Here is a 46,143-nt window from a genome sequence, read left to right as displayed (position 1 = left end):
TCCCCGGCCCGCGGAGCCGTCCCTGCCCGCCGTCGGGGCAGGCGAGGAGCCGGGGCCGTGCGCACCCGTCCGGCCCCGCCCCGCCCCGGTGCCGCGGTCATGGGCGGCGGTGTCCTGGCCCGGACTCCGGCCGATCCGTGCCAGTGGCACTTACGGGCACCGGGTGCGCGCGGTGCGGGATACCGTCCGGGTGCCGCCGCCGAACGGCGGCGGGGGAGCGGCGCGGCCCGCCCCGGCCACCTCACCGTGCCCGGCGGCCGGCGCCGCATCGGCGTCCGGATCGAGGAGGACCTCATGACCACCCGCCAGGTACGCACCGTCGACTACCACACCGGCGGCGAACCGTTCCGCATCGTTCCCGAGCCGCCGGCCGCCATCGAGGGGGCCACCGTCGCCGAGCGCCGGATGTTCGCCATCGGCGACCCCGACGTGGACGCCCTGCGCAAGCTGCTGTGCTTCGAACCCCGCGGGCACGCGGACATGTACGGCGGGTTCATCACCCCGCCCGACGACGAGGGCGCTCACTTCGGCGTGCTGTTCTGGCACAAGGACGGCTTCTCGACGGCCTGCGGCCACGGCTCCATCGCGCTCGCCGTCTGGGCCGTGCAGACCGGCCGTGTCGCCCGTGATCCCTCCGGCGTCACCACGGTCGTCATCGACGTGCCCTCCGGCCGGGTCACCCTGCGCGTGCGCACCGAGGGCGAGCGGATCACCGGTGTCGACTTCGTCAACGTCCCCGGCTACCGGCTCGCCGAGCGCGTCACCGTCGCCACGTCCCGCGGGGACGTCGTCGTCGACATCGCCTACGGCGGCGCCATCTACGCGCACCTGGAAGCGGCCGGTGCGGGACTGGCCGTCACCCCCGAGCACTACTCCGACCTCATCGCGATCGGACGCGAGGTCAAATGGGCGCTGAACGACACCGAGTACGCCCGGCACCCCGCCGACGACCGCCTCAGCGGCATCTACGGCACCATCCTGTACGACGACCTCGGCGACGACGAGGACGGCAACCCGCACCAGCGCAACGTCACCGTCTTCGCCGACGGCCAGGTCGACCGTTCCCCGTGCGGCTCCGGCACCTGTTCCCGTGTCGCGGTGCTCGCGGCGACCGGCCGCCTGGAGCCGGGCCGGACCCTCGTCCACGACTCGATCATCGGCACCCGCTTCCACGCGCGGATCGCCGGGGAACCGACCGTCCACGGCCGCCCCGCCGTCGTCGCGGAGGTCACGGGCACGGCGTACCGGACCGGCGAGCACTGCTTCGACCTCGACCCCGGGGACGACCTCGGCACCGGCTTCGTCCTGCGCTAGCCGGCCTACCCGTGCTCCCCGACGGCCGCTCCGGGGAGAACGCCGGGGGTTCCGGATCGCCGGACCACCGCACCCCGAAGCGGCGCAGCCGCGCTGCCGGCCGGCAGCGCGGGCCCGGGGCCCGGTCCGGGAGCGGGCGCTTCCGCTGCCGCGCGCCTGCCCGGCCCGTCCCGGGGCACCGCCCGGGCCGCCCCACCAGCGGCAATCCCGTCACCGGCCCCGGCAGCGCGGCCGCCGGGGCCGCGTGCGGGTCCACCCGTCCAGGGAGGTGTCAGTCGCGATCCGTCCGTGCCGGTCGGACTAGAATCACCGTATGATCTTCATTGTCGTCAAATTCCCGGTCCGGCCCGAATACACCGACTCCTGGCTGTCCCACGTGGACGCGTTCACCCGGGCGACCCGCGCCGAACCGGGGAACCTGTGGTTCGAGTGGTCGCGCAGCGTCGAGGAACCCGACACCTATGTGCTCGTCGAGGCGTTCCAGGACGGCTCCGCGGAGGCCCATGTGAACTCGGACCACTTCCGGGCCGCGATGGAGACCATGCGTCCACTGGTCCAGAGGGCGCCGCAGATCGTCAGCACCACGATCGAAGGCGCCACCGGCTGGGACAAGATGGGCGAGCTCGGCATCGACTGAGACCCGGTGCCCGGCCGTGAGGCCGTCCGCCGCCCCACCGCACGCGCCGGCCTCTCGCGTTGCCGGACATGCTCAGTGCGCCGTCGGTGTGCGGGCGAGCGCGGCGGCCTCCTGCGGTGTCATCCCCGTGCCCTGTTCGAACGCCTCCCGGAACGCCTCCTCGCCCAGGGCGGCGACCGCACGGGCGGTGATCCGGTCGACGTCGGCCCGTTCCGCGGCGGGCAGTGGAGCGCCCACGCCGCGCCGTGCGGCGTCAGCGGCACCGAGCAGCACCGCGGCGCGGGCCGGGCCCCCGGGGCCGGCCGCGAGCGACTCGGCTCCCGCCAGGCCCTCCAGCGACAGCGCGAAGGCGCGCGGCTCGGCGAGGTCGAACGCGTACTCCAGGCCCCGCAGCTGGCGGGTGAGTGCCAGGCCGCGGTCGCCGCGCAGCTCGGCGATGAAACCGAGTTCGGCATGCCGCAGGTGGTCGCCGGCCGGGGACACGAAGCGCGTCAGCATGTCGAGCAGCCGGGACTCGGCCTCGTCGAGCGCGCCGGAGCGGCGTGCGCCGAGTGCGAGGCCGGTCCCGGCGGCCGCCTCACCGAACAGGTAGCCCTGTTCGGCGGACAGCCTCCGTGCCCGCTCGTGGAGTTCGGCGGCGCGGGGCCAGTCCTCGGCCAGCAGCGCAAGACGGCCGAGACCCGAAAGCCGTACGGACACCTCTGCGTGCAGACCCAGCTCCTCGGCGAGCCTCAGGCCCTGTTCCTGGCGGCGTTCGGCCGTGGCGTAGTCGCCCATGATCTGCGCGTGTGCGGCCAGCGGCGAGACGGTCTGCAGCTCGCCCCAACGGTCGCCGAGTTCCCGGAAGGCCGTGGCGGCGCGCACGCCGTCGCGGTCCAGAGCGGCCAGGTCGCCGGTGAAGAGCCCGTGCATCGCGCGCAGCGCGAGCCCGGCGGCGACGCCCCAGCGGTCCCGGGCCGCCTCGAACAGCGCCACCGCGGCATCGTTCAACCCGGCACTCGCCGCCATGTCGTTCGCGCTGAACTCCCCGTACGCGCACAGCCACAGCGCCCGGCCGCGGCGCACCGGATCCGGCACACCGTCGGCGATGCCGCCGACGGCCCTCGAGGGTTCTCCGGTCATACGGGCGAACGCATGGTGCAGCAGCGCGAGTTCGGCATCGTTCGGGGCGGCTTCTGAAGCCGCTTCGAGGCGGCGCCGGGCCTCGGTGAGGCGGCCGCGCAGAAGCCACCACCAGCACAGCGAGGCGGTGAGCCGGGCCGCGCCGGACGGATCGGGCCGGTCGAGGGACTCGTCGAGGGCCGCGCGCAGGTTCGCCGCCTCCGCGTCGAGCAGGGCCAGCCGGCGCTGCTGGTCCGCGCCGCGCAGCGACGCCTCCGCGCCCTCGGCGAGCGCCAGGTAGTGACGCAGATGACGGTCCCGGGTACCGGCCGCGTCCGCCATCTCGTGCAACCGGTCGAGGGCGTAGACGGCGACCGTCTCCAGCAGCCGGTAGCGCGTGCCCGTCGGACCCGTGACGACCACGACCAACGACCGCTCCACCAGCCGGGTCAGCAGGCCCAGGACGTTCGTCCCGGCCACGCCGTCGCCCGCGCACACCGCCTCGGCCGCGTCGAGCGTGCAACCGTCGCGGTGCACGGCCAGCCGCCGCAGCACGATGCGTTCCGGCGCGCCGAGCAGTTCCCAGCTCCAGTCGATCACGGCCCGCAGTGTGCGCTGCCGGGCGGGCGCGTCACGGCGGCCGGACGTCAGCAGCCCGAACCGGTCGCCGAGCCGGTCCGCCAGCCCGCGCACGCCGAGCACCCGGACCCGGGTCGCGGCCAGTTCGAGGGCGAGCGGGATGCCGTCCAGGCGCTCGCAGACCTCCGCCACCGCGGCCGGGCCGCCGTCGTCCCCGGACGGCCCGAACCCCGGCGCGGCGGCTTCCGCCCGTGCGATGAACAGCGCCTGTGCCTCGGCCGATTCGAGTGGTTCGACCAGCACGACGGCCTCACCGGCGACCGCGAGCGGTTCCTGGCTCGTCGTCAGGATCCGCACCCCCGGCGCGGTGCGCAGCAGCAGGGCGGTCAACTCCGCCGCGGCGTCCACCACATGCTCGCAGTTGTCCAGCACGAGCAGCACGGACCGGTCGCGCAGTGCCTGGGCCAGACGTTCGGCGGGCGCTGACGGGATGCCGGGGCGCGGGGCCCCCGGCGGGGTGTCGTCGCGGATGCCGAGGACGGCGGCGACCTCGGCCGCCAGGTCGGCGGCATCGCCGTGCCGCCCGGCGAGTTCGACGAACCGGACGCTGTCGGGAAGCCGAGGTTCCGCCGCCCCGGCGTCCCCGCGCGGGCGCCCGTCCGGGGCGGCCGGCCCGGTGCCTGCCGACACGGCGTGCGCCCAGGCCCGTGGCCGGTGCGGACCGGCCGCGGCGGAGTGGCCGACGCCCGCCAGACGCCGTGCGGCGGCGATCGCCAACCGCGTCTTGCCGACTCCGCCGGGACCGGTCAGCGTCACCAGGCGGGAATCGTCCAGGAGCCGGGCGATCCGCGCCAGCACCGCGTCGCGTCCGATCAACGGGGTGGGATCCGCCGGGAGGTTGGACGGGACGGTGCGGAATCCGTCGCCGCCCGGGACCGCATCGGATTCCGCCGGCGACGCGGTGCCGCCGGCGGAGCCGCGCGCGTGGCCGGTGCCGGCGGCCGCGACGGCCGCCCGCTCGTACGGACGCACCGCACCGACGGCGCCCTGCGCCCGTGGCGCCCGCGCCTCCAGCGACGGGTCCTGCCGAAGGATCGCGTCGTGCAGCGCGACCAGACCGGGGCCCGGATCGAGCCCCAGTTCGTCCGCCAGACGGCCGCGCAGGTCGGCGTACGAGGCCAGCGCCTCGCTCTGCCGCCCCGCCCGGTACAGCGCCCGCAACTGCACGGCGCGCAGCCGTTCACGCAGCGGGTACTGGGCCACCAGGTCGGCGAGTTCACCGGTGAGCAGCGGATCGTCGCCCGCTTCGAGGCGGGCTTCGGTGTGCTCCTCCAGCACGGCGACGCGTTGCTCGTCGAGCCGGTGGGCCGCGGCGAGGGCGAACTCCTCGTCGGCGAAGTCCGCGTACGCCGGGCCGCGCCACAGCCCGAGCGCGGCTGCCAGCCCGGCGGCGCGTTCCCCGGGGTCGGCGACGGTACGGGCGTCGGCTACCAGCGCCAGGAACCGTGCGGCGTCCACCTCGCCGGCCCCGGCGCCGTCGGCCGTCGCGAGGGCCAGCCGGTAGCCGACGCCCTGCCGCACCACGCGGTCCCGGCCGATCGCGCGGCGCAGCTGGGACACCTTGGCCTGGAGCGCGTTGGCCGGATTCCCGGGCGGCTCGTCCCCCCACAGCTCGTCGATCAGCCGGTCCGCGGAAGCGGCCCGCCCCTCCCGGACGAGGAGCGCGGCCAGCAGCGCGCGGACCTTCGCCTCGGGGACCTTCACCAGGTCGCCCGCGGCGTCCCACACCGCAAGTGGTCCAAGCACCCCGAAACGCATGTCCGCACGCTACACAACGCGGCCCGAAGCACCGTCAGCGGACCATCAGCCGATCCGAAGCGCCTGCGGCCAGAGTCGTCCCTGTCGGAAGAACGGCACAACGGATCGGTCGCAGGGAGCGGATCATGCCGAAGTACACGGGCCGGAAAGCGGTCGTCGTAGGAGGCACCACGCAGGCCGGCCTCGCGATCGCCAAGCGCCTCGTCGAAGGCGGCGCCCGCGTACTGCTGACCTGCGGCACCGCGCACGGGCTCGCGGACGCCGCGGACCGGCTGGGCCCCACGGCGTCCCTGGTCGCCTGCGACCTGTCCGCCGCGAACACACCGGACGCCGCCGCGGCGTTCGCCTCGACGGCGGAGAGCTCCTTCGGCACCATCGACATGCTGTTCGTCGGCGCCGAGCCCCGCACCGCGGAACGGCTCGCGAAGGCGGAGACGGAGCCTGAGCCGGGGACGGAGCCGGGGATGGAGACCGCCCCGGAGAAGGAATCCGGGGCGGAACGTTACGACCGGCAGTTCACCGCCACCGCGAAGGGCGCGTATGTCGCCGCCCGGACACTGGCACCACTGGTCGCCGACGGCGGCGCCATCGTCTTCACCACGGTGGCGGCGGACGCCTGCAGGCCCGGCACGCCGGACGCGGGCGTGCACGCCATGACGGCATCGGCCGTGCACGCCCTCGCCCGGGTGCTCGCCGTCGAACTCGCCGACCGCGGCATCCGCGTCAACGCCGTGTCGCCGGGCGCCATCGACGCACCCGCCGACGGCGCCGCCCGAGCCCCGCGGCGTGACGTCGCGCCTCTCCTCGGGCGCCTCGGTTCCGTCGACGAGGTCGCCCGCGCAGCGCTCTTCCTGGCCGCCGACGCGACCTTCACCACCGGCACCGTGCTCACCGTCGACGGCGGGCTCGGCTCCTGCGGCGACCGGCCGCGCCCGGCACCCCGTGACTGAGGCCCGCCCCCCACACGTGCCGCCGTATCCACACCCACGAACAGGACGACTCGCCATGCCTGCCACCACACACGCCGACACACCCGAGGCACCCGGCACACTCGGCACATCCGAGGCCTCCCGGGAGGCAGCGCCCCAGGACACCCCGGGCCCGAGCGCCGACCGGCTCCCGCTGCCCGCACTGCTCGCCCTGGCCACCGCCGTCTTCGTCACCAGCCTCACCGAGACGCTGCCCGCCGGGCTCCTGCCCGCGATGAGCTCCGACCTGGGCGTCGGCGAGTCGGCGGCCGGACAGACCGTGACCGTCTACGCCCTCGGCACCGCACTCACCGCGATCCCGCTCGCCGCCGCCACCGCCCGCTGGCCGCGCAAGCGGCTGCTGCTCGCCTCGATGGCCGGGTTCGCCGCCGCCAACACGGTCACCGCTCTGTCGTCGGCGTACACGCTGACCATGGTGGCCCGGTTCGTCGCGGGTATCGCCGCCGGCCTCGCGTGGGCGCTGCTCGCCGGCTACGCCCGACGACTGGCACCGCGGCACCTGGAAGGCCGGGCCGTGGCGGTGGCGATGACCGGCATCCCCCTCGCGCTCTCGCTCGGCGTCCCGGCCGGGACGTTCCTCGGACAGGCCGTGAACTGGCAGACCGCGTTCCTGGTCATGACCGGTCTGACCCTGCTGCTGCTCGTCTGGATCGCCGCCCTCGTGCCCGACCGGCCCGGCCGGGAACACTCCGCGGGTACGCCCGTGCGGGCCGCGCTGCGGGTGCCCGGGGTACTGCCGGTGCTGGCCGTCACCCTCGTGTTCGTCCTGGCCCACACCATCCTCTACACCTACATCGCCACACTCCTCGACGACCTCGGCCTCGGCGACGCCACCGACACCGTGCTGCTGGTCTTCGGCGCCGCCTCGCTGCTCTCCATCTGGCTGGTGGGCGCGCTCATCCACCGCAGGCTGCGGACCCTGATGGTGGCCGGCACGCTGCTCGTCGCGGTCGCCGCGACCGCTCTCGCGCTGTGGGCCGACAGCGCGTCCGTCGTCTATGCCGCGGCCGCACTGTGGGGTCTGGGCTGGGGCGGCGTGCCGACCCTGCTGCAGACCGCCGCGGGCGACGCGGCCGGGGACGCCGCCGACGCCGCGCAGGCCGCACTGGTCACCCTCTGGAACGCGGCGATGGCCGTCGGCGGAATGCTCGGTGGGCTGCTGTTCGGCCTGTTCGGGGCGGGGGCGTTCGCCTGGAGCGCGCTCGTACTGCTCGTCCCCGTCCTCGCCGTGGTCCTCGCCGCCCGCACCCACGGCTTCCCGGCCCGCCGGACCCCCACGGCCTGAACACCCGTCTCCGCCAAGCCGGTTCCGACCCACAACGCGAACCCCGAAGCCACGCACCCCCAGCCCGACCCCAGACCCCAGACCCCAGACCCCGGATCCCGAAAGGACCCCGCCATGACCGCGAGCCCGGCCTCCACCACCACCTCCACCTCCACCACCGCCCACAACCTGTTCGAACCCGCCCGGCTCGGCCCGCTCGACCTGCCGAACCGCCTCGTCATGGCCCCCATGACCCGCAACCGTGCCGCCGCCGACGGCACCCCGCTGCCGGTCATGGGCGAGTACTACGCACAGCGGGCCGGCGCCGGGCTGATCATCGCCGAGGCCACGACCCCGAACCAGGTCGGCGCGACGTACCCGAACATCCCGGCCATCTACCGGGACACGCACGTCGAGGGCTGGCGGGCGGTCACCGACACCGTGCGCGCCGCCGGCGGGCGGATGTTCCTGCAGCTCCAGCACGGCGGCCGGATCGGTCACCCGGAGACCAGCGGAATCCACCCCGTCGCGCCCTCCCCGGTGCCGTTCCCCGACCCGATGCACACCCCGTCCGGCTCGCGTCCGCCGGTGGTGCCGCGGGAGATGACGGTCGACGAGATCCGTGCCACTGTCGAGGACTTCGCGAACGCCGCACGGAACGCGGTGGCCGCGGGCTTCGCCGGGGTCGAGGTGCACTCCGCGAACGGCTACCTGCTCCACCAGTTCCTCGGCCAGGACACCAACCGGCGCACCGACGCCTACGGCGGCCCGGTCGCCAACCGCATCCGGTTCACCGTCGAGGTCGTCCGCGCCGTCGTCGACGCGATCGGCGCCGAGCGGGTCGGCGTCCGCATCGCTCCCGGCGTCACCGCGAACGCCATGGCCGAAGGCGACACCGAGGCCATCTACCCCGAACTGGTGGCCGCCCTCGCCGAGATCGGCCCGGCCTACCTGCACATCGTGTTCGCCGACCCCGACCAGGCGCTGTTCCACGAACTGCGCGCGGCCTGGCCCGGCACACTCATCGCCAACCCGGTACTGGGATGGGGCGGCCCGCTCCCCGAGGACGGCGGAAAGGCCGCCGCCGAACGGCTGCTCGCCGCGGGTGCCGACCTGATCGCACTGGGCCGCCCCTTCCTCGCCAACCCGGACCTCGTGCACCGGCTGCGTACCGGCGCTCCCGTCAACCAGGTACGCGATCACGGCCTGATGTACACGGGCGGGGCCGACGGCTACACCGACTACCCGACGCTGGGCGGCTCGGACCCGGCGGACCGCACCGGCCTTGCCACGGCGGGCGTGTGATCCGCCGCCCGCCACGCCCGCCGAACCGGCCCGGACCACCGCCCAGGAGTCCGGGCCGGTCGCGATGGCGCGACGCACTGCTCCACCAGGCGCCGCGGACGGCGGCCGGTGCTGCCGGGTTCCGCACCGGCCGGCTGCCGGGCCGGGCACCCGGCCGGGCGTCGACGCCCGTTCCGGGAACAGCCCCGTGCCCCGGACGGTCCCTAGACGATGATCGGGTTGGCCTCCGTGGTGCAGCCGGTTCCGATCACCACAAGCGTCTCCACCGGCACGGTTTGGAGAACCTTCCCGAAGACCGCGACGGAGTCGGCGCAGTACACCTGAGTCGAACCCTGCTTCGGGTCGCGGAGTACGACCGGTCCGCGGTTCGAGTACGGCAGGACCTCGGAGCCCGGGACGGTGCGTTCCCCCCTGTCGCAGCCCAGGCCGAGAGCTTCGGGGTTGGGCAGCCCCAGCTGCCGCGCCGCCTCGAAGGCCGGTTCGACGGAGAAGCCGGGCGGAGGATTCTTGAGATCGACCGTGCCCAGCGAGCACGACCGCGTGGGGGTTTCCCCGGGAGCGGCCTCAGCGGGCGAGGCCAGGGCCAGGGCGACCAGAGCGGCGGAGACAGCAGTGAGAGTCCTTTTCATGCCGCTGATGGTTCCGCCCGTGCCCGGCCGGCGAGAACGGTCTTCAACGCCCGAGCACGAACCCTTCGCGTTTCCTTGGAACGCGCGCGCCCTCCTCGGCACATGCACGCCCTCCTCGGCACGCGCGCGCCCCCTCCGGGCGGTCGACGCCGCCAGGGCCACACCGGACCGGCGGTGACAGTCTGTGGAGCGCAGGCAGGACCGGGACTCCTCCCGGCACCGCGCAGCGCAACAGGAACCCACCCGGCACCGCGGCCCTCAACGGCGCGGTAGGCAAGCAGCCGTCCGGGAGCGGTGACGCCGTGACCTGCCTCGGATCGCATCCGCCGAACCATGCGACCGAAACCGCTCTCGTCGCCGACGGCGGCCCGATCCCGATGATCCTGCGCCCGTTCCGGACCGGTGCGGGCCGAGCCGACCAGCAGCACCTTCCACGAAGGAATCCCATGAGCGAGAACAATCCGAGCGAGGCCGCCAAAGAGGTCGTCCGCCGCAACACCGAGGAGGTGCAGGGCGGCGGGGACTTCGCCCTCTTCGACTAGCTGTTCGCCGACGGTTTCCCCTGATGCAGCAACTCGGCGCACTGCCGACAGCCGTACAGGCGCTCGACCTCAGCCCCAGGTCTCGCCGCAGACCTGGTCCGGTCCGAAGTAGCGGGAGGTGACGGAGGCGAGCGCCGGCACCGGGCCGCCGTCCAGGCCGAGGTGGCCCAGCGCGTGCTTGAAGGTGTGGACCACGCAGGTCCGCACCGCGAGCACCGGCCCGCCGTCCATGTCTTTGCAGGTGTTGGCGGACAGCGGCCGGTTCTGCGGACGCGCCAGCGCGAAGCAGGCCAGCGGCGTACGTCCGTCCTCGTACTGGAAGTAGTCGGTGATCGCCCGGTTGCCGAAGTCCAGGTGGGCGAAGACGACGGCGACGTCCTCGTCGCCGTACGGGGCGGCCCGCAGCGCGGGCAGTATGTCGAGCACCTTGTCGCCGGAGGCGAGCAGCCGGGCCTCCTCGTGCGAGGGACCCCAGGGCGGGGGATCGTCGTCCGGGTCCGGCGTGTCCCACGGGTACTCCTTGGTCCGCAGCACCGTACCGACGGGAGGCCGGTCCCAGCGGGCCTGCCCGCTGACACTGCCCCAGTTGAGGCTCGCGTTGACGCAGAGCCGCCCCGCGAGGAGCGCCCACGGGGTCCGGACCACACGCTCGCGCGCCAACTCGACCGCGAGCCGGCCGAACGCCTCCGGCCGCAGGAGAGCCGGCTCCGCAGGTGCGACGAAGGCGTCGGTCCAGATTCCCATGTCCCACTTGTAGCAACGGGCCGCGGCCCGGCGCGACCGTGTTTCCAGGCCCGGCCTGCCGCTCGGGCACCACGTCCCCGGGATCGTCGGCCGCGTGGCCGGGCCTTTGTGACGGGACCGGGACCTGGCTCCGCCCGGAGGCCGGGCCCTCGTGGCCGCCTCGCGCATCCGGAGCCACCGCGGGCGACCAACAACGGCGGGTCCCGGAACACGGGCGCCCCGCCGGCGCGCACACGCCTTCGGCACCGATGTCCTGGCCGCCTACCGGCCAACGGCGAGGGACGTGCCGCCCGTCCGGTCCCGTCCGTCCGGACCCACGCCCTGCCCGGCGGCGGCCCGGTAGGCGCTCGGCGGGCGGCCCAGCAGGGTACGGAAGGCGGTGGTGAACGCCGCCGGGCTGTCGTAGCCGAGACCGGCCGCCACCCGGGTGACCGGCGCACCGGCGGCCAAGTGCCGCAGAGAATGCACGATGCAGGCCCGTTGCCTCCACTGCGCGAAGCTCAGCCCGGTGGCGCCGTGGAACCGCCGGCCCAGAGTGCGTTCACTGACGCCCAGCACGGCGGCCCAGCGGGCGGGCGGATCGTGGACGTCGGGCCGGCGCAGGAACGCGGCGCACAACCGCCGAAGCGCCGGATCGGCGGGCAACGGGACATCCAGGGGCAGCGGCGCGAGGTCGGCCAGTTCGTACAGGAGCAGGCCGACCAGGGCCGCGTCGCGGCCGTGCTCCGGGTAGAGCGGCTCCATGTCGACGGCCGCCAGGAGGAGTTCACGCAGCAGCGCGGAGACCTCGACGACCCGGCAGCGGGCAGGGAACCACGGCACGGCGGCGGGCTCGATGTACACGCTGCGGGTACTGACCCCCGGCATGGAGACCTGATGCCGGGTCCCGGCCGGGATCAGCACCGCGCGATCCGGGGGCACCGTCCACGTACCCTCCGCCGTCGTCAGCTCCATGACACCGGTCGCGGCGTACAGCACCTGGACCCGGCGGTGCTCGTGGTACGGCAGCAGATGGCCGGGCGGGTAATCGGTGCCGATGGCCAGCACGGCACGGTCGAAGGCATCGACCTCGTCGATACGGACATTGCGCACACCCCCAGACTAGGACCCGGCCCCGCTGTCGGATCGGCGAAAGAACATGGCGACCCTTCGATTGCCCGCCACACCGCCGGGTCCGTAGCGTCGCAGCAGTGCAGACCCCATACCTCCTGCTTCTCCTGTTCGGCTGCCTGACCGGGATCACCACGGTGCTCTTCGGATTCGGCGGCGGCTTCGTCACCGTCCCCCTCGTCTACGGCCTCTGGAACACCACGGCACACCCCGGCACGGACGCGATGCACGTGGCGGTGGCCACATCGACGGCGGTCATGGCCGTCAACTCCGCCTTCGCGACCCTGACACAGTGGCGCCAGGGCCGGCTGCGCCGGGAGTACATCTGGCCGATGGCCGCATTCGTACTGCTCGGCGCGGTGGCCGGATCGCTCGCGGCAACCCGGATCAGCGACACCGCGCTGCGGGTACTGTTCGCCGCCTACCTGCTGGCGACGATCGCCGACAGCCTGCTGCGCAAGGGCTTCCTGTCCACCCCGCGAGCCCAGGGACCACGCCCGCTCGGCCGCCCGGCCAGAACGCTGGGCGGCGTCGGCATCGGATCCGTCGCCGCCTGCCTCGGCGTCGGCGGCAGCGTCATGACCGTCCCCCTGCTACGACGCCGCGGCCTGCCGATGGCCGAGGCGACGGCCATGGCCAACCCGCTCAGCCTGCCCGTCGCCGTCGTCGGCACCACCGTCTACACCCTCGCCGCCCCCACCCTGCACGCCCAAACCGGACGCCTCGGCTACATCGACCTGCTCGCCTGCGCCGCGCTGCTCGCCGGCTCGCTGCCCACCATCGCCCTCGCCCGCCGCGCCACGGCCCGCGTCCCGGACCGGGCCCACTCCATCGCCTACGTCACCCTGCTGGTGATCGTCACGCTCGTCATGGTGGTCTGAACACACCCCGGGTCGCCGCACCCGCCACCGGGTGCGGTACGAAGTCCGGTGTGAACGATCAGACCCGACCCGCGACCGTCCGCGTGTTCATCGCGCTCGCCCCGCCCGACCACGCGAAGGCGGAACTGGCCCGGGAACTGCGCCCCGCCTACGACACCCACCCCCAGATGCGGTGGAACCGCATCGAGGACTGGCACATCACCCTGGCGTTCCTCGGAGAACTCCCCACCGGGACGGTCCCGTCGCTGCGCCCGCCCCTCGCCGGCCTCGCGGCGGCCCACCGGCCGCTCCGCCTGGCACTGCGCGGCAGCGGGAACTTCGACGACCGGGTGCTCTGGAGCGGAATCGACGGAGACCTGGACGGACTGCACACCCTCGCCGCCGAGGTGCGCACCGCCGTCAGGAACTGTGGTGTCGCCTTCGAGGAACGGCCCCTGCGGCCCCACCTGACACTGGCCCGTGCCCGCCGGGGAGACCGGTCCTCGGCGGGAGAGATCGCCGAAAGTCTCGCCGGATTCACCGGTCGTCCATGGCACACCGAACGTCTGCACCTGGTAGGGAGCAACGCCGGCCGCAGCCGGGGCCCGATCCACTACCGCGACATCGAGGCATGGCCCCTCGGCGACGGGAACCCGCCGGTACCGGATCAGCGCCCCGCGCACGGCTGACCCGCGGCCTCGTACGCGGGCGCCCGTCTCCCTTCGGCCGTCGGGCACGCGGCGGCACGGGCCCCTGCCGGGAATCCGGCAGGGGCCGCGGCGCAAACGGTCACGGAGAGCCGGGACCCGCCGCCGACGAGCGGTACGCCACCGGCATCAACTGCCGCCCGCCGCCGGCCCGGCGGCCCGGCCCGGCTTCAGGTGCCGTGCGAAGAACCGGGCCGCCACATCCCCCGCGAACTGCGGGACGCCGGTGTGACCGCCCATATTGGCGTGCAGGGACTTCTCCTTGGAACCGAAGGCGTCGAACAGGTCCAGGGCCGCCTGCCGGTCGTTGCCCTCGTCGTCCCACTGCAGCAGGACATGCAGCGGAACAGTGACCTGCCGGGCCTCCTCGAACATGACGCGAGGCACGAGACTCCCCGCGAACAGACCGGCGGCGACGATGCGCGGCTCGACCACCGCCAGCCGGATGCCGATGGAGATCACACCGCCCGAGTACCCGACCGGACCGCCGATCTCAGGAAGCGACAGGAAGGCGTCCAGCGCGGCCTGCCACTCCGGGACCGCCCTGTCGACCAGCGGGAGAACGAGGGAGTCGACGATCCCGTCGCCGACCGGCTCGCCGGCCCGCATCGCCCGGCGCAGGTCGGCGCGGGCCCGGTCGAGGGCGGGCAGGCCTGGCCGGTCGCCGCATCCGGGGAGCTCGATGGTGGCCGTGGCGAAACCCTCCGCCGCGCAGTGCCGGGCCCGGTCCAGCAGCCGGGGGTACATCCTGCGCAGCCCGAGCGTGGGGTGGCCGAGCAGGATCAGCGGCACGGGCGCGGAAGCGGAAGCGGTTTCGGGCGTCCACAGGATGCCGGGAATCCCGTCGAAGGAGAATTCCCGTTCGAGGACACCGTCGTCGAGACGTTGCCGGGAAGTGAAATGCATGGTCGTGCCTTTCGGGAGTGCACTGGAACGGCGCTCCCGGACGACCCGTTTATCGCCCGACCGTGACCCCGAAGGAGAGCACCCATGTCGATACTGTGTTCACGGGTACCACCTCCTCGGTCTCTCGCACGGCCTCCGGAAACCTAGCAGGGGCCGGCCCCCGTCCGCCAAACGGTTCCCGCGGGGTCTTCGCGGCAGGGGCCACGGAGACGGACCGGCCCGCCTCAGGAACGCGGCGGTCTCAGCCGCAGCTGCAGCATCGCTTCGAACCTCGCCTCCGGGTCGCCGAGATCGATGTCCGCGACCGAGGCCAGCCGCTTGAGGCGGTAGCGGAAGGTGTTGGGATGGACGTGCACGGCGGCAGCGGCGGCGGCCACGTCGCCGAAGGTGCTCAGCCAGGCGTCCAGGGTCCCGGTGAGGGCCGTGCCGTGCTCGGCGTCGTAGGCGAGCAGCCGTATGACGGGACCGTCCGGCAGATCGTCCTCGGCGGCCATCCGGTCCGTCAGCTCCTCCAGCAGCGAGGCGGCGTAGACGTCCGACAGCCGGGCGGCCCTGCGCCGGGTGCGGCCGGAGCCGAGGACCCGCAGCGCACGGTCCGCGTCGGCACGCGAGCGGCGCAGCTCCACCGGGCGGGCGGCCAGCCGGCCGACCCCGATGACGGCGGGCACCCGGCCGCCGATCCGGCCGAGGAACGCCTCGGCGACCCGCAGCGCCTGCTCGTCCGAACTGGTGGGCAGGACCGCGTAGGTGACCTGGCCGAGGGCGGCCGCGGCGGTGCGGGGGTGGATCGCGGCCAGGTGGAGGGCGAGCGCCTCGGCGGCGCGGTGGCCCGCGGCCACCCGGTCGGGTTCGTACTGCTCGCCGGTCACCGCGAGCGCCAGCACGCAGGCGGGCTGCGCGGAAAGGCCGAGGCGGACGGCGGCCTGCGGCGCGTGCGTGCCGCCCTCCAGGACGGTGGCGAGCAGATCGGCGCGCAGCCGGCGTTCGGCGTCCGCACCGGAGCGGCGGCGCAGCAGATGCAGGGCGGCCACCTTCGCCGCCTCATGGAGGGCCTGGGTCCGGTCCGCGTTCAGCGGTCCGTCGACCACGACCCAGATCGAGCCGAGGATCTCGCCGCCCGCGCGGACGGCGATCGCGACCCGGGGCTTGTCCGCGATGCCGTCCACATAGACGGGTTCCTCCCTGCGGTACAGGGCCTGGAAGGCGCCGAGTTCCTCCAGCGCGCGCAGCTTCTCGGCGGGCACCTGACGGTCCAGTACGGTCGCGATCCGGTCCCGGTCGGCCTCGTCCTGCCGGCTGGAGAAGGCCAGCACCCGGCCGCCGCGGTCCTCCACGGTGACCGGGCCGTCCAGCAGCCCGGCCGTCGCGTTGGCCAGGGCGAACAGGTCACCGGCGAGCGGCTCGGCACCGTCGGCCTCGTCCGGACCGCCCACCGTGCCCAGTTCGTCGACCGCGAGCAGCGACCGCAGCAGCGCGGCCACCTGCGCCCAGGACGCCCCGGGGGTCAGACCCAGCACGGTCACGCCGGTGCGGGCCGCCGCCTCGGACACGGGTCCGTCCACCTGCACCGGGGAGCGGACCACCACGGCCGCCGCGCCGAGCCCGGCGGCCGTGTCGACCAGGGCGGCGACCGGCCCGGCGCCGTACACACCGACACCGAGCACCACCGCGCCGGGCAGCCTCGCCGGTTCGTCCAGGGGGTCCTGGATCAGCACCCCGGTGACGGTGCGGGCCGGGTCGGCCTCCCCGGCCACCACCTCGATCAGCGTCGACCCGAGATCGCTGAGGATCCGGCCCAGGACGGCCCGTGACTGTTCCGCCATCAGCACGCGGCAGTCGGTCGGGGACCGCCCGCGACGGGGGCGGACGGCCCGGGGCCGGTGCCCGTCATCGGCCGATCCATTCCGTCGATTCGGTCACCTCGGCCAGTCGCCCGGGGACCGGGGAGATCCCGATGCCGGGCCCGCGGGGCACGTCCAGACAGCCGTCGCGCAGCGTGAACGGCTCGGTGATGTCGGTCCGGTAGTACCGGTCGGAGGCGGACGTGTCACCGGGCAGGGTGAAGCCGGGCAGCGCGGCGAGGGCCACGTTGGCGGCACGGCCGAGACCGGTCTCCAGCATCCCCCCGCACCAGACGGGAACGCCGTTGGCGGCGCACACGTCGTGGATCCGCCGGGCCTCCAGATAGCCGCCGACCCGCCCCGGCTTGATGTTGATCACCGAGCAGGCGCCCATCGCGATGGCGTCGGCCGCCGAACGGGCGGACACGATGGACTCGTCCAGGCAGATCGGGGTGCGGACCCGGCGGGCGAGTTCCGCATGGCCCCGGACGTCCTCCTCGTCCAGGGGCTGCTCGATCAGCAGCAGCCCGTACGGGTCGAGCCGGGCGAGCCGGTCGGCGTCGGCGAGGGTGTACGCGGTGTTGGCGTCCACCTGGAGCTGCACATCGTCGCCGAAGCGCTCCCGGACCGCGCGCACGGGTGCCAGGTCCCAGCCGGGTTCGATCTTCAGCTTGATCCGCAGATACCCCTCGGCGAGATAGCCGTCGACGGCGTCGAGCAGGGCCGGGACCGAGTCCATGATGCCGACCGACACCCCGGCCGGCACCCGTTCGGCCGTCGCCCCCAGCCACTGGCCCATCGACAGGCCGTGGGAGCGCAGCCAGGCGTCGAGGACCGCCGTCTCCAGCGCGGCCTTCGCCATCCGGTGGCCCTTGAACGCGGCCAGCGCCGGGGCGACCGCCCACGGGTCGAGCGCCGGCAGGGCGGCGAGGGCGGGCACGAAATAGCGGCGCAGCACGTCCGCGGCGCCCGCCGTGTACTCCGAGGAGTACAGCGGATCGGCCATGGTGACGCATTCGCCGTAGCCCTCGTGGTCCTCGGTCTCGACCCTGACCAGCAGGATCTCCCGGGTGGTCATCGTGGCGAACGAGGTCCGGAAGGGCGCGACCAGCGGCATCGCGATCCGGCGCAGTTCCACCCCTGCGAGCTTCATGCCTGATTCTCCTGACGTCTGTCGATCACGTACCAGCCGTCCCGGGTGAATCCGGTGACGGTGTGTCCCTCGGCCATCAGCCCGCCGAGCACCTCGCGCAGCGCGTACCGCCACTCGCGGGCCAGGGACGGGTCGGTCCGGCGCAGTTCCTCCGCCTCGGCGGGGATCTTGACCAGGACGGTGTCGCCGTCCTGCCGCCCGACGACCGGGCGGCCGCCGGGCGCGGCGTCCAGTGCCACCACCGTGCGGGCTCCCGCCCCGTCGGCGCTGACGACGCGGGGCCTGCCCGCGGCGGATGCGACGGCGTGCTCGCCGGCCAGCTCCCAGCGCACCATGAGCCGGTCCGTCTCGGCCCCGGCGTTGACCTCGTCCCGCATGACCCCGTAGAAGTCGGCCAGGTACTCGCTCGGTTCCGCGCCCAGCTTGGCCAGGTTGAAGTAGGCGTTGCGGCTGATCAGCGGGTCGAAGGTCCAGGTGACGGTGGAGATGGAGCGCTCCAGGGCCCAGGCCCGCTGGTGCTGTTTGACCGCGAAGCCCACGTTGCGGCCCCGGATGCCGCCGTCCACCCCGGCGATGTGCGAGTGCAGCCCGGCACTGGCCAGGAAACCCAGGCAGAATCCGGCCATCCGGTCGCCTTGGAAGACCCCGGCGACATAGCTGCCACAGTGCGCGAAGACCCGCAGCAGCTCCGGGGTGATCAGCGGCCTTTCGGGATCGGGCCGCCAGATCCGGTCCAGTACCCGGCACGCCTCGTGCATCTCGTCCAGCCCGTGCAGCTCCCGGATGGTGACGCCCGCCCGCCGTGCGGCCAGCTCCGCGGCGGCCGTCGCGGTGTCCGTCCGCGCACCGTTCACGGCGTCACCCGGCCGGGGGCGGCCGGCGCCCCGCGCAGCAGCGAGGCCACCAGGCCGGCCACGAGTGCCGCGCGGCGGGGCAGTTCCGCGACGACCACGTGCTCGTCGTCCGCGTGCGCCCCGCCGCCCACGGCGCCCAGGCCGTCGAGCGTGGGGGCGCCCACTCCGGCGGTGAGGTTGCCGTCGGAGGCACCGCCGACCGCCACGCCGCGCAGCGGGCCGAAGCCCAGCTCCGCGTAGTGGCCCCGGGCGAGTTCGAACAGCCCGGCCGACGCGCTCGCCGGCAGCGGCGGCCGGTCCGGGCCGCCCGAGAAGGTGAGCGAGGCACCGTCCAGGACCGGTGGGAGAGCGTGCACGGCGCGGTCCACCCGGCCCTGTTCGGTGGCCGTGGCCACGCGTACGTCGACCATCAGCCGGGCCGTGGCCGGCACCGTGTTGCGGGTGGTGCCGGAAGAGGCCACGGTCGGTGTCACGGTGGTGCCGGCCGCCGGGTCGGCGAGGGCGGACAACGCGAGGACCTGGTGGGCGAGTTCGACGGTGGTGTTGACGCCCTTGTGAGGTTCCAGACCGGCGTGCGCGGCACGCCCGGCGACGGTCAGTTCGTAGCCGGACATCCCCTTCCGCGCGGTCTTCAGCGCGCCGTCCTCGCTCGCCTCCAGGACGAGCACGGCACCGGTCCGCCGGGCCTCGTCCTCGATGAGGGTGCGCGAGGACGGGGCGCCGATCTCCTCGTCGCCGGTCAGCAGCACCGAGACCCCGTCCAGGTCGTCCAGCACCGAAAGGGCGTGGAACAGCTGCACCACACCGGCTTTCATGTCGAAGCAGCCGGGTCCGGTGAGCCGCCCGCCGGCCACCTCGAAGGGGTGCCGGGCCAGGGAACCCACCGGCCACACCGTGTCGAAGTGGCCGAGCAGCAGCACCCGGTCGCCGGAGCCGAAGCGCCAGCGCAGGGCGGGCCGCCCCGAGCCGTCCACCCACTCGGGCGCCGCACCGGTCAGCCGGGTGCCGATCCCGGCGACGACCCGGGCGCAGCCGGCGACCGCGGCCAGGTCCTCGCTGGGCGACTCGGCGCGGACCAGCTCCCCGATGTCGGCCAGCAGCCCCGGCAGCCCGGCCTCCAGGGCCGTGGTGATCGCGGTCATGTCAGCCCACCTTGGGGGTGGCCCGGCCACCGTGGTGGAGGTACGGGGTGCCGTCGTCGAGCGTGTAGAACACGACCGGGACCCAGCGGTCGAACCCCGGCCGCCGCACGACGAACACTCCCGGCTCGACGGGGTGCAGCTCGTACTCCGACTCCGTCTCGGGAGCCAGTGCGGCCAGGGGGCCGGTGATCCGGTCCAGCATCACCAGACCGCCGTCCCGTTCCACGATCTCCACCCGGCTGGAGAGCCGCTGGTACACGCCGACGTGGTCGGCCGGGTCCACCGCCACCGGTCCGGCCGCGGGTTCGATGCCGGCGCGCATCGTCACCCCGGCCAGCTCCCGGACGATCTCCCCGAACACGTCCCGGTACAGGGCGGAGGTGTCGCCGCCGTTGGTGAGCAGGCAGATCGCCAGATCGGACCCGGGCAGGACCCGCAGGTAGGCGTTCTGCCCGATCGTGCCGCCGTCGTGCCCGTACACCCGCTGCCCGTCCCAGGTGTCCAGGAACCAGCCGAGCCCCCAGGCATTGCCCAGGACGTACGGGTCGGGCAGCTCGACCTGCGGGGTCTGCATGGCGGCGACGGACCCCTCGGAGAGGATCCTGGTGCCGTCCGCGGTGACCCCCTCGGCGAGGTGCAGCCGGGCGAACTCCAGCACCTCGCGCGGTGTGGAGCAGATCAGCCCGGCCGGCCCGGCCGAGCGCATCAGCCCCCACATGGGTGTCTGCGCGGGCGGGCTGCCCAGGTGCCCGATGGCGGCGCGGAAACGCAGCACCTCCTCCGGCAGGGTCGCGGTGTGCGTCAGGCCGAGCGGCCGGTACAGGCGCTCGCGCATCAGCTCGTCCCACTGGACGCCGGTGACGACCTCCAGCACCCGGCCGAGCAGGGTGAAGCCCGCGTTGCAGTACGACATGGTGGCGCCCAGCGGGTGGTTGGGGGCGGTGCCGCCCAGCAGCGCGACGTACTTCTCCAGGCAGTCGTCGCCCCGCCCGGTGTCGGTGAAGAGATCGCCGTCGATGCCACTGGTGTGGGTCAGCAGGTGCCGGAGAGTCAGACCCTTGGTCAACTCCTCATTGGCCAGGCGTAGTTCGGGGAGCACGGAGACGACGGGGGTGTCCAGGCCGAGTACGCCCTCGTCGACCAGGGCCATGGCCACCGTGGCCGTCCAGACCTTGGAGATCGAGCCGATCTGGAAGAGGGTGTCGGTACTCGCCCCGATCCCGGCCTCGGTGTTGGCGAGACCGACGGCGGTCTCGGCGACGATCTCGCCCCGGTGCAGGACCGCGAGGCCGGCACCGGGTACGCGGTGGCGGGCGGCGAGTTCGGTGAGCCGGGCGGTCCAGCGGTCCGACAGCTCGGTGGTTTCGGTCATGCCGTGCTCCGATTTCCGTTTCGTTCAGCGGTTGGTGTGCGTGGTGACCCAGTCGACGAGCCTTCGGGAGTAGTCCTCCCGGTGCGAGGGCCGGCCGTCCAGGAGGAAGAGATGGGAGCTGCCGGGGTAAACGACCAGCTGGGCCCGTACGTGCCTGGTGCGCAGCGCGTGGAACCACTGCTCGGCCTGGCCGACCGGGCAGGTGGCGTCCGCACCGCCGTGCAGGATCAGGGTGGGGGCGCACACGGCGTCGGCACGGCCGAGCGGCGAGAGCTCCGCCACCCGCGCCGGATCGCCGATCTCGTGCTCGGCGATCAGATGGCCCTCCTCGGAGGTGCCGGCCATGCTCCTCAGATCGACCAGGACCCCGCCCGGGACGACGGCGGCGAACAGATCGGTGCGGGTGGACAGCCAGCAGCTCAGATAGCCGCCGTAGCTGTAGCCGGTGAGGGCGATCCGGTCCGGGTCGGCGAGCCCCTCCTCGACCAGGGCGGCGACCGGCTGCAGGACGTCCTGCTCGTCCGTCTCGCCCCAGGCGCCCACGGCGGCGGTGTAGTGCGCCTCGCCGTAGCCGTCGCTGGCACGGACGTTGAGCGTGAGGATCCTCCAGCCCCGCGAGGCCAGTTCCTGGTGGTAGAGATGGACCGGGTCGGAGTGCGGGGCCCAGGCGTTGTGCGGACCGCCGTGCACATCGACCAGGAGCGGACCGCCCGGGGGAGTGCCGGCTGCGCAGGTGATCATGCCGTGCACGACCGTGCCGTCCGCGATGCGGAACTCGCGTTCGGTGACCGGGTGGAGGGCGACCCCCGGAAGCGACCGGGCCATGTGGCCGGTGAGCCACCCGGGCCGCCCCGGCGCCCCGTCGTCCCAGGCGTCCAGGTCCAGCAGCACGACCTCGGCGAACCGCTCCGCGTCGCAGACCACGACCGCCGCCCGCCCCGCCCCGCTCACGACCGAGCAGCCGCTGACCCCGGTGCCGGCGGGCAGCGGAGAGGCACTGATCCCGTCCGCACCCACCCGGTACAGCCGCGTCGCGCCCCGGTCGCGGGCGCAGAAGACGATGTCGTCGCCGTGGAACTGCGGGAGCGCGCCCGGGTATCCGGGACCGCCGCCCATGACGTTGCGGTCCAGCGCGGCGCTGAGCGACACCGGCGCGGAGCCGTCCAGCGGCTGGCGCAGCAGCTCCTGGTGACCGACGCCGAACGAGACACGGCCGACGACGAGCAGCGCGGACCCGTCGGGAAACCAGCCCACCGGACCGGCCAGACCATCGGCGGGCCCGACCCGGAAGGGCTCGCACGCGTTCTCCCCGACCCCGACGACATGGGCGGCCGAGGGACCGAAAACGGCCGAGTCCGGCGTGGTCTGCGCCGGGTAGGCGAGACGGGTGCCGTCGGGCGACCAGCTCGGCAGGCCGACGTGCCGGTCGCCGTGCGTGAGCTGTACGACCTCACCCGACGCCACCTCCACCACGAACAGCTGGGTCCGGACCGACCCGGTCAGGCCCGCCCCGTCCGCCTTCCAGCCCAGCGCACCGATGACCACCGGTGCGCTGTCCGCGCGATACGCCTCGGGAGCGGCGAAGGCGATGCGCGACCCGTCCGGGCTCCAGACCGGGACACCCGCCCCGGCCGGACAGCCGGCCGGAGTGGTGAGCGGCACGGCCTCCTCCCCGCCGGCGGACAGCAGATGGAGCTGACCCGCGCGCAGGAACGCCAGCCGCGCCCCGTCCGGGGACCAGCGCGGCGCGGTGTCCGCCGGGCCGCGGGTGAGGCGCCGGGCCGGGCCGCCCCCGCCGCCCACCTCCCAGATCGAGCGGACCACCCGGTCGTTCCCGGCATCCTGCGTGGTCAGGGTGTACGCGACACGTTCCCCGTCGGGGGACAGCGCGGGATCACCGGGGATCTCGAACCGGTACAGGTCATCGATCGTCAGCGGTCGGGTCATGACGCCTCCTCGGCGAGGGCGAGTCCGGGTACGCAGGAGATGAGTTCGCGGGTCACCGGATGCTCCGGGTGCGCCAGCACCCGTTCGGCCGGGCCGCATTCGACGAGGCGCCCGCCGTCCATCACGGCGACCCGGTCGCAGAGGTGGCGGACGACCGCGAGGTCGTGGGAGACGAAGAGCATCGCGAAGCCCAGTTCGCGCTGGAGGCGGCGCAGCAGATTGAGCACCGCACCCTGGACGGAGACGTCCAGGGCCGAGGTGATCTCGTCCGCGATCAGCACGGCGGGCCGGGCGGCCAGGGCCCTGGCCAGCGCCACCCGTTGGCGCTGACCGCCGGAGAGGGCGTCCGGGGTGAGCACGGCACGGGAGGGATCGAGGCCGACGAGCTCCAGGCAGCGCCCCACCTCGGCGTCGCGTGCCGCGCGGCGCTCGCGGACAGGAGAGCGGCGCCCGGCCGCCCCGCCCGACAGCGCCTCGGCCACCGAAGCACCGACCGTCATGCGGGGGTCGAGCGAGGCGTACGGGTTCTGGAACACCAGCTGCACAGGGCTGCGCCCGCGCCGGCGCGTGACGTCGCTCCCGTCGACCAGCACGCGCCCCGACCGCACCGGGGCCAGCCCCACGACAGCCCTGGCGAGGGTCGACTTCCCCGACCCGGACCCGCCCACCAGCCCGGTCACCGTGCCTTCCGGCACCAGCAGGCCGACGTCCTCGACGGCGGTGAAGCGGCCGTAGCGGACCGTGATCCCGCGCAGTTCGAGTGAGCTCATGACGTCGCCTCCGCCGTGTGTGAGATGGCCGCGGCCGGCCCGGCCGGGTACCAGCAGGCGACCTGCCGCCCCGCCCCGAGGTCCGTCAGCCCGGGGGTGTCGTCGTGGCAGCGCTCCCGGGCGCGTTCGCAGCGCGGGGCGAACGCGCACCCCGTACCGGTCTCCCCGGGCTCCGGCGGCCGGCCGGGGATGGTCGCCAGTTCCCTGCCGGGGTCGGTGGTCATGGTCAGGGCCGCCCCGACCAGTGCCCGGGTGTACGGGTGGGCGGCACCGCCGCCGAGCAGTTCGGCGACCGGAAGGTCCTCCACGATCAGACCCGCGTACATCACCAGGACCCGTTCACAGACCTGGGCGACGACCGCGAGGTCGTGGGAGATCAGCAGCAGCGCGGCGCCGGACTCCTCGCGGACCTCGGCGAGCAGGCCGAGGACCTGTCGCTGGACCACCGTGTCGAGCGCCGTGGTGGGCTCGTCGGCGATGATCAGCTTCGGCTTTCCCATCAGCCCCATCGCGATGACGGCCCGCTGCCGCATCCCGCCGGAGTACTCGTGCGGCCGCTGCCGGGCGCGGCGCTCCGGTGCGGTGATACGGACGGCGCCGAGCCGCTCGACGGCGCGTGCCGCGGCCCGGGCGCGGCTCGCACCCAGGTGCACCTCGGCCACCTCGGCGAGCTGGCGGCCCACCCGGAGGGCGGGGTTCAGCGAAGCCATCGGGTCCTGGAAGACCATGGCGAGTTCGGTGCCGAGCCGCGGGTCCGCCCGCAGGTCGTCGCCGTCGAAGCGGAGGGTGCCGGCCGAGACCCGGCCCGGGTGGGGAACCAGGTCCGCGAGCGCCAGCGCGCTCAGGCTCTTGCCGGACCCCGACTCACCGACCAGGCCGACGGCCTCGCCCGCGCCGATGTCCAGCGACACCCCGCGTACGGCCTGCCGCCCGCCGGGGAACGTCACCCGCAGATCGCGCGCCCGGACCAGGACCCCGCCGTCGCCGCCGGCGGCCGCTTCCCCGGCAGCCGGCGGAAGCGACGGCGGTACCGGTTCCTCCGCCCGCGGCGCCCGCCGGCCACCGGCCTGTGCGAACACCTCGCCCACCAGGCCGAACATCAGCCCCGTCAGCACGACGGCCGCGCCGGGCGCCAGGGCGGCCGCCGGGTTCACGAAGACGCGGTTCAGCTGCTCGTTGAGCAGCCGCCCCCAGTCGTACTGCGGCGGCTGCACGCCGAGCCCGAGGAAGGAGAGGCCCGAGAAGGCGACCAGGACGCCGCCGGTCGCCTGGGCGGCGAACAGCACCGACGGCTCGGCGATGTTGGGCAGCAGATGACGCACCACCATCCTGAACCGGCCCACGCCGAGGATCCGGGCCGCCGCCACATAGTCGGAGCCCGCGACCGACGCCGTCAGGTTCTGCACCAGCCGCGCCATCGGCGGGACCATGGCCAGCCCCACGGCGAACACCGCCCCGGTGGTGCCCACCCCGAAGACCGTGGCGAGGAACAGCAGGAACAGCAGGCCCGGAAAGGCCACCAGCACCCCGACGACCGCGGTGATCAGCCGGCCCGCGCGCCGGCCCACGACCGCCGGGGCGACGCCGAGCAGCAGCCCGCCGCCGACGCCGATCACCGCGGCCAGCAGGGTCAGCCGAAGGGTCAGCCGGGTCGCCACCACCACGCGGGCGGCGATGTCCCGGCCCAGCTGGTCCGTACCCAGCAGATGGGCGGCGCTGCTGCCCTGGTTGATCGCGTCCGTGTCGATCCGCGCCGCCCGGTCTCCGAGCAGCACGGGACCGAGAACGGCGACCGACGCGACCAGCAGGCAGGCGATGAGCGCGGTGACACCGACCGGTGTCCGCAGGGTGCGCCCGAGCCGGTGCCGCAGCGAGCTGTCATGGTCGTGATGAGGCATCGTCAACTCCCGCGGACGGTGGACTGGGGGTCGGCGGCGGCCACGGCCACGTCGACGACGAAAGTGATCAGCAGCGCGGCCGCCCCGTAGACCAGCACCACGCCCTGGACCAGCGGATAGTCCTTCTCGGTGATCGCCTGGACGATCGTGGTGCCGAGGCCGGGCCAGGCGAAGACGTTCTCGACCAGCACGGTGCCGGCGAGCAGCGAGCTGAGGAGCAGACCGCCCAGAGTGAGCGAGGAGGTCAGCAGGTTGGGCAGCGCGTGCCGCAGATAGCGCAGCCGGGCCGGGAGCCGCTTCGCCCGCGCGGTCCGCATGTAGTCCTCGCCGAGCACCCGCAGCGTCTCCACGCGGACGATGCGCGACAGCGAGGCCGCCGGTACGAGTGTCAGGGCCAGCACCGGCAGTACGTAGGAGTCCGCACCGGCCCGGGAGGCGACCGGGAAGAGCGGCCAGGCCACCGCGAACGCCGCGATCAGGCCCACCGCCAGCAGGAACTCCGGCACCGCGCCCAGGAGTCCGGTGACCCCCGTGAAGGCGAGTTCACCGCGCCGTCTGCGGCCGTCCTTGGTCAGCACCGCGGCGGTCATGCCGACGGGCACGGCGATCAGCAGGATCAGCACGAACGCGAGGACGGCGATCTGCAAGGTGGCCGGGAGCCGGCCGGAGATGATCTCGGACACCGGCACCTGGGCGCCGATCGAATCGCCCAGCCGCCCCCGGAGGAGATCGCCGACGAAGTCGCCGTACTGCTTCAGCAACGGCTGGTCCAGGCCCAGCGACTCCCTGCGGGCCTGGACCAGGCCCGGGTCGGCGGTGGTGCCGAGAGCCGCCCGGACCGGGTCGCCCGGGATCAGGTGGATCATCGCGAACGCGGCCGTGACCAGCGCGGCGAGTGAGACCAGCAGCCGCCAGGTGCGGCGCAGGACGAATCCGGTCCAGGGGCTGCGGACCCGCGCGGCCAGGGAGTTCGGGGCGATCGCCGCCATCAGCCGGCGCTCCGGCGCAGGGTGCTCGGGACGATGCCGCTGCCGTCCACCTCGAAGGTGACGCCCTTCGCGTAGTACCGGCTGGCCTTGCTGACGAACGGCGCGACGTCGACACGCTCGACCAGGGCGGCCTCGGCCGCGTCCCACAGGGCGCAGCCCGCGGCGCCGGGCCTGGCGGCCGCCTCGGCGGTGAGTCGGCGGTAGTCGGGGTTGGCGACGGAACCGAAGTTGTTGCCCTTCGGTGGTGGCGGACCGTCGTAGAACTGGACGAGCTGGTCGGGAAGCGTGACCCCGATGGGCGCCCAGGCGATGTCCCAGTCGCCGCCGCCGAGGACGCCGACGATGCTGCCGGACCCGGTGGGCTCCGCCGTCGCCCGCACACCGAAGGACGTCCACTGCTGGACGGCCAGCTCGACCGCCGAGGCGACCTGCGGACCCAGGTTGGCCGCGTAGCCGAGCCCGACGGTGAGCGCCCTGCCGTCCCTGGTCCAGGTGCCGCCGCTCTTCGTCCAGCCGGCCGCGGTGAGCACGGCGGCCGCCTTCGCCGGATCGTGGGCGGGGAGGTTGCCGCCGACCGTGTCGCCGGTGCAGGGGGTGGGGGCGATCTCGCCCGTACGGGTCGGTGCTCTGCCCTTCCCGCCGGTGGCGACGCTGCCCAGCTGCTTCAGGTCCAGCACGGAGACCAGGGCCCTGCGCACCGCGGGATCGGCGGTCGGCCGGCCGGCCGCCTGGTTGAACAGCAGCTGCCCGAACAGCGACTCCAGGCTCCGGTACCTCACCCCGGCGGCGTCCAGCCGGTCCTGGTCGGCACCGTTGACAAGGGCGACATTGATCTGACCGGCCATCAGGAGATTGGCGGCCGTCGACTCGTTGGACACCACCTTGACCACGACCTTGCCGGGCAGACCCGCCCCGGTGGACCCGCCGGGCCCCCAGCCGTATCCGTCCCGCTTGACGTAGGTGTAGTGGTCACCCGGCACCGCCTCGGCAAGCCGGTAGGGGCCGCTCGCGTTGGTGGCCCTGGCCAGTGCGGCCGGCTTCGCCAGGCTCTCCTCGCACACCAGCGGCAGCATCCGGGCCATCTGCACGATGAACGGGGCGGGCTTCGTGGTGGTGACGGTCACCGTCCGGGCCGCCTCGTCCGCCCTGGCCACAGCGGTGACGGGAACGGAGAGGCCGAGCATCGGCGACCGGTTCCCCGGGTCGGCGATGTGGTTGTACTCGGCGGCCACGTCCCCGGCGGTGAGCGCCGAACCGTCCTCACAGGTGACCCCGGGGCGGATGGTGAACGTCGCCGAGGTGGTCGTCGCGGACCACTTCTCGGCCACCCCCGGCACCGGCGAACCCCCGGCGTCCAGATGCACGAGCGTGTCGTACGCGAAGGAGTTCATCGCCAGCGCGGTGCTGGCCAGTGCCGTGGTGGGGCTGAGGCTGCCGGGGTCAGCGGCGACGGCCACCGTGACCGCCGACCCGCCACCACCGCCGACGGACGCGCCGCCGCACGCGGACACGGCGCCGACCAGACCGAGCACCGTGACCACCGATGCCGCCGTCCGGGCCCCGCGGGCCCTTCCGTTCCTTCTCCCCGCGCCTGCGGTGCCGGCCATGGTCCACCTCCCAAGGAGCGGCGCTCCGCCGCCGAGTGAAGGAACAGTAGGCAGCGCCGCACCGGCTCCGACTGGTCGCGCCGCACGAAAAACAAGGCCCCCGACGGTGCGCCGCACCGAAGACGGACGCAAGAACCCGGTGATCACGGACGGAGGAATCCCGGCCGCGGGGAAACCGGCCGGAGCGCACATCCCCTCGCCACCGGTGCCGGTGCTGGGGACGGGATCGGGGCCGCCGCGGCCCGTACCGGGACGGTCGCCTCCATCCGCGGTCGGCCCTGCCGCGGATACGCACCGACAAGGGCCGCTGCCCCTTCCCGGTCACACCGGTCGTCGACACCGTGCCGTACGTCCTGGTCGGCCAACGCGCCGGGCGGCCGGTGCCGCACGGCCCCGCCCCGGGGGACGCGGACCGGGCCGGCGCGGGTGAGGTGCCGGCCGTCTCCCGGTCATCGGTACGGCGCTCCTCGAAGTGCGGTACCCGATGGCCGGTGAGCTGGTGGCCGGGGCCCTGCCGGTGCCGGGCGGCATCGTGTCGGGCCTGCCCCAGCACGCCGGGGCGCCCGTCCGCCGGGAGGGCCCCAGGCACGTGACGACCTTCGTGCTCGCACGGCCGGCCCTGGGCGGGCCGGCCGGTCCTGGCGGTGGCGGCGGTCGTGTTCCCGGGCAGCGCGACCGCCGCTGATCCCGGGCTCCCGCCGGAAGCACCGCGCCCGACGCGCCCGCTTCGTGCGGGTCGCCGCCGCGGCGAAGCGACCGGGGCGGCGGGGCGGCCGGCTCCGCCGCGTCCTACTCCTCCGGCTCCCAGACGCGGAGCAGGCCGAACAGTTCGGCGTCCCCGTCGACGCGCAGGGAGCCGAGCGGGATGCGGTCGTAATTGAAGAGGACCAGCTCGGCGGCCGTACCGTGGACGGCGGCGCCGGCCGGGCCGGGGTCCTGGCCGGCGGTGCTGCCGGGCGCGGGGATGCTGGTGGTGCGCGCGCCGTCGGCATCGACGGTGAGGCGCCAGGAGCGGCCCTCGGCGGCGTGGAAGTCGAAGGCGGTGGGCTCGTGCGGCCAGGCGCTCGGCGTCGCGCAGCAGGTGAACAGGAACTCCTCGACGCCGTCGAGCGCGACCTCGGCCGGCAGCGGATCCGGTGCGCCGATGGCGAGCTGGGCGTCGTAGGTGTGCACGGCGGTCTCCTGGACCCGGTGCCGGGCCACCCCGCCGGCGCTGTGCGGCGACTGCGACGGGCTCCACCACGCCCAGCAACCGCTCTCCGGGCCCGCCTCGCGCAGGGCGTCCAGCAGCAGCTCCGTCGATGCGGCCAGCCAGTCCAGCAGGGCCTCGCGCTCCTTCGGCGCCTCCAGGGCGGCGCGCGCGGCGGTGGCCTCGGCCGGGGGAGCGCCGGCGGGCCCGGCGCCGACGACAGCGGCCCAGAAACGGTCTCCTCCGCCCAGGTGCTCGACCAGATCGAACAGCGTCCACTCGGGGCAGGTCGGCACCCGCACGTCGAGACCGGGCGCGGCGGCGACCGCGGCGCGGAAGGCGGCCGACCGCTCGTCGATCAGTCGCAGCAGGCCGGAGAGCTCAAGAGTCTTTTGCACGCCGGATTTCTACCACCGCGCTCCGATCATCGGACAGCGATTTTCGCAGGTGGCCGGACCGGGACCGATGGATCCGGCGGCGGGATGCTCGGGTCCCGACGGGGCCGCGGGGTCCGCTCTCCGCTCTCCTCACACTCATGACTCGGCGCCCGGCCCGGAAGACCCCCGCACCGACAGCCGGACGAAGAAAGAACCGGGCCGCCCCTCGGCCGGCAGCACGAGCGGCAGGCCACGCACGCCCCGGAGCCCTGATCACGTGGTCCGGTTCCTCCGGCACGACCGCGATCACGACCTCGCCGCCGGACGATTCGTATTCCACGATCCGGGATCCCGGGCCGAAGGCCATAAGCCCGACCGCGCACCCGCATACGAGACCTGCTGTGAACCGGCCCGCGACAGGACCAGGGCCAGTGCGGCTCCGCACAGGGGCGGCGAGATCCCGGACCGGCCGCCCGCGCGGGGCCTGTACGAACGAACTCCCCTCCCGCGCGGCTCCGTTGTCTTGGGACGGTGTCCTGCCCGGTGGACGCTCGTTGGGCCGTTCATGGGGCGGGATGCGGGGAATCGGATCGTTCCGGACAGGCCGCGGGAGATCGCGAAGCCGTCGATCCCGCAGCCGAAGGTACGTCCGCCGTGCGGCAGGACACGGGACACACCTGCCCGCGGGGCAGCCGGATCCGGCGAACACCTCGGACACCGAAGGCGGGTGATCGAACGGACGGACCATGCCGTGGCCGACCGGCCACCACGGACCCGGCCATTCCTGTGAACGCCCCCGCAGCTGTCTGGCCCTCACCGGCCCCGCCGCCACACCCTGTTGCTGCGAACGACCGGACCGACCCACCACACAGGACACGGCCCACCGGACAGCGATCACGAAAGGACCAGGAGCCCGGATGGAAGAACGGCTCGCACTGAGGCTGCGGTTGTTCCGCGACGACGGCCGGGCCGAGTCGCGGGTCATCGACTTCGTGACCGGCGAACTCGACGCGCTGGCGGCCGGCGGACAGACGGTCACCGAGGACACCGCGGGCATGCTGACCAGCCATCTCGTGATGGCGCTCACCCGCCTGCTCAACGGCGAGGCCATCGAGCAGTTCCTCACCGACGAGCAGGTGGCCGCCGAACTGGCCGGACACCCCGAGGCCGTGGCCGGGGCCCGCGCCATGGCCGAGCGGGCCCGCGCGCGGCTGGGCGCGGGCCTGCCCGAGTCCGAGATCGGCCTCCTCGGCATGCACCTCGCCGTTCTGGCACAGCGCTCACACGCCCGTCCCACCCCGAGCACGGAAGGCAGCTGAAGACCATGAAGAAGATCCTCACCGGCGGTGTCGGCAAGACCGAGGTCGCCCGGACCATCACCGCGATGGCCGTCGACGGCCTCGAAGTCGCCGTCTCCAACGACATGGACGCCGCGACGAAGCTGCGCGCGGGCGAGGCCGACTACTTCCTGGGCACCTGCTACACCGGTGCCGGTGCGTCGCTCGGCGTGCTGGTCGGCCTGATGGGCAAGAAGGCCTGCCACACCTTCGGGCGATCCGTTCCCGGGGAGGAGGAGGTCGCCGCGCTGCTGGCGGGCGGCACCAGGGTCTTCGGCTTCAGCATGGACCAGATCGACACCGCCGCCCCGGTGATCGCCCGTGCCATCGCCACGCACTCCGGCTGACCGGCCCCACTTCGGCGCGACAAGGCAAGGGAGTTCCCGTTGAGTTCGTACCTCGCCGCGGGCAGCACCGGCACCGGCCTCAGCTTCTCGCTGCCCCAGGAACTCGTCGTCATCGCCCTGTGCGCGCTGACGGCCTTCATCTCCCACCAAGCACTGGCCGTCTTCAACGACGGGGTCCGGCCCTTCCTCCTCGACTTCATCCGCGGCGACAGCACACGCAGCGCCACGGCCGCGGTCTCGTTCGGGCTGTCCGCGGGGTTCGTCTTCGGCCTCGGCGCGCCGATGGCACTGTCCACCGGCGTACTCAACCCGTGGCTGCTCTTCCTGCCCACCGACATCCTCGGCATCCTCGCGCCGAGGAAATGGCTGGCGCCGTTCCTCGGCGCGGCCTGGGGCGCCGTCGTGGTCTTCGGCCTCGGCGGGGCCAACACGCTCGCGCACCGGCTGCCGATCGACTTCCTGACCGCCCTGCAGCAGATGTCGACGCCGATCCTGTTCCTGTTCGCACTGTTTCCCGTGCTCGCCATCACCAAGCAGTTCGGCAGAGTGCGCGGCGGCGCGGCGGGCGTGGTCGAACTGGTACTGGTCGTCGCCACCATGAAGCTGTGGCCGAAGATGTTCGCGGGCTCGATCGCGATGGCGGCCGGCGTGCTCATGCTGATCGGCTTCGCCGCCTTCCACGACATCGGGCAGCGCCGGGCCGGGAAGACCGGCCGCACCGCTGCGGCCGGTCCGGCCGGCGGCGACGATCCGATGACATCGCTGTTCGGTGCGAGCGCGGCCCGGCTGCGCAGGCACCTGCCGCTGTTCATGGTGCTCGGCGCGGGCGTGTGCCTGCTGGCCAGGATGCACATATTCGGCGGGGGCGAGGCCACCAGCTTCCTGATCGCCAAGCACGAATACGGCGCGGCGGCCCAGGTCGACTTCTACCGTGTCCTCGGCTTCGTCCCGCTGATCGCGACGACCGCCCTGGCCTCCGGCGCATACGGCATCGCCGGCTTCACCCTGGTCTACCCGATCGGCTACCTGATGCCGAATCCGTGGACGGCCCTGGTCTGCGGCGCGCTCGTCCTCGCCGCCGAGGTGCTGCTGCTCTCACGGCTGGGCAGACTGCTGGGAGCGTTCCCGTCGGTCCGCGACAGCTCGGAGCACCTGCGCGGCGCGATCGGCGACACCCTCGGCCTGGCGATCCTCTTCGGCTCCCTCATGGCCGCCGACACCATGGGCGGCGGCCTCGGCATCCTCGTCGTCGGCGGGCTGTACCTGCTGAACGAGGCCATGGGCCGGCCGGTGGTCCGCATGGCCGCCGCACCGGCCGCGGTGGTCGTCGGCGGCATCGCCCTCAACGTCCTTTACTGGCTGCACCTGTTCGCCCCGGCCAAGGGGTGAACAGGTATCCGGAAGGCACCCGCATGCACACCATCGCCACCGTCACCGGCCCACTCGCCCCCTCCCTCGTCACCGGCCCCGTCCTCGCCCACGAGCACATCGCCCTCGACCTGCGCCGCGACAGCGACCGCGAGGCCGTGCTCGACGCCCGGCACACCGAACAGGTCACCGACGAACTCGCCTCCCTGCGAGCGGAGTTCGGACTGTCACTGGTCGTCGAACAGACCTGCCGGGGCATGGGCCACGACACGGACGCACTGGCCCGCGTCTCCGCGGCGTCCCGGGTCGCGGTGGTCGCGGCCACCGGCTGGTACTACGAGCCGTTCCACCCGGACGAGGTGAACGGAGCCGGTGTCGAACAGCTCACCGACACCCTCGTACGGGACATCGAGCAGGGCATGGGCACCACCGGGATCCGCCCCGGAGTGATCGGCGAGGTGGGCAGCCACGGCGAGCACCCGAGCGAACCGGAACGGCGGACACTCACCGCCGCCGCCCACGCCGCCCTCCGCACCGGGCTGTCCGTGGCCACCCACGCCCACCTCGGCGTGGGCGGCCCGGCCCAGCTCGGCCTGCTCACCACCGCGGGGCTGGCACCGCACCGTGTGGCCATCGGCCACCAGGACCTGCTCGACGCCCCGGCCGTCCACCGCGCTCTCGCCGCCGAAGGCGCCTACGTCTGCCTCGACACCATCGGCAAGAACCACTACCGGAGCGACACGACCCGGCTCCGACTGCTGCTGGCACTGATCGAGTCCGGCCACGCAGACCGGGTGCTGCTCTCCTGCGACGTCTCCCGCCACGGCTACCTCACCGGCGAGGGCGGCACCGGCTACGGCCACCTGTTCCGCTCCTTCCTGCCCCGGCTGCGCGCGGCAGGAGCGGACGCGGACCTGATCGACCTGATCACCCGCCGCAACCCGCTGCGCTTTCTGACCGGCACCGACACCCGGGAGAAGTCCGATGCCTAGCCCCGGGGCCCGGCTGCCCCGAACCTTCCCGCTGCCGACCGTGCCGCTCGCCGACGCCGTCGCCAAGCAGTTCCGGCTGCTGGAGTGCACCGCCCGCCACTTCGAGGGCGAGCAGCTGTTCGCCGCCGACGCCGGCGTCGTTCCCGGGCCGGGCCGCCCGCGCACGACCGCGCGCGTGGAAGCCGTCCTCGCCGACTTCCTCGGCTCCGAGGCCGCCGCCCTCGTCCAGGGCGCGGGCACCGGCGCGATCCGGGCCGCACTGACCGCCGCGCTCGACACCGGCACCGAGCTGCTCATCCACCGCGCCCCGGTCTACCGCACGACCCTGACGACATTACGCGGTCTCGGCGTACGCACCGCCACCGCCGACTTCAACGACCCGCACGCGCTGCAAGAGGCCCTGGCAACCGGACGGTTCGCCTGGGCATACGTCCAGCACACCCGCCAGCGGCTGGCCGACCGCTACGACCCGGGCGACGTCCTGGCGGCCTGCCGGCGGCACGGGACCCGGACCGTCGTCGACGACAACTACGCGGTGATGCGCGTACCGGCGTGCGGGACCGAACTGGGCGCGGACGCCTCCTGCTTCTCCCTCTTCAAACTGCACGGCCCCGAAGGCGTCGGCGTGGTGGCCGGGTCCCGGGACCTGGTGGACCGGGTCCACGCCGACAACTACTCCGGCGGCGGCCAGGTCCAGGGTCACCAGGCCCTGGACGCGCTGCGCGCGCTCACCCACGTGCCGGTGCTGTGGGCCGTCCAGTCCCAGGTGACCACGGAGGCCGCCGAGCGGCTGGCCGGCGGCGAGGTGGACGGCGTCGCCGAGGTCCGGATCGCCAACGCGCAGGACCGCTGCCTGCTGGTCCGTCTGGACCGGCCCGTGGCCCGGGAACTGCCCGCCGCCGCGGCCCGGTACGGCGCCGCGCCCTATCCCGTGGGCTCCAACTCCCGCTACGAGATCGCCCCGCTCTTCTACCGGATGTCCCGTTCGAGCCTCGACGACGCCCCCGAGCTCGCCGACTGGACGATCCGCATCAACCCCATGCGCGCCGGCGCGGACCTGGTGCTGGACATCCTGCGCCGCTCGCTCGCCGACCTGCACCGGCCCAAGGACGACTGACCGTGTTCCTCGACACCGTACTGACCCGTAACCCGGAACTGGTGGAAACGGCCACCGCGCTGCACCGCAGCGGCGCGATCCCGCCCGACACCTACGTCATGGACCTCGACACCATCGAGGCCAACGCACGGCTGCTCGCCGCCGAAGCCGAACGGCTGGGCCTGACACTGTGGTTCGTCGCCAAGCAGTTCGGCCGCAATCCCGAACTGGTCCGGGCGATCGCGCGGCACATCCCGCAGTTCGCGGCCATCGACGCGCCGGAGGCACGGATCCTGCACGCGGCCGGAGCACGGGCCGGGAACCTGGGACACCTGGCCCAGATCCCCGCCCGGTCGCTGGAGGAGATGCTCGCCTGGCGTCCGGAGGCCGTGACCGTCTACGACGTGGCCAACGCGGAGGCGGTGAGCCGCGCGGCGCGGCGGCTCGGTTTCGTCCAGCCCCTGCTGGTCCGGCTCCAGGGCGCGCCGGGCACGGTCCACCCGGGGCAGGAGGGCGGCGTCCCGCCGGAGAGGCTGGACGGCTTCGCGGAGCGGGTGGAGCGGCTGCCGGGCGTACGGATCGCGGGCGTCACCGCCTTCCCCTGCGTACGGTGCGACCCGGACACCGGCGAACCGGAGCCCACCGCCAACCTGCCGTCGGCGCTGGCCGCGCGGGACCGGCTCGCCGCGCGCGGACACCACGGCCTGAAGCTGAGCGCGCCGGGCGCCAGCTCGGTGGCCGCACTGCCGCTGCTGGCACGGCACGGTGCCACCCACGCCGAGCCCGGCCACGCACTGACCGGTACCACTCCGCTGCACGCGGCCGGGCACCGGAGCGAGCGCCCGGGCTACGTCTACATCAGCGAGGTGGCGCACACCCTCGCCGACGGCCGCCCGGCCGTCCACGGCGGCGGCTTCTACCCCCGTGCCAGGATCAACGACGCGCTCCTGCCCCGCTCCGGGGCGCGGCTGGCCGTGCACGACGCACCCGCCGAGAACATCGACTACTACCGGCTGCTGGAAGCGCCCGCGACGCCGGGCGACGCCGAGCTCGGCGACACGGCGGTCTTCGCCTTCCGCACCCAGGTCTTCGTCACCCGCAGCAACGTCGCCGTCGTCGCCGGACTGTCGTCCGGCACGCCCCGGCTGCACGGCCTGTACAGCGCCCTGGGCCGGGCCCTTGACTGAGGAACAGCACCCATGAGCAGAACCGTCATCGTCGTCCTCGACGGCTTCGGCGTCGGCGCCATGCCCGACGCCGGAGCCCTGCGGCCCGGCGACGCCGCCGCCGACACGTGCGGCCACCTCCTCGACCACTGCCACCGCACCCGGGGCCGGGCGCTGCACCTGCCCGCACTGTCAGCACTCGGCCTGGGCCTGGTCCGCCCGCACCCGGACCTGGCCGCGCGCACCACGCTGCCCGTGGCGGTGGGCCGGGCCGCCCTCGGCTACCCGGGGGCGGACACCTACGCGGGCCACCAGACCATGATGGGAGCCGACCTCCGCACGGTGGCCGTGGCCCGGCTCGCCGACCACCTCGACACCACGGCCGCCGCACTGCGGACCGCCGGGCACGGGACGGAGCCGCTGGAGGACCTGCCGGTGCTGCTCGTGGACGGCGTGGTCCTGGTGCACGACAACCTGGAAGCCGACCCGGGCATCAACTGGAACGTCTCCGGCCGACTCGACGACCTGCCGTTCAGGCAGATCCTCTCCATCGCCGTGACCGTCCGCTCGGTCGCACCGGTCGCCCGCGTCATCGCGGTCGGCGGCCACGCGGACGCGCCGCTGGCCGGGTTCGTCCGGCCCGGCGACGGCGGCACCGTCGGCCTCGACACACCCGCCAGCGGCTTCTACCGCAACGGCGGCCTGCGGGTGAAGCACCTGGGCGGCCCCCTGGACCACACCCGGCAGCTGCCGGAACTCGCGGCCCGCGCGGGGATCCCCGTCACACTCGTCGGCAAGGCCGCCGACATCCTCGCCTGCGATGCCGCGGTGTGCCGCCCGGCGGTGGCGACCGAGGACGCGCTCGCGCACGCCGTGGACGCCGTCCGCGCCGACGGGGACGCCCTGGTCGTCGTCAACGTCCAGGAGACCGACCTGGCCGGGCACCAGCAGGACGCCGACCGCTACGGCTCTGTGCTGGAACGCGCCGACCAGGGGCTGGGCGAACTGCTCGCACTGCTCGACATCCCCGGCGACTGCCTGATCGTCACCGGCGACCACGGCAACGACCCCACCATCGGCCACGCCTTCCACACCCGCGAGTTCGTACCCGTTCTGATGCACCGGCCGGGCTCGGCCCCGGGGCGCCTGCCCGATGCCGGCAGCCTCGCGGACCTGGGCGCGACCGCGGCCGCGTGCCTCGGCATGGACCCCGGCGGACTGGACCACGGGACCGTCCTGCACCCCCTGCGGCAGGCCGGCTGACGCCGCGCCGTCGGCTCACCGGGCACCCCGCCCGCACACCCGGAAGGCATCCGGCACGGCCACGGTGCCATCGGCCCCGGCGCGAGCCGGGCGACGGTGGCCGGACCGGCCCGGACGGCGGGGGACGGACCGGCCCGGTTCCCGCCGTCCGGTGGGGGAGGAGCCCCGCCCGTACCGGTCGTCACGGGCCGTTCCGTCACGGCTGCGGACCCGCGGGAACCGCGCGGTCCCCGCCGGTGCCGGGGCGGCGGCGCGGCGCGAAGTGCCCGGCACACTCCTCGGCCGCGGTCATGGACCGGGACGCAGCACGCCCGCGACGAGCCGTTCCAGACACTCGCGGTACTGATGCTCGGTCAACCCGGCGTCGAGGACCAGCTGTTCGTACCCCTCGGGGGAGAGCACGAAGGACAGGGCCGCCGAGGCCTCCTCGCCCACGGACGCGTCCACCAGCCCACGGGCGCGCAGCCGGGCGACGGCTCCGTGGATGTCGGTGCGGCGCCGGTCGAGCAACTGGTCCAGAACGGCACGGACATCGGCCTCCGTGTCCGCGGCACTGACGAAGGCGCGCCAGAGCCTTGCCGAGCGGGCGTTGGCGGCGGCGATCAGCGCGATGCCCGCGGCGAGGTACGCCTCGCCCTCCAGGTGCTCGATGGCCGTGAACTGCTCACGCTCCAGCAGGGGTACCGAACCCTCGTCCCCGGCGAAGGCCTGTTCGAAGGCGGCCAGCAGGAGGGCGCGCTTGGGCCCGTACCCCTTGACGGTCTCGACCGATACTCCGGCGTCCGCGGCGATCCCGGCCAGTGTCGTCCGCCCGTAACCGTGCTTCGCGAAGCGGTCCGCGGCCGTTGCGAGGACCCGCCGCCGTGTCGCCTCGGCCTGATCCGTGCGCAGTGCCGACCGGTAGCCGCGACGTGCCGCCCCACTCATTTGAACTTCCTTGAGGTGTAGTCAATACTTCCTGGAGTTAGCCAATGCTAGCTCAGGGGGAAGGCGTACATGTCCGGAATTCTCATCTGCTCGTCGCCCGCCGAGGGGCACGTCACCCCGTTGCTGGCCATCGCCCGCGGCCTGGTCGCCGCCGGACACCGCGTGGTGCTGGTGACGGGCCGCCGCTTCGCCGACCGGGTCCGGGCCACCGGGGCCGACTTCGCGCCGCTGCCGCAGGCGGTGGACTTCGACGACACCTGGGCGGACGCCCACCCGGAACGGGCGGGCAAGCGCGGTCTCGCGGCGATGCGCTTCGACCTGGACCACATGTTCTTCCGCGCGGCCGAGCCGCAGTACGAAACCGTCACCGCGCTGGTCGACGAGCACGGCATCGATGTCGTGCTGGCCGAGCCGCTGTTCCTCGGCGCCGCCCCACTGGCCCTGCTGCCCCGCGACCGGCGCCCGCGACTGATGCTGGCGGGCATCGTTCCGCTGCCGCTCACGGGACCCGACGTCGCCCCGTTCGGACTCGGCCTGCCGCCCCGCGGCGGTCCGCTCGGCCGACTGCGCAACCGGGCACTCACCACGCTGGTACGGCGGATGGTCTTCCCGGCACAGCAGCGGGACCTGTCGCAGTTGTGCCGACGGATCACCGGCCGCCCGCTGCCCGGGCTGTTCTTCGACTGGCCCGCGCTGGCGGACGACCTGGTGCAGCTGACCGTTCCGGACTTCGAGTACCCGCGCCCCGGAACGCGCGCACCCGTGCACTTCATCGGACCGCTGGGCCGCAGCTCCACGGGCGACCACCGGCTGCCCGACTGGTGGCCCGCACTCGATCACGACCGCCCGGTCGTCCTGGTCACCCAGGGCACGGCCGCCAACACCGATTTCGACGAACTGATCAACCCTGCGGTGGCGGCACTGGCGGGCGAGGACGTGACCGTCGTCGTCGCCACCGGCGGCCGCGGGACGCCCGCCTGGGAGGCCGGGCTGCCCGGCAACGCGAGAACGGCCCCGTTCCTGCCGTACGACGAACTGCTGCCACGCACCGCCCTGATGATTACCAACGGCGGATACGGCGGTGTGCACTTCGCGCTGCGCCACGGCGTCCCGCTGGTGGTCGCCGGGGCCACCGAGGACAAGGCCGAGGTGGCGGCCCGGGTCTCCTGGTCGGGTGCGGGCATCGGGCTGCGCACCAACTGCCCGTCGGCCAGGACCCTGGGCACGGCGGCCCGCCGGGTACTGGCCGAGCCGGGCTACCGCCACAGGGCCGGGGTCCTGGCCGAACAGATCGCGGCGGCGGGCGGCATCGGCGCCCTCGCCGCCCTGATCGACGCGGGGCGCCCGGCCTGACACGGCACTCCCGGGCCGCCGAAGCGACGCCCGGGAAGCGGACCGCGGGGGAGGGGGTCGGCGTCCGGCCGGGGACCACGGAGCCGTCGGCCGGCCCCCGGCGGGACGGCCGGTGAGGCCCGAACCCCCTCGCCGGCCTCTCCGCCGCCCACCTCGCCGGCCTCTCCATCGCCCACCTCGCCGACCGCGACATGCGCCCGCACCTCCGGGGCCACTCGCCGCCCCGGGCCGCCCCCGTCGCCATCGCGCCGCCGGCCCCGCGGAGCTCGAGGTGTCTGGGGGCCTTGCCCCGCCCGAGGGGCATGGAGACGAGCCTCGCGAGATACCCGTCCGTGCCGTGACGCACGCACGACATGGGCCGGCCGATGTGGGGCCGGACTTAAGCCGGTTCGCCCCTGCTTTTGTTCCCCGCTCCCTCTTGTTGATCAGGTGAAATACTTCACGAGACAGCCGTTTAGCATTCAACTAAATCTGGCATAGGGTTCGATACGTCCAAATAGCCCGGTATGGGTTCCCTGGTCGTCAACCCGGCGGCCACGGGAGGAACAAGGAGAAAAGTAATGCTGAACCGTCTGATGAAGCGGCGGATGGCCGCCTCGGCCGTTGCGGTCGCCATTGCCGGTGGCGCGCTGCTGGCGGGTACCGGCGCGGCCTCCGCGGCCCCGAGGCCCGAGGCCGAGCGAACGGCGAACGTTTCTCACTCCGTGAGTGCGAACGGACATGGACAGTGGGACGACCGCCGTGGTGACCGCTGGGGCCATGACGACCGCTGGGACCGCAATGACCGTCGTGATCATGACTACCGCGGGGACCGCGATCACCGCTGGGACGGCTACCGGACCTGGTACCGCACCGGTAGCAGCTGGTACAGCGACGACCACGGCCGTCACTACCGCTACGACGGCCACCGCCTGTACAGCTCGGCCCACGGCACGTGGGTCGTGGTGACCAGTCTCCCGCAGGGCTTCGGCCACCACCTCTTCCGCTGATCCCGGGACGTGCCGCGCCGCCGTTTCCCCGCACGGACGGCGGTGCGGCCGCCCGCCCGGTGCCCAGGAGTTGAGCACGCCATGGCCTACCACTTGGACCAGCCACTCGACATGCACCTCGTGCTCGCCCCTCACGAGCACGTCACGGTCCCCGCCCGCCTGCGCTACAGGCCGAACGACCCGTACGCCGTGTCCTTCGCCTTCCGTACCGGTGCCGAATCGCCGGTGACATGGACCTTCGCCCGCGACCTCCTGGCCGACGGTCTCCTCCGGCTGGCCGGGGAAGGGGACGTACTCCTCTGGCCCAGCGGTACCGGACACCACGCGGTGCTCAACATCGCCCTCTCCTCCCCGGCGGGCCGTGCCCGGCTCGCCGCCCCGCTCCGCGAAGTGACGGACTGGCTGACCCGTACCTACCAGCTGGTTCCGGCCGGACGGGAGACGGACGACCTCGACGTCGAGGCCGAACTGTGCCGCCTGCTGCACGGCACGGGCTGAAGCGCGGCTTCACCGGCGGGAGTCGGCGGGATTCGGCGGCCCGTGGTTCCCGCCCCTCGCGTGCTGCAATCCGTACGCCGCGGAACAACAGCGGGCGGCAGAGACGAATGCGCGGGCGGCCTTCACCGGCGTGGGCTCCCTGGCACGGGTACGCCTCGCGTTCGGCGTGCTCGGCCAGTGCCTGGTAGACGCCGGCCACCGAGGGGCTGCGCCCCTTGCGCTTGCCGGTGGGGGTGATCGGGCCGGGCCGGATCCGCTCGACGGACTCGCCGTTCACACGGCGCCGCAGCACGGTGTGCAGCATGCCGTCGGTGACGACCGGCGGCCGCCCGCCGTGCTTGCCCTTGCGAGAAGCGGTGTCGAGCCCTTCCGGTGTGGACATCGCGGATGTTCTCCCGCCCGGCACCCCGCGGGAAATGGCGGCTCAGCCGGCGCGCGCGGTCCACCCCGGCGGCGTCCACAACCGGGCATTGGCGCTTCCGACCTGGATCAGCGTTCCGGTATGCCGATCCTGACGCGCCGGGCGGAACCCGTCGATCGCGAACACCTGCTGTCCGCTGGTGATGTCGACGCCCCGCAGACCGGCCTCGTCGGCGATCAGCAGATGCTCTCCATCGGTGAAAAAGCCGAGATCGCCGACCGGCCAGGGGAACGTCGCGACCGCCTTGATCCATCGGACGCCCGGCGAGCGCGGTTCGATCGAGGCGGGGTCGAGGACGTGGACGGTACCGCCGCCGGCGTCGTCCCGGTCGTACACCGCGATCCGCCCGTCGTCGATCCACACCACCGGCCAGTTCCACTCCGAGACCTCGGGATACACCGCATAGCTGGGCCCGTCCTCGGACTCATACGGGTTGTCGTGCAGCCAGGCGGTCAGGCTCCACACCGCCGGCATCCCCCACGGCTGCCACACCCAACCGCCGTCGTAGAGACGAGTTCCGTCAGGACTCAGCGACAGCGTGCCGTGGAAGTAATCGAGGTCGTGCTCCGCATCTTCCTCATCTCTGTCCGGGCCGTCCCGCGCCGTAAGCACCTCGCCGGACGCGAGATCGGTGACATCCAACCGGTTCCAGTCAGTGCGATGGACGACAACCGGCCGGCCACCGTGCTCGGCGAACGCCAACGCGAACGGGACGGTCTCACAACAGTAATCCCCGCCGTCCAACTTCAACGCCGGTGAACCGGTGGTGAGATCGACGACGGTGCCGTACCGGCCGCGGTCTTGAACCACCGCCGCCCAACGCCCACATCGGGACACATGAAGCCGCAGCCGAACGCCGCCACCGTATTCGGACGCCGGCCCCTCCTCCCGATACCGGGCCACGTCCCGCACCTCGCCGGTCGCCGGCGTCCACCGCGCCAGCCGTCCGTCCCCGGACAGCACCAGCCACGCCGGCCCCGCGTCACCGAGGGCCATCGGCAACGCCGCCACATCCACGACCGGCCGCAGCGCGTCGGGAACCGCCACGTCCACCGCGATAGTCGCCATACTGTTCCCCCTCGGCGCGCCCGTGTGCCCCCGCGGCAACGTGAACAGCGGGTGATACGGCACCGTATCGGCAAAGTCGGTGAGCGCCGCGATGCCGGTCACGGCGGTGAGGCCGGCACGGGTCTGGTCTATGCCCGGCTCATTCTCGCGCAGGGCCCGCCACTCGCCGCCGGTGTCGACCACGCATCTGATCGCGTCCACGGTCTCCCGGCGGGGATGCTTCTCCGGACGGCCGCCCGCCCTCGTTTCGCAGACGGGCGTCGGCCACCGGGCCGGCGGCAGGTCCGTGCGGAAACTCCGTGGCCCCGGCGGTCATTCCGGCCACGGCCGATTCGTGTCCGGAGGCGACGAGCCGCCTCCGGCCGACCCGGTGGAGGGACCGCCTGGCGTTCTCCAGCCGCAGCAGCAGTTCACCGATCGCGCGTTGCGCCGTTGCTGGTTCGTCTCCGCCGGCAGCCGGCCGGGTCCCGGCGTCACGGGGCCCGGCCGCGGCTCCTTCAGGACCGCGGCGGCCTTCCGTGGCCGCGCCGCGCCGCGCGGGCGTTCGTCCACGGGCGGGGAACCTGCGGGGGTGCGGTGGCGCGGGCCGCGCGGTCGAGGTCGGCGAGCAGGCGTTCGGCGTCGGTCATCAGCGATCCGTACACGTGCCACGAGCCCGGCTCGTGCAGTGTGCCCTGCTGGATCTCGCCGGTCATCATGGTGTGCCACGCGGCAGCGTCGTCGATGGCCCGGTGCAGTCGCAGGCGGGCGTCGTCCTCGGCGGCGCCGCCGGCCGGTCCGGGGGCGGCGAAGTGCTTCATCACTCCTCCCGCCGCCTCCAGGGTCGCCGCGTACCGGTCGAGGAACGTCCGGCCCAGGCGGGGGCCGGCGTCCTGGTCGTCGACGGTGTCGGCCAGCGTCCGGGCGATGCCGCGGACCTGGAAGGTGACCCGGTGCAGGGCGTGCAGCGCCGTGCCGTGGCCCGACAGGTCGTGTCGTCCGCGGACGACGACGCACCGGGTGTTCCAGCGCAGGCTCTCCCGGCTCTCACGCACGTCCTCGTGAGCCCGCATCGCCAGGTCCTCCAGACGCCTGCCTTTTTCCAGCCAGGCGTGCGCACGGTCGACGTGCTGCCGTTCCCGCAGTCCGTGGCCCATGTCCAGGAGCAGTTCCCCCGTGGCCGCGGCGAGACCGCGTACCGCGGAGTCGGAGGCACTCAGGTGCACGGGAGGCAGAATGAGGGCGTTGACCGCGATCCCCACCGACGCACCGGTCAGCGTCGCCAGTGTCAGCGCGAGTACATGCCCCACCGGAACGGCCGTCGCCGCGGCCAGGGCGAGCACCGCCGTGGAGGCGACCTGCAGACGGCCGTCGGAACCCCTTCGGCCGGCGACGACCAGCGCGATCGCCGGGATGGCGGCGGCGCTCCCCGCGGCCGGGCCGAGCACCCACACGACTGCCACGGCCACCGACAGCCCGGTCGCCCGGGCCGCCACGTTGCGCAGTGCCTGCGTCACGGACCGGTAGACGCTGGGGGCGCTGACCATGGCCAGCGCGGTGGCCACGGCGAGGTACCGCTGCTCGCCCGGAAGCCACCACGAGGCGGTCTGCCAGGCCAGGAGGGCAGCGATCAGGGCTTTGGCGGTCCGTACCGCTGCGGGCCGTTCCGACCGGAAGGCTCGCCGCGGCCACCGGGCCCGCTTCGCGTTCTGCCACCGCAGGGCAACGGCCCGTCTTCGCGCGAGGACGTGCGCGGTCATGCTTTCGGCTCCCGCTCCATCCACAACGGTGATACGCCCCTCATGAGGCCTGCGGCCGCCGGCACATCCTCCGCCGCAGAGGCCGTGACGTCCGTCGGGGCTTGCCCGGCCCGCGCGGCGGCCGGCCGGTGAGCAGGGGCCAGCTCCATGATCCTTCTCCTTGATCGGCGTGCGGCCGCGTGCGACCGTGGACCGGCGCTCACCCGTCCGCGACGCCGCCGCCGACAGCGCGGTGCCGGCCGGAAGGAGGCATGCGGGTGGGGCGGTGAACGCCTTCGGGGTGACCGAGGGACGCACGTCGCGCGGGCGTCGTGTTCCTCACGACCCGCGACAGTGCGTCCGACCTCGTATACGGAGCCGCGGGGCGGAATCCGGTGTACCAGTCGCCGCCGTCCCTTGAAGCGACTGCGGATTCCGTCCCGCGGTTGAGTACGGCTTCGTCAGCCGTACTCCGGTCCTCCACCGGCGATCATCCGGCCGGTGGATCCTGCACCTGATTACTGGACCGGTGCAGGAGCTGATTCCCCGGGGCTGGGGCGTGAACGAGGGCCGCGCGCCCGTCAGCGCCGGGTGTCGTGGTCCCGCATCCAGTTGACCTGGTCGAGGACCCACTGGCGGCGCAGGCCGTCATCGCTTGTCCGGTACTGGTGGTCGTCGTGGTCCCGGAGGCGGTGTCCGCCGTCACGGTGGACGCGGTGGGCGTGAGCGTCGCTGCCCCGCCCGTCCCCGCCCTTCCCCCTGTGGCCGGGCCCGTCATGGCGGTGGGTGCCGGCGGGCGACGACGCGGGGGAGGCGATGGCGGGCCGGTCGCCGGTCGGGAGAGCCGCGGCTGAGGCGGAGCCTCCGGTGGCCAGCAGCCCGGCCGCCGCGACCGCCACGGAGACCATCGCGACGGCAACGCGACGCGCAAAGGTGAATGCCATGATTCTTCCTCCTTGCCTACCCCGTGACCTGCATGGACAGGGTCGCGGGCCGCCTTGGACCAGGCACTTGTTGAGACTACTGCGAGAAAGTTGAACGTAAAACTAATTCGAGTGTGAGGAGGGCCATTGCCCCGAACATGGGCGTACCGGAATATTCCGGCGGCCGCGGTGCTTCGGCGGGTCCGGCCTGTCCAAGGGCCTCGCCGGGATCTGCTCGTGTCGGCCGAACCCTCGGCCCCGGCCGGCTCCCCCCGGCTTCCGCCCCGGCCGTCCCCGGGCCGCCCGCGTTCACGGCTCCGCCCGAAACGCGGCGCGGCCCGGGCGGACCGGCCGTCGAGGGCACACCCGACACCACGGCCGCCCGTACGGCCTTGTACCGGGCTCTGGAACTGCGCGACGGCCCCAGGCGGAGACCTCTCCACACCCTGGACCGGGCGCGACAAGCCGCGCAGGAGGCCGCCAAGGTCGTCCCGTACCCGTGGGAGACCCCCTGCTGAGCCCGGTCGCCGCCGCAACCCCGGCCCGACCGCCCGCGCACGTTGCGCCGCGTTCGGGGCGGGCGACCCGGAGCCTCCGCCGGCCGGCGGCCCCCTCATGGCCCCGCAGGCCCGGAGAACGCCTTCCCCGGGGCGCGGCCCGAAGACCGCGGTGAGATGTCGCCACCACTACCTCGAGAGGACCGACCGACATGCTTGACAGGGAAGAGGCCGAGCGAGGGGCCGCAGAGTTCCTCGCTGCCGAGAGCAGGTCCTGGGGTCCGTCCTCCCGCGTCCGGATCATTCCCGAGTACTGCTTCACCGACAGAGGGTGGTTCATCGCTCCCTACGACCACGTCGACTATCTCGACCACGGACGCGAGGACATGCAACTCGGCGGAAATCTTCCGGTCGCGGTTGATCTGACGAACGGGTCCTGCCGCTTCATCGACTGGGAGGAGGCGGACGACTTGATGGAACGCGGCCTGCTCTGACCGGGCGTCATCCGGAGCAGAGGTGGCGGGGCCCGCCAGGAC

Annotated in this window: 38 protein-coding genes; 18 read left to right on the top strand and 20 right to left on the bottom strand. The window is 73.7% G+C overall.

Annotated elements, in window-relative coordinates:
• Nucleotides 1-294 precede the first annotated feature (294 nt).
• A complete protein-coding gene (locus tag ACFCV8_RS13565) occupies nucleotides 295-1,314 on the top strand; it encodes a proline racemase family protein (protein ID WP_376685484.1) in 1,020 nt (339 codons plus the stop codon).
• A 313-nt stretch (nucleotides 1,315-1,627) separates the two neighbouring features.
• Complete coding sequence (locus ACFCV8_RS13560) at nucleotides 1,628-1,951, top strand: putative quinol monooxygenase (protein WP_376685483.1); 324 nt, start codon at nucleotides 1,628-1,630, stop codon at nucleotides 1,949-1,951.
• Between the two features lie 72 nt (nucleotides 1,952-2,023).
• Here the strand turns inward: ACFCV8_RS13560 and ACFCV8_RS13555 are convergent, their stop codons facing one another.
• Nucleotides 2,024-5,449, bottom strand: a complete 3,426-nt coding sequence (locus tag ACFCV8_RS13555; RefSeq protein WP_376685482.1) for a BTAD domain-containing putative transcriptional regulator — start codon at nucleotides 5,447-5,449, stop codon at nucleotides 2,024-2,026.
• Nucleotides 5,450-5,574: 125 nt separating this feature from the next.
• Here ACFCV8_RS13555 and ACFCV8_RS13550 point away from each other — a divergent pair, with 125 nt between their 5' ends.
• The 3 genes from ACFCV8_RS13550 to ACFCV8_RS13540 all read left to right on the top strand — a co-directional run bounded on the left by ACFCV8_RS13550 (nucleotide 5,575) and on the right by ACFCV8_RS13540 (nucleotide 9,007).
• Complete coding sequence (locus ACFCV8_RS13550; RefSeq protein WP_376685481.1) at nucleotides 5,575-6,399, top strand: SDR family NAD(P)-dependent oxidoreductase; 825 nt, start codon at nucleotides 5,575-5,577, stop codon at nucleotides 6,397-6,399.
• A gap of 55 nt (nucleotides 6,400-6,454) precedes the next feature.
• A complete protein-coding gene (locus ACFCV8_RS13545) occupies nucleotides 6,455-7,723 on the top strand; it encodes an MFS transporter (protein WP_376685480.1) in 1,269 nt (422 codons plus the stop codon).
• Between the two features lie 114 nt (nucleotides 7,724-7,837).
• A complete protein-coding gene (locus ACFCV8_RS13540; protein WP_376685479.1) occupies nucleotides 7,838-9,007 on the top strand; it encodes an alkene reductase in 1,170 nt (389 codons plus the stop codon).
• 203 nt (nucleotides 9,008-9,210) lie between these two features.
• Here the strand turns inward: ACFCV8_RS13540 and ACFCV8_RS13535 are convergent, their stop codons facing one another.
• The 3 genes from ACFCV8_RS13535 to ACFCV8_RS13525 all read right to left on the bottom strand — a co-directional run bounded on the left by ACFCV8_RS13535 (nucleotide 9,211) and on the right by ACFCV8_RS13525 (nucleotide 12,014).
• Complete coding sequence (locus ACFCV8_RS13535; protein ID WP_376685478.1) at nucleotides 9,211-9,636, bottom strand: hypothetical protein; 426 nt, start codon at nucleotides 9,634-9,636, stop codon at nucleotides 9,211-9,213.
• 611 nt (nucleotides 9,637-10,247) lie between these two features.
• Nucleotides 10,248-10,922: a hypothetical protein gene (locus tag ACFCV8_RS13530; RefSeq protein WP_376685477.1), complete on the bottom strand. Its 675-nt coding sequence runs from the start codon at nucleotides 10,920-10,922 to the stop codon at nucleotides 10,248-10,250.
• Nucleotides 10,923-11,183: 261 nt separating this feature from the next.
• Complete coding sequence (locus ACFCV8_RS13525; protein WP_376685476.1) at nucleotides 11,184-12,014, bottom strand: helix-turn-helix transcriptional regulator; 831 nt, start codon at nucleotides 12,012-12,014, stop codon at nucleotides 11,184-11,186.
• 98 nt (nucleotides 12,015-12,112) lie between these two features.
• Here ACFCV8_RS13525 and ACFCV8_RS13520 point away from each other — a divergent pair, with 98 nt between their 5' ends.
• Together ACFCV8_RS13520 and thpR are read left to right on the top strand one after the other, a co-directional pair.
• Nucleotides 12,113-12,913: a sulfite exporter TauE/SafE family protein gene (locus ACFCV8_RS13520; RefSeq protein ID WP_376685475.1), complete on the top strand. Its 801-nt coding sequence runs from the start codon at nucleotides 12,113-12,115 to the stop codon at nucleotides 12,911-12,913.
• A gap of 50 nt (nucleotides 12,914-12,963) precedes the next feature.
• Nucleotides 12,964-13,581, top strand: a complete 618-nt coding sequence (gene thpR, locus ACFCV8_RS13515) for an RNA 2',3'-cyclic phosphodiesterase (protein WP_376685474.1) — start codon at nucleotides 12,964-12,966, stop codon at nucleotides 13,579-13,581.
• A 147-nt stretch (nucleotides 13,582-13,728) separates the two neighbouring features.
• Here the strand turns inward: thpR and ACFCV8_RS13510 are convergent, their stop codons facing one another.
• From ACFCV8_RS13510 to ACFCV8_RS13455, 12 genes are all read right to left on the bottom strand, one after another.
• Nucleotides 13,729-14,505: an alpha/beta hydrolase gene (locus ACFCV8_RS13510; protein ID WP_376685473.1), complete on the bottom strand. Its 777-nt coding sequence runs from the start codon at nucleotides 14,503-14,505 to the stop codon at nucleotides 13,729-13,731.
• 224 nt (nucleotides 14,506-14,729) lie between these two features.
• Nucleotides 14,730-16,328, bottom strand: coding sequence for a PucR family transcriptional regulator (locus tag ACFCV8_RS13505; protein WP_376685472.1), 1,599 nt, complete (start codon nucleotides 16,326-16,328; stop codon nucleotides 14,730-14,732).
• A gap of 64 nt (nucleotides 16,329-16,392) precedes the next feature.
• Nucleotides 16,393-17,499, bottom strand: coding sequence for an o-succinylbenzoate synthase (gene menC, locus ACFCV8_RS13500; RefSeq protein ID WP_376685471.1), 1,107 nt, complete (start codon nucleotides 17,497-17,499; stop codon nucleotides 16,393-16,395).
• Nucleotides 17,496-18,353 carry a GNAT family N-acetyltransferase gene (locus ACFCV8_RS13495; protein ID WP_376685470.1) on the bottom strand — a complete coding sequence of 286 codons (858 nt, stop codon included), beginning with the start codon at nucleotides 18,351-18,353 and terminating at the stop codon, nucleotides 17,496-17,498. The genes menC and ACFCV8_RS13495 overlap by 4 nt, the downstream gene beginning before the upstream one ends.
• Nucleotides 18,350-19,495 carry a M20 family metallopeptidase gene (locus ACFCV8_RS13490; RefSeq protein WP_376685469.1) on the bottom strand — a complete coding sequence of 382 codons (1,146 nt, stop codon included), beginning with the start codon at nucleotides 19,493-19,495 and terminating at the stop codon, nucleotides 18,350-18,352. The genes ACFCV8_RS13495 and ACFCV8_RS13490 overlap by 4 nt, the downstream gene beginning before the upstream one ends.
• Nucleotide 19,496: 1 nt before the next feature.
• Nucleotides 19,497-20,867: a serine hydrolase domain-containing protein gene (locus ACFCV8_RS13485; protein ID WP_376685468.1), complete on the bottom strand. Its 1,371-nt coding sequence runs from the start codon at nucleotides 20,865-20,867 to the stop codon at nucleotides 19,497-19,499.
• Between the two features lie 24 nt (nucleotides 20,868-20,891).
• Entirely contained in the window at nucleotides 20,892-22,814 is a 1,923-nt protein-coding gene (locus tag ACFCV8_RS13480) for a S9 family peptidase (protein ID WP_376685467.1), read from the bottom strand.
• Nucleotides 22,811-23,584, bottom strand: a complete 774-nt coding sequence (locus ACFCV8_RS13475) for an ABC transporter ATP-binding protein (RefSeq protein WP_376685466.1) — start codon at nucleotides 23,582-23,584, stop codon at nucleotides 22,811-22,813. The genes ACFCV8_RS13480 and ACFCV8_RS13475 overlap by 4 nt, the downstream gene beginning before the upstream one ends.
• Nucleotides 23,581-25,482 carry a dipeptide/oligopeptide/nickel ABC transporter permease/ATP-binding protein gene (locus ACFCV8_RS13470; protein WP_376685465.1) on the bottom strand — a complete coding sequence of 634 codons (1,902 nt, stop codon included), beginning with the start codon at nucleotides 25,480-25,482 and terminating at the stop codon, nucleotides 23,581-23,583. The genes ACFCV8_RS13475 and ACFCV8_RS13470 overlap by 4 nt, the downstream gene beginning before the upstream one ends.
• Nucleotides 25,483-25,484: 2 nt before the next feature.
• Entirely contained in the window at nucleotides 25,485-26,471 is a 987-nt protein-coding gene (locus tag ACFCV8_RS13465) for an ABC transporter permease (RefSeq protein ID WP_376685464.1), read from the bottom strand.
• Entirely contained in the window at nucleotides 26,471-28,078 is a 1,608-nt protein-coding gene (locus ACFCV8_RS13460) for an ABC transporter substrate-binding protein (protein WP_376685463.1), read from the bottom strand. Before ACFCV8_RS13460 ends, ACFCV8_RS13465 begins: the two co-directional genes overlap by 1 nt.
• Before the next feature lie 789 nt (nucleotides 28,079-28,867).
• Nucleotides 28,868-29,665, bottom strand: coding sequence for a maleylpyruvate isomerase family mycothiol-dependent enzyme (locus tag ACFCV8_RS13455; RefSeq protein ID WP_376685462.1), 798 nt, complete (start codon nucleotides 29,663-29,665; stop codon nucleotides 28,868-28,870).
• A gap of 896 nt (nucleotides 29,666-30,561) precedes the next feature.
• Between ACFCV8_RS13455 and ACFCV8_RS13450 the strand changes: the two genes are divergently transcribed.
• From ACFCV8_RS13450 to ACFCV8_RS13420, 7 genes are read left to right on the top strand one after another with little or no spacing between them, the layout of a single operon-like run.
• Nucleotides 30,562-30,963 (top strand): transcriptional antiterminator, encoded by a 402-nt coding sequence (locus tag ACFCV8_RS13450; RefSeq protein WP_376685461.1) that lies wholly within the window; start codon nucleotides 30,562-30,564, stop codon nucleotides 30,961-30,963.
• A 5-nt stretch (nucleotides 30,964-30,968) separates the two neighbouring features.
• Nucleotides 30,969-31,328: a DUF2620 family protein gene (locus ACFCV8_RS13445; protein ID WP_376685460.1), complete on the top strand. Its 360-nt coding sequence runs from the start codon at nucleotides 30,969-30,971 to the stop codon at nucleotides 31,326-31,328.
• Between the two features lie 39 nt (nucleotides 31,329-31,367).
• Nucleotides 31,368-32,717: a YhfT family protein gene (locus ACFCV8_RS13440; RefSeq protein ID WP_376685459.1), complete on the top strand. Its 1,350-nt coding sequence runs from the start codon at nucleotides 31,368-31,370 to the stop codon at nucleotides 32,715-32,717.
• A 23-nt stretch (nucleotides 32,718-32,740) separates the two neighbouring features.
• Nucleotides 32,741-33,688, top strand: coding sequence for a phosphotriesterase (locus tag ACFCV8_RS13435; RefSeq protein WP_376685458.1), 948 nt, complete (start codon nucleotides 32,741-32,743; stop codon nucleotides 33,686-33,688).
• On the top strand, nucleotides 33,681-34,805 hold the full coding sequence (locus tag ACFCV8_RS13430) for an aminotransferase class V-fold PLP-dependent enzyme (protein ID WP_376685457.1): 1,125 nt from the start codon (nucleotides 33,681-33,683) through the stop codon (nucleotides 34,803-34,805). Before ACFCV8_RS13435 ends, ACFCV8_RS13430 begins: the two co-directional genes overlap by 8 nt.
• 2 nt (nucleotides 34,806-34,807) lie before the next feature.
• Nucleotides 34,808-35,971: an alanine racemase gene (locus ACFCV8_RS13425; RefSeq protein ID WP_376685456.1), complete on the top strand. Its 1,164-nt coding sequence runs from the start codon at nucleotides 34,808-34,810 to the stop codon at nucleotides 35,969-35,971.
• Nucleotides 35,972-35,983: 12 nt separating this feature from the next.
• Nucleotides 35,984-37,213, top strand: coding sequence for a phosphopentomutase (locus ACFCV8_RS13420; protein ID WP_376685455.1), 1,230 nt, complete (start codon nucleotides 35,984-35,986; stop codon nucleotides 37,211-37,213).
• Nucleotides 37,214-37,501: 288 nt separating this feature from the next.
• Here ACFCV8_RS13420 and ACFCV8_RS13415 read toward each other — a convergent pair whose 3' ends face one another.
• Nucleotides 37,502-38,140 (bottom strand): TetR/AcrR family transcriptional regulator, encoded by a 639-nt coding sequence (locus tag ACFCV8_RS13415; RefSeq protein ID WP_376685454.1) that lies wholly within the window; start codon nucleotides 38,138-38,140, stop codon nucleotides 37,502-37,504.
• Nucleotides 38,141-38,209: 69 nt separating this feature from the next.
• Between ACFCV8_RS13415 and ACFCV8_RS13410 the strand changes: the two genes are divergently transcribed.
• From ACFCV8_RS13410 to ACFCV8_RS13400, 3 genes are all read left to right on the top strand, one after another.
• A complete protein-coding gene (locus ACFCV8_RS13410) occupies nucleotides 38,210-39,493 on the top strand; it encodes a glycosyltransferase (protein ID WP_376685453.1) in 1,284 nt (427 codons plus the stop codon).
• Between the two features lie 560 nt (nucleotides 39,494-40,053).
• Nucleotides 40,054-40,482 (top strand): hypothetical protein, encoded by a 429-nt coding sequence (locus ACFCV8_RS13405; protein WP_376685452.1) that lies wholly within the window; start codon nucleotides 40,054-40,056, stop codon nucleotides 40,480-40,482.
• An 81-nt stretch (nucleotides 40,483-40,563) separates the two neighbouring features.
• A complete protein-coding gene (locus ACFCV8_RS13400; protein ID WP_376685451.1) occupies nucleotides 40,564-40,980 on the top strand; it encodes an SsgA family sporulation/cell division regulator in 417 nt (138 codons plus the stop codon).
• 424 nt (nucleotides 40,981-41,404) lie between these two features.
• Here ACFCV8_RS13400 and ACFCV8_RS13395 read toward each other — a convergent pair whose 3' ends face one another.
• The 3 genes from ACFCV8_RS13395 to ACFCV8_RS13385 form a co-directional block, all read right to left on the bottom strand.
• Complete coding sequence (locus ACFCV8_RS13395; protein ID WP_376685450.1) at nucleotides 41,405-42,670, bottom strand: hypothetical protein; 1,266 nt, start codon at nucleotides 42,668-42,670, stop codon at nucleotides 41,405-41,407.
• 296 nt (nucleotides 42,671-42,966) lie between these two features.
• Entirely contained in the window at nucleotides 42,967-44,208 is a 1,242-nt protein-coding gene (locus tag ACFCV8_RS13390; RefSeq protein WP_376685449.1) for a hypothetical protein, read from the bottom strand.
• Between the two features lie 560 nt (nucleotides 44,209-44,768).
• A complete protein-coding gene (locus ACFCV8_RS13385) occupies nucleotides 44,769-45,131 on the bottom strand; it encodes a hypothetical protein (protein ID WP_376685448.1) in 363 nt (120 codons plus the stop codon).
• A 688-nt stretch (nucleotides 45,132-45,819) separates the two neighbouring features.
• Here ACFCV8_RS13385 and ACFCV8_RS13380 point away from each other — a divergent pair.
• Entirely contained in the window at nucleotides 45,820-46,101 is a 282-nt protein-coding gene (locus ACFCV8_RS13380; RefSeq protein ID WP_376685447.1) for a hypothetical protein, read from the top strand.
• Nucleotides 46,102-46,143: the final 42 nt, after the last annotated feature.

The organism is Streptomyces sp. NPDC056347 (assembly GCF_042262625.1).
Taxonomy (GTDB): domain Bacteria; phylum Actinomycetota; class Actinomycetes; order Streptomycetales; family Streptomycetaceae; genus Streptomyces.
This window is presented reverse-complemented; position numbering and strand designations above follow the sequence as displayed.

Coding starts and splice junctions, on each gene's coding strand:
- ACFCV8_RS13565 (WP_376685484.1), top strand. CDS start 295: ATGACCACCCGCCAGGTACGCACCGTCGACTACCACACCGGCGGCGAA.
- ACFCV8_RS13560 (WP_376685483.1), top strand. CDS start 1,628: ATGATCTTCATTGTCGTCAAATTCCCGGTCCGGCCCGAATACACCGAC.
- ACFCV8_RS13555 (WP_376685482.1), bottom strand. CDS start 5,449: ATGCGTTTCGGGGTGCTTGGACCACTTGCGGTGTGGGACGCCGCGGGC.
- ACFCV8_RS13550 (WP_376685481.1), top strand. CDS start 5,575: ATGCCGAAGTACACGGGCCGGAAAGCGGTCGTCGTAGGAGGCACCACG.
- ACFCV8_RS13545 (WP_376685480.1), top strand. CDS start 6,455: ATGCCTGCCACCACACACGCCGACACACCCGAGGCACCCGGCACACTC.
- ACFCV8_RS13540 (WP_376685479.1), top strand. CDS start 7,838: ATGACCGCGAGCCCGGCCTCCACCACCACCTCCACCTCCACCACCGCC.
- ACFCV8_RS13535 (WP_376685478.1), bottom strand. CDS start 9,636: ATGAAAAGGACTCTCACTGCTGTCTCCGCCGCTCTGGTCGCCCTGGCC.
- ACFCV8_RS13530 (WP_376685477.1), bottom strand. CDS start 10,922: ATGGGAATCTGGACCGACGCCTTCGTCGCACCTGCGGAGCCGGCTCTC.
- ACFCV8_RS13510 (WP_376685473.1), bottom strand. CDS start 14,505: ATGCATTTCACTTCCCGGCAACGTCTCGACGACGGTGTCCTCGAACGG.
- ACFCV8_RS13505 (WP_376685472.1), bottom strand. CDS start 16,328: ATGGCGGAACAGTCACGGGCCGTCCTGGGCCGGATCCTCAGCGATCTC.
- menC (WP_376685471.1), bottom strand. CDS start 17,499: ATGAAGCTCGCAGGGGTGGAACTGCGCCGGATCGCGATGCCGCTGGTC.
- ACFCV8_RS13490 (WP_376685469.1), bottom strand. CDS start 19,495: ATGACCGCGATCACCACGGCCCTGGAGGCCGGGCTGCCGGGGCTGCTG.
- ACFCV8_RS13485 (WP_376685468.1), bottom strand. CDS start 20,867: ATGACCGAAACCACCGAGCTGTCGGACCGCTGGACCGCCCGGCTCACC.
- ACFCV8_RS13480 (WP_376685467.1), bottom strand. CDS start 22,814: ATGACCCGACCGCTGACGATCGATGACCTGTACCGGTTCGAGATCCCC.
- ACFCV8_RS13475 (WP_376685466.1), bottom strand. CDS start 23,584: ATGAGCTCACTCGAACTGCGCGGGATCACGGTCCGCTACGGCCGCTTC.
- ACFCV8_RS13470 (WP_376685465.1), bottom strand. CDS start 25,482: ATGCCTCATCACGACCATGACAGCTCGCTGCGGCACCGGCTCGGGCGC.
- ACFCV8_RS13465 (WP_376685464.1), bottom strand. CDS start 26,471: ATGGCGGCGATCGCCCCGAACTCCCTGGCCGCGCGGGTCCGCAGCCCC.
- ACFCV8_RS13460 (WP_376685463.1), bottom strand. CDS start 28,078: ATGGCCGGCACCGCAGGCGCGGGGAGAAGGAACGGAAGGGCCCGCGGG.
- ACFCV8_RS13450 (WP_376685461.1), top strand. CDS start 30,562: ATGGAAGAACGGCTCGCACTGAGGCTGCGGTTGTTCCGCGACGACGGC.
- ACFCV8_RS13445 (WP_376685460.1), top strand. CDS start 30,969: ATGAAGAAGATCCTCACCGGCGGTGTCGGCAAGACCGAGGTCGCCCGG.
- ACFCV8_RS13435 (WP_376685458.1), top strand. CDS start 32,741: ATGCACACCATCGCCACCGTCACCGGCCCACTCGCCCCCTCCCTCGTC.
- ACFCV8_RS13430 (WP_376685457.1), top strand. CDS start 33,681: ATGCCTAGCCCCGGGGCCCGGCTGCCCCGAACCTTCCCGCTGCCGACC.
- ACFCV8_RS13420 (WP_376685455.1), top strand. CDS start 35,984: ATGAGCAGAACCGTCATCGTCGTCCTCGACGGCTTCGGCGTCGGCGCC.
- ACFCV8_RS13415 (WP_376685454.1), bottom strand. CDS start 38,140: ATGAGTGGGGCGGCACGTCGCGGCTACCGGTCGGCACTGCGCACGGAT.
- ACFCV8_RS13410 (WP_376685453.1), top strand. CDS start 38,210: ATGTCCGGAATTCTCATCTGCTCGTCGCCCGCCGAGGGGCACGTCACC.
- ACFCV8_RS13405 (WP_376685452.1), top strand. CDS start 40,054: ATGCTGAACCGTCTGATGAAGCGGCGGATGGCCGCCTCGGCCGTTGCG.
- ACFCV8_RS13400 (WP_376685451.1), top strand. CDS start 40,564: ATGGCCTACCACTTGGACCAGCCACTCGACATGCACCTCGTGCTCGCC.
- ACFCV8_RS13390 (WP_376685449.1), bottom strand. CDS start 44,208: ATGACCGCGCACGTCCTCGCGCGAAGACGGGCCGTTGCCCTGCGGTGG.
- ACFCV8_RS13385 (WP_376685448.1), bottom strand. CDS start 45,131: ATGGCATTCACCTTTGCGCGTCGCGTTGCCGTCGCGATGGTCTCCGTG.
- ACFCV8_RS13380 (WP_376685447.1), top strand. CDS start 45,820: ATGCTTGACAGGGAAGAGGCCGAGCGAGGGGCCGCAGAGTTCCTCGCT.